Source organism: Nocardia heshunensis (assembly GCF_054782115.1).
In genome coordinates this window covers 505625-562566 of the sequence record NZ_BAAGTC010000009.1, presented here as the reverse complement: position 1 = coordinate 562566, position 56942 = coordinate 505625, and the positions used below count along the sequence as shown (strand labels likewise).

Here is a 56942-nt window from a genome sequence, read left to right as displayed (position 1 = left end):
CGGATGTGGTCGCCTTCGGGCGCGACCTGACGGTCAGCTATCGGGTCTGGTCGCCGAAATCCGGGTACCCGGGGCAGCCCTACTACCGTGATTTCCATCACTATGATCACGCCACCGGACTGAAGCCCGCGCGCGTCACGGGCAAGACCGTCGAGGGTGCCGACAAGGCCCCTTACGACCCGGAACTCGCCGCCGCGGCCATCGAGAAGGACGTCGCGGACTTCGTGGCGACCGTGCGCGAGCGGTTGATCTCAGAGTCGGAACGTATCGGTCGCCCGGCCCTGGTGGTGGCCGCCTTCGACACCGAACTGTTCGGGCACTGGTGGCACGAGGGCCCGCAGTGGCTCGAACAGGTGCTGCGGGCGCTGCCCGAGGCCGGGGTCACCGTCGGCACCCTCGCCGACGCGCGGGCCCGCGGCTACGTGGGCGAACGCGTCGAATTGGCCGATTCCAGCTGGGGTTCGGGCAAGGATTGGCGGGTGTGGGCCGGGGATCAGGTCGCCGATCTGGTGGAGCTGAACGCCGAGGTGGTGCGGCTGGCGCTGGACACCCACGACAAGATGCGGGTGGATGCCACCGGCCTGCGCGACCCGGTTGCCGACCAGCTGCTGCGCGAGGCGATTCTCGCCGTCTCCAGCGACTGGGCGTTCATGGTGTCGAAGGATTCCGCGGCCGGGTACGCGCGTGACCGAGCCCATGAACACGCCCACGCCGTGCGCGAGATCGCCGCGGCGGTGGCCGCCGGGCAACTCGCCAAAGCGGGTCAGTTGGCGGCAGGATGGTCCTCGGCCGACGGACTCTTCCCCGCGCTCGACGCGCGCAGGCTCGGCCCCGCTTCAGAAGGACCCGCATGAAGATCTTGATGGTGTCGTGGGAGTACCCACCGGTGGTAGTCGGTGGGCTGGGCCGCCACGTCCATCACCTGGCCGTCGAACTGGCCGCCGCCGGGCACGAAGTCGTCGTGCTGGCGCGCCGCCCGATGGGCACCGACGCCACCACCCACCCGACGCACTCCTTCATCGAGGAGGGCGTGCTGGTGGTGGCGGTCGCCGAGGACGCGCCCGCCTTCGACTTCGGCGAGGACATGCTGGCCTGGACGCTGGCCATGGGTCACGCCATGGTGCGGGCCGGGATCGCGCTGGACAAGCCGGGCATCGGCGAGGGCTGGACCCCCGATGTCGTGCACGCGCACGACTGGCTGGTCGCGCATCCGGCCATCACGCTGGCCGAATACTACGACGTGCCTTTGGTTTCCACGATTCACGCCACCGAGGCGGGCCGCCACAGTGGGTGGGTGTCGGGCCGGGTGAACAAGCAGGTGCACTCGGTCGAATGGTGGCTGGCGCACGAATCCGACGCGCTCATCACGTGTTCGGAGTCCATGAAGGACGAGGTGCACCGGCTCTACGGGGCCGAGCGGGTGCCGATGACGGTGATCCGCAACGGTATCGACGTGGGCGCGTGGACCTTCCGCGAACGCGCACCGCGTTCCGGGCCGCCGCGACTGCTGTATGTCGGCCGCCTGGAATACGAGAAGGGCATCCAGGACGCCATCGCGGCGCTGCCCCGGATCCGCAAGGCGCACCCGGGCACCACGTTGACGGTCGCCGGTATCGGCACCCAATTCGATTGGCTGCGTGAGCGAGCCCGCACGCATCGCGTCGCGCGCGCGGTGAACTTCGTGGGCAAGCTCGACCACACCGATCTGCTCGGCTGGCTGCACAGCGCCGACGCCGTCGTACTTCCCAGCCGCTACGAGCCCTTCGGCATTGTGGCGCTGGAGGCTGCGGCCGCGGGTACTCCGCTGGTCACCTCCACCGCGGGTGGTCTCGGCGATCTCGTCACCGACGGTGTCACGGGCGCGTCGTTCGAGCCCGCCGACGTTAACGGTGTTGCGGAAGCGGTCATCTCGGTCCTCAACGACCCGGCCGCCGCTCAGGACCGCGCCTGGTCCGCCCGCGAACGCCTGACCGCCGACTTCGCCTGGGATGTGGTCGCCCAGGAAACCGCCCTGGTCTACCAGTCCGCCAAGCGCCGGGTGCGCACTCCCCTGGGCCGCCCGGTCATCACCGAACGTCCACTGCCGGAACGGGATCCGAACCAGCCCTACTGATCGCGACACGCCGGATCCGCCAGGATTCGCCGGGGACACCCTTTTGCTCCGAATTGGAACGTGTTCTAATTCGGAGATGACGGTCGGCGTGTACGGCGAGGTGGATCCGGCATTCGGTGCGGTGCGCGAGGTCTTCGAGGCGAGCTTCGCCGACGGGCAGAACCTCGGCGCGAGCGTCGCCGTGTTCATGGACGGACGGCCCGTCGTGGAGTTGTGGGGCGGCATCGCTGATGCCAAGTCCGGCCGACGGTGGGAGCAAGACACCCTGTGCGTGACCTTCTCCTGCACCAAGGCCGTGACGGCCACCGCCGCCCTGCGGGTGGCGACCGATCTCGGGATCTCGGTGGAGAAGCCGGTGGTCGACTGGTGGCCGGAATACGGTCGCGCCGACAAGGATTCGACGACGCTGGCGGATTTCCTCACCCACAGTGCCGGACTCCCGATCCTGGAGCAGCCCGTCTCCCCCGCCGAGGCCGCAGAACCGGGGTTCGTCGCGGATCTGCTCGCTGCGCAATCACCGCTATGGGAGCCAGGCACCCGACACGGCTACCACGCCCTCACCTACGGCTGGCTGCTCGGCGAATTCATCCGCCGCCACACCGATTCCACGGTCGGCGACTATGTTCGCCGGCACCTGGGCCCCGATCTGCACGTCGGGATTCCTATCGCGCTGCTGGAAAAGACTGCGCGCCTGGCCTTTCCACCCGCCGACGAGCAGGCGTGGACCGGCGACCCCGATCCCGTCTCCCCCGAGGCGGCGCGGCGCATGATGCACGCCTTCCGCGATCCCGAGTCGTTTGCCATCCGCTCGACCGCCAATCCCCGTGCCTCGTACAACAATCCGGACGTTCTCACCGGCGGCTGGCCCGCCACCGGCCTCGTCACCACGGCCCGCGCGCTCGCGACCCATTACCGCGACCTGCTCGCCGGTGATCTACTCCCGCCGCCGGTGCTGAACGACGCGATCCGCGAACGGGTCCGCGGCACCGACGAGGTCCTGCTGTCGGCATCCGCCTACGGCCTCGGCTACGCGCTACCCGCCGAGAACCTCATCGTTCCCCCCGCCGCACGCCCGACCGTCTTCGGCCATGCCGGTGCGGGCGGCTCGATCGGTCTGGCCGACCCGACCCGCGGCCTGGCCTTCGCGTTCATTCCCAACCTGCGCCGCGACTGGCTCTCCGGCGACCGCCGCGCCTACCAACTCCTCGAAGCCGTCTACGCCGCACTGTAATTCGTCAGTTGAAGTCGCAGCCCGGGTTCGGGGCGTCCTCGGACAGCGGGCTGCCGGTGGGCAGGACGTAGAGAACGTCGAGGATTTGGGGCTCGGTGCCGAGGTTTCGTTCGATGTGGGTGTTGCCGACACCGGCCCGCTCCACGAACGTCGTGCCCGCGCCGCCGGTCATGTCGATCTGGCAGTCCGATCCGAAGTGTGAGATCTGCCCCTGGCGCACCAGCGCGTACAGCGTCCCGTCGTGGTAGTGCCATCCGGTGGAACCGCCTGGGGCGATGGTGATTTCACGCAGGATGTAGTCGTTTCCACCGATCGTGGTCTGCGACAGAATCACCGCCGTGATACCGCTGGAGGGCGTCGCGTGCGCGGTCGCGGCCATCGATCCCACCAACGCCACCGAGGCCAGGCCGGTCAGTACAGCTCGAAATCCGAGAGTCACGCGCCCACGGTAGCGCGCACCGACCCGCCCCGCAGCGCGATTCACTGCTCGTTGACGATCTGCCGGATGCCCAGGTCGCGGGCGGTGTCGGCGAACGCGCGGATGGCGGCGTTCTCGGCGGCGGACAGCCATACCAGTGCCCATTCCGTGAGGGGCGCGTCGACGATCGGGAGGTAGGTGATATTCGGTGGGGTGTACGTCCAGGCCACGTGGGCGTTCATCGGGGAGACGACGGCGCCGGACATGATCAGGGGAAGGATTTCGAAGAAGGACGCCGCTTCGGGGCCACGGGTGATCGGGATGCCGCTGGGCGTGGTCGCGGGCAGCATGCCTTCGGCCCAGTACTGCGGGACATTGCCCAGGCTCGGGAAGACGCAGTCGGCCAGGTCTTCCATGGTGAGCGAGTCACGGGCCGCGAGCTCGGAGGTGGCCGTGGTGGCCAGGACCCGACCTTCGGTCATCACCACCGGTCCCACGGTGAGGTCGGGTTCCCGGACGGGCAGCCAGATCAGGCCGAGGTCGGCCTCCTTGGCACGCAGTGCGGTGAACGGTTCGCTGTGCGGAAAGTCGACCAATTCGACTGTGCAGTCCGGGTATCGGAGATTGAAGGCGTCGATGACGGGGCGCAGGTACAGGCCCAGGATGCTCATGACGGCCACGCGCAGGGTGCCCTGGATGCTGCGGCCGGCGGCGCGGGCGCGGGTGAGTCCGCCCTCGATCAGGCTCTGCGCGTGTTTGAGGTCCTCGTAGAGCTGGCGGCCGACCGGCGTGAGACTGACCGAACGCGAGGTGCGTTCGAACAATGCGGCCTGCACCTGCCGTTCCTGCTTCTTGATCGCCTGGCTGACCCGGGCGGGGGTGATCCGCAGCTTCTCGGCGGTCCGGCCGAAATGCAGTTCCTCGGCCAAGGTCACGAAGATTTCGATATCCCGCAACTCCACAACGATCTCCCGCTCGATAGCTCCGCTCATCCACGCTCGATGAGCGGATCCACTGTACCTCATAACAGAGCACTCGCTCTGTTATGAGTGATCGTAAACCTCTGGGTTAACCGACCTTTCGATCTCTGTCGTTGTTCCTACCTGCGGAAACTCCGAAGCTTGGAACCGTCACCGACACCCGGTGACCGAGCACAGCGAAGGGAGTGAAGACATGAAGATCCTCGGTGCGGCAATCACCCTGACCGTCTCCGACCCCACGGCATCGAGCGAGTTCTTCTGCACGCATCTGGGCTTCCACGCCACGGCGACCAACGAGGAATTCACCTACCTCGAACGCGACGACCTGGACGTGGAAATCGTGCTGCGGCATCGCGATCCGATGCAACCGCCGACGCCGGTCGGCCCCGGACCGGTGGGCGTCGAACTGTCCTTCGAGGTCCCGGACCTCGCCGCCGAACAGGATCGGCTGCTCGATGAGGGCGCACCTGTGACCGATGCCCTGCGCCGGGTGGCCGCGGGCCTGCTGCGACTGCGGCTCACCGACCCGAACCAGGTCGACGTCCACCTGACCGAATGGACACCCCCTGCGGGCTGTCCACCTGATGCCGCATCAGCGGGCGTGTAAGGCGCGTGTCAGGTCCGTATCAGCCCGGTTCGCGACCGTGTTCTCCAACAAGGTCAACAGCCGCACCGGTATTTCTCGAAAGGAATCCTCCAATGTTCGCTCTACTCGGGCGCATTGCCGTCAATCACCCGTGGAAGGTGATCGCCCTCTGGGTGCTCGCCACCATCGCGGTGGTGGGGCTGGCGCCGAAGCTCACCGCGACCACCGACCAATCCGCGTTCCTGCCTTCACATTACGAATCCATCCAGGCGATGGACCTGCAGCAGAAGGCCTTTCCGGACGATGTGACTCCCGCTGCGCTGATCGTGGTGGAACGGGCCGACGGGGGCGCACTGACCGCCGCCGACTCGGACCGGGTCACCGCCGTCGCCGCCGACCTGAGCAGCCATAACGTCAAGGGCGTCACGGGAATTCAGGCAACACCCGCCGCCGCGAACGGCTCGATCCAGGTCATCGCCGTGCAGATGGCCAAGACCACGGATCCGAGCGACAAGACCCAGACCGACGCGGTCAAGGCGTTGCGCGACGAACTGAAGCAGCAGGTCTCCGGCTCGGATTTGAAGGCCGGTATCACGGGCACGGCGGCGCAGACGCTCGATCAGACCGAGTCCGGCAACAAGGGCATGGCCATCATCGGAATCGCTACCGTCGTACTGATTCTGGTCCTGATGCTGGTCATCTTCCGCAGCCCGGTGATTGCGCTGCTGCCGGTCATCACCATCGGCGCGATCTCCAGCACGGTCGGCGGGCTGATCGCCATCGTCGCCCACGCCTTCGACCTGAAGGTGGACAGCTCGGTCAACTCGCTGCTGACCGTCGTCTTGTTCGGCGTCGGAACCGATTACATCCTGTTCCTGATGTTCCGTTACCGCGAGCGGCTGCGTGCCGGTGAAGACCCGAAGACCGCCATGATCAGCGCGGTCACCCGGGTGGGCGAGGCCATCACCTCCGCCGCGGGTGCGGTGATCATCGCCTTCCTGGCCCTGACGCTGTCCTCGCTCGGCATGTTCCGCGCGCTCGGTCCGGCGCTGGCCATCGCCGTCGCGGTCGCCATGCTGGCGGGACTGACCCTGGTCCCGGCGATCGTCTCCAAGCTGGGCACCAAGGTGTTCTGGCCGTCGAAGTCCTGGCAGCAGGAGCCGAAGGGCGCGTTGTTCGCCGCACTCGGTCGCGGGCTGGGTCGCCGCCCCGGCGTCTTCGCCGCCGCCGCGGGAGCGATCCTGGTGGCACTGGGTGTGGCCGCCTTCGGCTTCCACCCGACCTTCGACATGAGCTCCGCCTCCACCTCCGACACCACCGAATCCACCGTCTACAGCAAGGAACTGCTCAAGGGCATGCCCGCGGGGGCCACCCAGCCGTCGCTGGTGTACCTGCACTCGGACGGCCTCCTCAGCGACGCACAGTTGGGCGACTATCGGAACGCGCTGGCGGCGACTCCCGGCGTCGGGCAGGTGGGCGCACCGCGGGTGTCGGCCGACAAGTCGATCGCCGAATTCCAGGTGACCCTCACCGCCGAACCGACCTCCGACGCCGCGCTGGCGACGGTCCGCGGACCCCTGCGGGACACCGCCCACACGGCGGCACCGGCGGGCAGCAGCGCCTACGTCGGCGGAATGTCCTCGGTGCTGGTCGATTTCAAGGCCGCGATGAACCACGACTACAAGATCGTGTTCCCGGTGGCCGCCATCCTCATCGCCCTGGTGCTGGCCCTGCTGCTGCGCAGCGTCGTCGCGCCCTGGTATCTGATGGGCGCGGTCGGCCTCGGCTTCGCCGCCACCCTGGGCGCGGCGGTGCTGGTCTTCCAACGGGTCCAAGGCAATTCGGGCCTGATCTTCTCGCTCCCGATCATCATGTACATGTTCGTCATCGCCCTGGGCACCGACTACAACATTCTCATGGTGGCCCGGCTGCGTGAGGAAGCCGAAGAGGGCAACGATCCCCGGACCGCCGCGGCCCTGAGCCTGCGCCACACCGGCCCCACCATCGCCGCGGCGGGCCTCATCCTGGCTGGCACCTTCGCCTCGATGATGCTGGCGGGCAACTCCATGCTGAGTCAGATGGGCTTCGCCATCTCCTTCGGCATCGCCCTCTCTGCCTTCGTCATGGCGATGTTCTTCACCCCGGCCATCACCGCACTACTCGGCCGCAGGGCCTGGTGGCCGAGCCGCGTCGGCCGGGTCGAGCCCGTCGATTCCGGTTTCTTCGACGAATCCGATTGGCAGTCAACGCAACACAGCTACACCCGCTGATTCGAACCCCCGGATGCCTGACCGCACAGCGGTCAGGCATCCATCTTTTTCAGGGCCTTCTGGACGGTGAGGAAGGTGCGGGTGGTGATGTCCTTGCCGATGGTCTTTTCGACGACGGCCATGAAGTTCGTCGTGCTGGGGTTGGTGTTGTCGATGACCGAGAGGATCGCGCCCGCGGCCGGATCGAAGCGGACCACACGGACCGTGCCGGTGTCGTCGGCGGGGAAGGTCGGCAGAGTTTTCGGGGTCTCGCGGACGAAGGTGACGGTCAGATAGGTCTCGCGGCAGTGCGTCAGGCCGGTGAACGGGTCGGAATCGACCAACTCCTGGAGCTGGTCACGAGTGCGGATGAGAGTGCCGCCGGGGATACCCAATTCGGTGTTCAGCGCCTGCTGGATCTTGGCTTCCAGGCCCGGGACGTTCTTGTCCTTCGCCTGGAAGACCACATTGCCGCTGGAGAGCAGCGTGCTCACCTTGTCGAAGCCCAGCCCTTCGAAGACGCCGCGCAGCTTCTCGTTGCGCATATTGGGATTGCTGGGCATGATCCCGCGCAGGAAGGCGGCGTAGTGGTTCACGACGCGGTGACGCCGTTCTTCTTGCGTTCGATGTCGGCGAGGGCCTCGAGGTGGGCGGCGCGCTTCTCGGCGGCGGAGTCCCAGGCGTCCTTGCGGTTCTTGACGACCCGGGCGGGGGCGCCGACGGCGATCGAATAGTCGGGGACGTCGCCCTTGACCACGGCGTGCGCGCCGAGGACGCAGCCGCGGCCGACCCGGGTGGAGCGCAGCACGGTGACCTTGGCGGCGATCCAGGTGTCGGGGCCGATGCGGACCGGGGACTTCACGATGCCCTGATCCTTGATGGGCAGGTTGATGTCGTCGGTGACATGGTCGAAGTCGCAGATGTAGCACCAGTCCGCGACCAGGGTCGACTCGCCGATCTCGATATCGAGATACGTATTGACGACATTGTCCTTACCGAACACCACCTTGTCGCCGATGCGCAGCGAACCCTCGTGGCAGCGAATGGCATTGCCGTCGCCGATGTGCACCCAGCGGCCGATCTCCAACCGACCCAATTCCGGGGTGGCGTGGATCTCGACATTGCGGCCCAGGAACACCATGCCGCGCAACACCACATGCGGGTTGGCCAGCTTGAACTTGGCCAGCCGGTAGTAGCGCACCAGATACCAGGGCGTGTACGCGCGATTGGCGAGCACCCATTTGAACGAGGCGGGAGTGAGGAAACGCGCCTGCTCCGGATCCCGGCGCCGCGAACCCCGCCAACGCGCGCTCAAGGGTGCGCCCCACATGCTCGTCACGAACTACTCCCTGTGTTCACCGGTCGTTTCAACGAGGGTATCCGCCCCCTTCTCAGGGCGTGAAAGTAGGCTGTGCTCCGGCTGTAGCGGCCCGGCGAGAATTCTCAGACTTCCGTACTGGCAGAAGGGACACCAGCAGGTGCGAAACGGCAGGCGGCAGACCGGACGTGACCGACGCACGCGCACCGGCGCCAAGGTGCTGGCACTGACGGGCGCCGGGCTATTCGCGTTGACCGCCTGCGCGTACGGCAGCACCAAGGTCGACGATATCGGCGTGGGGCCGGGCAAGGGTTGGCCGTTGGCGTTCCGCGACGCGCACAACAGCGGGTCCACTCCGGTGACGGGATCACGCAAGCTGGCGTTGAATTGGTCGCGGCCGGTGGGTGGTCCGGTCGCGCAGCCGGTCATGATCGGCGGGGACGGGCAGTTGTATGTCACCACGCGGACCTCCGCGTGCGAGATCCTCTCGTTCCAGATGCCGACCGGACGTAAGCGCTTCTGCAATCCGATGGGGCCCAGCGCCGTGGACGGCGGGTCCGCGGTGGACGGCACCGGCAATGTGTACGTCGGCGACGACGGCGCGGTGAACTCCTTCAACAATCTCGGGCAGCCGCGCTGGCGCACGCCGGCCGCGGGGACGCCGGTCTCGGTGCAGTTCACCGGGGACGGAAATGTCTTGTCGGTGACCCAGTCCGGGCAGATCGATGTGATGAGCCGCCAGACCGGCGACCGCAAGGTCCCCACCGTCCAGTTGCTGGGCGACCCGGACTTCCTGACCACCCCCGCGCTCAACCGCCCGCCGGACGGGCAGGGCCTCGAGGATTGCGCGACCGGCGGCCCGCAGTGCCCGGTCGCGAATGTGTCTGCCGTGGACCAGAAGTCGGGCCGCTTCTACGCCACCGTGTGGAAGCCGGGCGAGGGTGACGCGGAACTGGTCGCACTCACCTACAACGGCAAGAACGTGCAGACCGACTGGAGCGCCAAGATGCTCACCGAGGGCAGCGCCACCAGCCCGGCGCTGTCGGCCGACGGGTCGACGGTGTACGTGGGCGACAACACCAATCGCCTACTGGCCGTGGACGCCTCGACCGGTAAGACCAAATGGACCCAGGACCTCGGCTTCCCGGCCCGCGGCGGCATCTCCGTTTCGGACGGGCTGCTGGTGCCCGCCGGGGACGAGGGGCATCTGATGGCCCTGCGCGACAAGGGCGACCGCGCCGAGATCGCCTGGGAGCGCAAGGATCTGGAACTACGCGGGCGGCCGGTGCAGACGGCGGGCGGGACCGGATACACGGTCGCGCCGATCGGCGACAAGCTGACCCTGGTCACCTTCGACACCAAGTCGGGAGCGACGGTCCAGTCCAACGAGCTCCCGGGCGCGGAAGGCAGCACCGTGGGCACCTCGGTCGGCGAGCAGGGCGAGGTCGTGGTGGCGACCCGCATCGGTGAGCTGTTCACCTTCAAGCCGGAAAAGTAACTAGCGCAACGTCATTGCGAAGCGGTCGACATTGGCCGATACACGCTGCAGGAGATCCAGCAGCGTGCGGTAGTCGTCGTCGGTGAGACCTTCGGTGACGGCCCGGCGTTGAATCTGGATGCGCTCGAACAGGTTCGCGTGCGCGGCCACCCCGTCGGCGGTCAGCGAATGCGTGTCCGCGTCGTCGATCAGCACCCAGCCACGATCGGCCAATGCGGCGACATACGGTGTGGCCGTGGGGTCCTGGGCGTCCAGGAACGGGGACAGCGCCACGTCGAGTTCGGTGGCGTCGAGTGGGCCGCCCGACAGGGTGTGCATGATCTGCCAGTGGCGGCGACGTAGGCCGTCGGCGGCGAGCAGGGCGACGAAGTTGTCCTCGAGGGTCTTGTCGATGTGCTTGAACCAGTAGCCGATCGGCTTGGGGGTATTGGGCTTGGATGTCTCGTCCATGACTGCCTCCAAGAGGTTGTTCGATTACATATATGTGTAATATAGCAAGCAATTGTAGAATGACAAGCATGAAGGACAACGACCCCGCGATCGTCGCCATCGAGCGCGCCATGGTGGCCATCCGGCGCAACCAAACCCGCCGCGCCCTGGGCAAATTCGCGGCCCGCGCGGGCGGAGCGGCCGTCGACCCGACCGTCTTCGGCGTGCTCGACGCGGTCGAGGCCCGCGACGGCGAGGCAACGGTCACCGACATCGCAGGCGCGCTGGGAGTGGATCAGCCACGCGCCAGCCGATTGGTCGCGCGCGCCGTCGCCGAGGGCTTCCTCGAACGCCGCGCCGACCAACTCGACGCCCGCCGCATCCATCTGCACCTGACGGCTTCGGCGCGCACCGCGCTCGAACGCGCGCACAGCAATCGCCAGGCGGTCTTCAGCGCGGCGACGGCGGACTGGAATGCCCACGACCGCAGCGAATTCGCCCGGCTGCTCACCAGATTCGTCGCCGATTTCGGAGCGGTCAGCGCTCGCGATCCCGAGTAGCAGCCGAGCCCACCGGCCCGGTATCGGCCGAGTCGAAGGCAGCCCCGCGACTCAGTCCGGCCGCACCGAGTCCAGGATGGTGGCCGCCCGCTCGAGCATGTCCATCAGCGACGCCCGCTCGGCCTCGGTGAACTCTGCGGCCAGGGCCCGCTCGACAGGCACGGCCCGCTTGTCTGCGGCGTGCATGACCTTGCGGCCCTCCTCGGTGAGGCTGGTCTCGAGTACATTGCGGTGCCAGGCATGCGGGGTGCGCTCGATGAGGCCGCGGTCGCGCAGATTGCCCAGCACGGTGTTCATGGTGGGTGGGGTGACGCCGCAGCGGCGGGCCAGTTCGGCGGCGGAGATGCCCGGGTTCTCACTGAGCACGTAGAGGGCCGCGTACTGCGGGATGGTCACGCCCGCGGGCTTGAGGGCGGCGTTCTTCGCGCCCATGAGCGCCTGTTCGGCGCGCTTGATGAAGCTTCCGAGGCGTTCTTCGACCGGCATCGACGTCACCGGAGCATGATAACCCATCGATCTATTCGAGTCTTGACGAATGTTAGAGCTCTAATCTATCTTCGCTCTCGCACCTTGATTTCGGCTCGACTGGTTCGAAAGGCTCTCCCATGTCCCACCCGATTCGCCGCTGGGCCGCACCGGCGGCGGCGGTACTGCTGCTCGCACTCACCGCGTGCGGCAACGACGACGCGAATACCCCCGCGCCCGACCACATCACGACCGCGTACGAACTGCCCGACGGCGCGTATCCCGAGAGCATCACGGCCGATCCGCACACCGGCGACGTGTACGCCAGCTCGTTCCTGACCGGGGCCGTCTACAAGGCCACGCCGGGCAATCCGAAGGCCGAGACCTTCCTGCCTGCGGGCACCGACGGCCGCAAGACCGCCAACGGCGTGAAGGTGGATGCCGCCGGGCGGCTGTGGGTGATCGACCACACGGCGGGAATCGCGCTGTACGACACCAAGACTCGCGCCCTGGTCGCCCGCTTCGACGTGCCCGCGCCGGACAAGGCGTTCCTCAACGATCTCGTCATCACTCCCGACGGCAGCGTGTACGTCACCGACAGCGGGCGGCCGGTCGTCTACCGCATCGCTCCGGCGCAGATCGCAGACGCGCTCGCGCACGGCGGGCACGGCGGTGAACTGCGCGTGCACGCCGATCTCGGGGCCGCGAAAGACCCTGCCGCGCAACAGACCATGGTGCTCAACGGTCTCGCGGCCGATGACGCGGGCCGGTATCTGATCGTGGTCGACATGACCAACGGCGATCTGTACCGGGTCGCGACCGACACCACGGCGACCGTCCGCAAGATCGCCTTGACCGGTGGGAACGCCGTCGACGGCGACGGTCTGGAAATGCACGGCGATACCCTCTGGGTGGTGCACAACAAGGGGAACGCGGTCAGCCGCTGGCAGCTCGACGCGGACGGCACGAAAGCCGAACTGCGGCACCGCATCACCGATCCTGCCCTCGACATTCCCACCTCGATCGTGCACACCGGCGGCCACGCCCTGGTGACGGTCTCCCAGTTCGACAAGAACGGCCCCTACGGCGCGGGCGCTCCCGCCCCGTTCCGCATCGTCGACATCACCCAACTCTGAAGGAGCACACCATGACCCACCCGATCATCCCCGACAAGTACGAAGACCTGCTGACCCGCCCGCTCTTCGCCCACCTGGCAACCCTCAACCCCGACGGCACCCCGCAGGTGACACCGATCTGGCAGATCTGGGACGGCGAGGTCCTGCGCTTCACCACAACCACGACACGGGCCAAGCACCGCAACACTTCTCGCGACCCGCATGTGGCCGTCAGCATCAACGACCCGGAAGCGCCCTACCGCTACCTCGAGGTGCGCGGCATCATCGAGCGCATCGACACCGACCCGGAAGGCGAGTTCTTCGACGTCCTGGCCCAGCGCTACGGCCTCCCCTACGAGAAGCCGGTCGGCGACCACCCCGACCGCGTCATCCTCGTCATGCGCCCGACCCGCGTCACCTTCCAGGGCTGACCCGGCCGAATTACGGGGTAGCGCAGAGGAAAACCGTTGCCGTCCGGCCGATTCGCGTGACCACCAGCGAATACGGCTGGCTGCCACGGGGTTTGATGCGGTTGCGCAGTGCGTCCGGATCGATATCGACGCCCCTGGTCAGGATTTCGAGCGGCCCGCAATCGCGCCGATGCAGTTCCGCCCGCAACGGCTTCTCCCGGAACTCCATACGATCGAGAATCCGGAACCCGCGCACCCCCTCCGGCACCTTATCGCCGGTGAGATACGCGATCCGCGGATCCAGCTGCCACAAGCCATGTTTCGCTGCGTAATGCCGCACCAGTCCGGCCCGCACCACCGCCCCGTCCGGGTCGATGATCCACTCCCCCGGCTCACGCTCGGGAATGTCATCCGGATCGGCATCAGTGAGGGTCCACGGCTCGCCGGTGGACGACAGCACCGTCGCACGACGCGTGACGCCCGGCTCCGTAAGCCCCGGTGACCACAGGCACGCTTCCCGCACCGCCCCATCCAACGACACAACCTCAACCTCCCCCGCCCAGGCGAGTTTGTCGAAATCCAGTCCGGGAGCGCACTTCACGGCGAGATCGCGCCCCGCATAGGCGGTGAGCAAATCCGGCAGCGGCGGCTGCAACTTCGCCGGATCGTGCGTGCGCCGCCCATCCGCGCGCCGCGCGGGGTCGGCGATCACCACCTCGGCAGTGCTGCAGGGAACCAAGGCATCCGCCTTGACCAGCAATACATTTCGCGGTGCTGCCTCGGTGGTCCCGCTGGTCATCCCGGCGGGCTCCCCGCTCGTCATCCCGGCGTGCTCCCCGCTCGTCATCCCGGCGTGTTTTTGGCCGGGATCCACACCGCCGCGTTGGATTCCGGCCAAAAGCACGCCGGAATGACGGGGGGAAGGGCGGAGGGAAGGATCAAGGTTGTGGGCGGCCATGGCCAGGCGGGTCGCGTCGAGGTCGCTGCCGATGACAGCCGGGCACACCTCGGCAAGCGCGGCGAGTTCCGCGCCGATGGAGCAGGTGACGTCATGAACCGTGCGGCCCGCGAGGCGTTGTGCGCGATGACGGGCCACCGCACTCGGCGTGGCCTGTTGGAGAGCGTCGTCGGTGAACAGCCAGTCCTGCGCATCGTCCAGCTTGACTGCCGCGCGGCGGCGTAGGCGGACGGTTTCGACCAAGGCGGGGGCAAAGTCCGCGTGGGACTTGCGGAGTCGCTCCAGGTCTTTGAGGAGGGAGGCGGGGGTTAGCGCGAAATCGCCTACCTCGGCCAGGGCCGCCACGCCGGGGGCACTGGTGAGGTAGGCGATGTCGTCGCGAGAGAAGGTGTAGGCCACCTACTTGGCGGAGATGCCGGGCTTCACGCCGGTGATCATGGCGTTGTAGAAGAACTGGCGGGGCACCACGTGGCGGAGGACCTTTTCGTCGAGGGCCGAGAAGGCCAGCCACGCGCGGTACTGGGCCATGCGGTAGCCGATGGTCAGCTTCTCGTCGGGCACGGCGGCCTCGAAGGTGCGGACCGGCCAGCCCCACAGCGCGGCGGCGAATTCCTCGGTCTTGGCCTGGACCTCGATCGCGCCGGCGCTGGAGGCCATGCGCTCCAGATCGGACGGATCGAAGGTGTGCAGGTCGACGACGGCCTCGAGGGCGGCGGCGCGAGAGGACTCGTCGAGCTCCTCCTGCGGGCGACGCCAGCTGCTCAGGAACGGCAGCTTGGTGATGTTGGTGGTGACCTTCCACGTGAGCTGGCCGAGCCGGCGCGCGTAGATGTTGCCGATGGTGGTCGGCTCACCGGCGAACACGAAGCGGCCGCCCGGCTTGAGCACGCGCAGGCACTCCTTGAGCGCGAGCTCCACATCGGGGATGTGGTGCAGCACGGCGTGGCCGACGACCAGATCGAAGGTGTCGTCCTCGTACGGGATGGTCTCGGCGTCGGCGACGCGGCCGTCCACGTCGAGGCCGAGGTTCTGGCCGTTGCGGGTGGCGACCTTGACCATGCCCGGGGACAGGTCGGTGACCGAGCCGCGCTTGGCGACTCCAGCTTGCATCAGGTTGAGCAGGAAGAAGCCGGTGCCGCAGCCGAGTTCGAGGGCGCGGTCGTAGGGCACTTCGGAGCTGGGGGCGACGGCGTCGAAACGACCGCGCGCGTACTCGATGCAGCGCTCGTCGTAGGAGATCGACCACTTGTCGTCGTAGGTCTCAGCTTCCCAGTCGTGGTAAAGGACCTGGGCCAGCTTGTTGTCGCTATACGCGGCCTGGACCTCTGCCTCGGTGGCGTGCGGGTTCGGCGCGGGGTCTTCAGGACCAACTGTCATGCAGGGCAGCCTAATGAATACCCCGGTGAGGGGTGTTATCGGGCTACTTAACGGCCCGTGAACGGGACCGCGTCCGGACCATTGTCCAAATAGGAACGCGTTCCAACCTGCTGATCTTCGGTGCCGAACAGATCCACCCATTCGCGACGCGCTCGATCATGGCCGTGCGTACCGGCTTCGAAGACCCGCTTGGCGGCGGCCAGGGCCAGGCTCGGACCACCGGTGAACTGTTTCGCCCAGCGCAGCGCGGCGGTGAAGACATCGTCGGGCGCGACCACCTCGTCGACCAGGCCGAGCGCGGCAGCTTCCTTGTGATCGACGAAGCGACCGCTGTAGACCAGATCCTTGGCTGCGGACGGACCGATCAACAGGCTCAGGCGGCGGATACCGGCAAGCGGAATCAGACCCGCCTTGATCTGCGGCAGGCCGAGTTTCACGTTGTCGCCGATGATGCGGCGATCGGCGGCCAGGGCCAGTTCCAGCCCCGCGCCCAGCGCATAGCCGCTGATGGCGGCCACGGTCGGCTGGGGTAGCCGAGCCAGGGAGTTCAGCGCCGACTGGAAGTCCTCGACCATCGCCGACGCCTGCTCACCGGTGAGCTTCGCCAGCTCGGCCATTTCGTCACCGGCGCTGAACACGCGCTCGTCGCCGTAGACCACGACCGCCGAGATCGAGTCGTCCTTGCCGATCTCCTCGACCGCGCCCGCCACCTCCAGCGCGACCTGGAGATCGATCAGATTCATCGGCGGGCGTGCGATGCGCAGTACGGCAATACGCTCTGCCACACCCCGGTCCACGGTCACGAATTCGGCCACGGTCGATCACCCTACTCGGGACGCTGCGAGCCCCGGATGCGCGAGTTGTCCGGCAGCTCGGCGAAGTAGCGATCGGCGTTCGGGAACGCCAGCGCCGGGCCGTTTCCGGACGGGTCGTAGATCGGCATGATCGGGCTGATGGTGCGCTCGGCCGCGAGAATCTCGGCGGTGGAAGCGAATTCGTTCAGGGCCGCGAGCTGGGTCCAGGTCGGCGGCAGCAGCACGTCCAGGCCCTGATGCCAGCGGTCGATGGCCTCGGTGGGCGTGCACCAGGTGACGACCTCGGCCTCGGAGGTGTCGCCGTCGGCGAGCTGGCCTGCCGGCAGCACCGCGACGAAGAAGCGGGTGTCGTAGCGGCGCGGCTCGATCTCCGGGGTGATCCAGTGATCCCAGGGGCGCAGCAGATCCGCGCGCAGCACCAGATTCTCGCGGGTGAGGAATTCGGCGAAGGACAGCTCGCGGCGTTCCAGCTGCGCCCGGGCTTCGGCGTAGACCGAGGTGTCGCTGACGATGCTGTCGGCGGTCGGTCCCGCCAGCAGCACGCCGCATTCCTCGAAGGTCTCGCGGACCGCCGCGCACACCAGCGCTTGCGCGCGGCCCGCGTCGATGCCGCCGAATCGTTCGCCCCACCAAGCCGGTTCGGGTCCGGCCCAGTCCAGCGCGATCGAGGCGTCGGAAGGGTCGACGCCGCCGCCGGGGAAGACCGTCATGCCCGCCGCGAAGGCCATGCTGCCCACGCGCCGCTGCAGGAAGACCTCGGGCCCGTGCGCTCCGTCGCGCACCAGCACGACCGTGGAAGCGTCCTTGATGGGCGCGGCGGTCGGCTGGGAATCGGGCCGGGCAATTGCTTCGCTCACATTTCGCACCATAACGGTTGCCTGCCATAACCGTCATCCCGGCATGTTTTTGGCCGGGATCCACACGCTGGGCGTTGGATTCCGGCCAAGAGCACGCCGGAATGACGAGGCGGGTCGGTGTCAGTCCGTCAAATGGACTGATCCGGTGCGCGTTTCGATCATCGGCTGGCCGGTTCCGTCGTGCCGGGTCCAGGTGCCCTCGACCTTGCCGGTGCGGTAGTCCTGGACCTGGCTGACCACCGCGCCGGTGTCATCGGTCCAGGTGACCAGGAAGATTCCCGATTCGATGGGCTCGACCGCGACCGGGGTGCTGGTCTGGCGGCCGGTGTCGGCGGCGGTGTAGGTGACGGTGCGGCCGTCGCCGGAGAAGGTGATCGTCCCGCCCGAGCCCGAGTCATAGCTGAGCTGCACCGTTTTGCCGTTCAGATCCGACGGGACCGCGGCCTTGCCGAGGGTCTCCGCAGCGTGCGATCGCGAAACCTGCTGGGCGGCCGGCGGATCGGCGACACACCCGGTGGCGGCGAGGGCGATGGCCAATAACGCCAACGCACCGATGCTCCGGCCCAACGCCCGCTCCCTCCGTACACGGCAGTTGCGGACAGTTTGCCCACACCTGGTGCCGGATGCAATCGCAGCGCGCCGGAGACTCTGCTGAACGGTTGCCGAACAATCAGCGGTCGCGGTATCCGCTCAACGATTCCGGTGGCGGCCGAAGCGCTGCGCCCTCCGCGCGAAGTAGCGGCCGTCGATCTGGTCGAGCTGAATCGCTTGGCGGAACGCGTCACTCAGGTTCTCGGAGGTGAGCACATCGGTGAGCAGGCCCTGCGCGACCACGCTGCCCTCGTTGAGCAGCATGCCGTGGGTGAAGCCGGGCGGGATCTCCTCCACGTGGTGGGTGACCAGCACGGTGGCGGGGGCGTCGGGGTCGGCGGCCAGGTCGCCGAGGCGTTCCACCAGTTCCTCGCGGCCGCCCAGGTCGAGTCCGGCGGCGGGTTCGTCCAGCAGCAACAATTCCGGATCGGTCATGAGCGCGCGGGCGATGAGCACGCGTTTGCGCTCGCCCTCCGACAGGGTCCCGTAGGTGCGATCGGAAAGGTGTTCCGCACCCAGGCTTTCCAGAATGTCGACCGCGCGATCGGTGTCCATGTCGTCGTAGCGTTCCCGCCAGCGCCCCATCACCGCGTAACCGGCGGAGACCACCAGGTCGGCGACCTTCTCGTCGAGCGGGACCCGGCTGGCGATGGCGGCCGAGGAGATGCCGATGCGCGGGCGTAGTTCATTGATGTCGACCCGGCCCAGCGTCTCCCCCAGCAGGTTGGCGACGCCGGAGGTGGGGTGCATCTCGGCGGCGGCCATGCGCAGCAGGGAGGTCTTCCCGGCGCCGTTGGGGCCGAGCACCACCCAGCGTTCGTCCAATTCCACCTGCCAGGTGACCGGACCGACCAGGGTATGTCCGGAGCGTCGGACGGTGACGTCGCTGAAATCGATGAGCAGATCGGGATCCGGTTGCGGCACGGGGTCCATCTTGGCCCACCGCCTCCGGCGATCGTCAACGTGGTGGGTGAACTTGGTGCGTGTCCTCCCCGGAAATGCGGCGGCGATAAGCGATTTCGTGTGTGCGCGTATCGAATTCCGATAGTTCGCGCTCCGAAGCAGGCACTCCGCGGTCTCGCGCGTCCGCGCGCGTGGACCGGAACATGCGGCCCAGGATCAGTGCCGCCGGGATCGAGAGCCCCGCCCACACGATGAGAACAACCAGCAGTGTTGTCATTTCGGTGGTTTCCTCTCTAGGAAACTCGTGCATCGATCCTGGCCCACTCGCCCGGGTAAGTCCACCGCGATCACGGTCGTCGACCCCGGAGCCACCTCGGTGAAACCGGCATCCCGCACCGCCACCGCGCCACCCTGGGCCACCAGCCGCTGCAATTCCGCCCATTGGACCGGGTCGGCGTCCGCGACCGTGCACCGGAACCCCTGTGCGGCCCAGGCATACGCCCGCGCCACCGGAAGAGCGCCCGCCAGCAACATGCTCGCGTGCCCTACCTGTGCCGCGGCCTTCCCTACAGTCATACCCAATTCCGCGTTCACCCACAGCACGGGAGATTCCGGATCGATTGCGATCGGATCGTCCGACGGTAGTTCGGTGCCGCTGATCTGCAGGCGTTGAATGCGCGGATCGACCTCGCCGACCGGGCCGGGCACGAAGGCCCGGGCTTGCGCGCCCGCGAATTCGACTGTGACACCGGCGACTTCCTGCACCGCCCGCCACTGCGCGCCGCGGGCGCGGCGGGCCACCTTGCGGATGCGGGAGCGCTTCCAGGTCAGGTAGCGCTCCTCCCACTCGCCGTCGGGGCCGACCCGTTCGTCCAGGCACAGCGCCACCACCGACGATGCGGCGGCCGAGAGCAGCGCGCTGCGATTGGGCGGTTCGTTCTTGGGAATGTGCAGGACCATCGGCATCGCCTGGACCAGGGCCGGATCCGCGGGGTCTCCCCCGCCGCCGTAACCCCGGGCCAGCTCCGCGTGCCGCGCCGCGAATCCGGCATCGAGGGTGGATTCGATGCTGGACAACACAACTCCTCGAACTACCTAGTGAACCGTGAGGTTCAGGGTGAAACGCTTGGCGGGCTCGATGCCTTGTTCCCAGGCCCGCTTGTATTCCAGAACGAGCTGGGTGGCTCCGGGGCTCACCGCCACGAAGTTCAGCACGGATTTGCCGCCCACACCGACCTTGCCGTCCGGGTTGGGGTCCTGCTCGTACTCGGCGGAGCCGTTCTGCTTCACGATGTTCTGATCCAGACTGCCCAGCACCCAGGCGTATCCGGTGGTCGGGTTGGCCTCCAGGGAGACGATGAGCCCTTGCCCGCCGGTGAGCGTCAGATCCTTGCCGTCGGAATCCGCACCGGCCGTCAAGGCCGGGTGCTCGCCCGAGGTCGCCTGCACCGCGGTGGTGACCGCGACACTGGTGGCCGACACCGGTTTCGCCTCGTTCGGATTGGAGTGGCCGCAGGCGGTCAGCGCCAGCCCGGACAGTGCCACCATCACCAACGGCAAACGCACGCGCACGGATACTCCTTCGGATCGTGGCCGGATACGCCGACCAACGCTACCGATCCCGCGCCCCTTACCGAGGCAGGGACATGCGCCTAGCGAGGCGGCGGCACGCATCTACCGAGGCAGCGGCACGCGCCGGATGCCGCCGTCGCGAGCGTCCGCGGCCTCCACCTCGTCGCGGGTGACGCCCAGGATGAACAGCACCGCGTCCAGGAACGGATGCGAGAGCGCGGCATCGGCGACCTCGCGCAGCGCGGGCTTGGCATTGAAGGCGATGCCCAGTCCGGCGGCATTGAGCATGTCGATGTCGTTCGCGCCGTCACCGACCGCGACGGTCTGCTCCATGGCGACACCCGTCTCGGCCGCGAAGCGGCGCAGCGCAACGGCTTTCGCGGCCCGGTCGACGATCTCGCCGGTGACCGCGCCGGTCAGCTTGCCGTCGCGGATCTCGAGGGTGTTGGCCTGCACGAAGTCCAGTTCCAGCTCATGGGCCAGCGGCTCGATGACCTGACGGAAACCGCCGGATACGACACCGCAGCGGAAACCCAAGCGGCGCAACGTGCGAATGGTGGTGCGCGCGCCCGGGGTGAGTTCGATGCGCTCGGCGACCTCGTCGATGACCGAGGCGTCCAGACCCGCGAGGGTGGCCACGCGCTGGCGCAGCGATTCGGCGAAGTCGAGTTCACCGCGCATGGCGGCCTCGGTCACCTTGCGGACCTCGTCCTCGACACCGGCGTGGGCGGCCAGCATTTCGATGACCTCGCCCTGGATCAGGGTGGAGTCCACGTCGAAGACGATGAGGCGCTTGGCCCGTCGTGCCAGGCCCGCGCGCTCGACCGCGACGTCCACGCTCTCCTTGGCGGCCACGGCGGCCAGGGCGGTGCGCAGTTCGGTCTCGGATTCGGCGTCGGCGGTGGGCACGGTGACCATGAGCTCGAGGCCGGTCACCGGGTAGTCGGCGATGCCGCGGATGGAGTCGATGTTGACCCGTTGTGCGGCCAGCTTGCGCGCGATGGCGCTGAAGGCGCGGGCGGTGACCGGGGAACCCAGCACCACGACCGCATGCGTGGACAGCTTCGCGCCGGAGACCGCGCTCGCGCCGATCGCCACGTCGACTTCCATGCCGATGGACGCCATGGCGTCTTCGAGCTGATCCTGCAGGGCTTCGGGGTCGCTGGGACACGACACCAGCACACCGAGCGTCAGGCGTCCCCGGATGACGACCTGTTCCACGTCCAGCAGGCTGACCCCGTTATTGGCCAGGGCGGCCAGAAGTACCGATGTGACGCCCGGCTTGTCGGGTCCGGTGACCGTGACCAGAACCGTCGTGTCAGACGTGCTCAATCGATGACTCCTATCTCGGAAAACGCACCGACCATGCCATGCGATGCGCTGCTCATTCTGTCAGAAACGGCTGTGCCCATTTAAACGGCAATGGCGGCCGTCTCGGACGGCCGCCATTGTCGGGGTCAGGCTAGCTGGAAACCTTGTCCAGCTCGGCCACGTGGTGGGACTTCGAGCCCCAGCCCACGTGGGCTTCGGCGCGCATGCGCTCGACCATGTGCGGGTAGTGCAGCTCGAAAGCCGGACGCTCCGAACGGATCCGGGGCAGCTCGTAGAAGTTGTGTCGCGGCGGCGGGCAGGACGTCGCCCACTCGAGGGAGTTGCCGTAGCCCCACGGGTCGTCGACGGTCACGACCTCGCCGTAGCGGTAGGACTTGAAGACGTTCCAGATGAACGGCAGCATCGACGCACCCAGGATGAAGGCACCGATCGTGGAGATGGTGTTCAGGGTGGTGAAGCCGTCGCTCGGCAGGTAGTCGGCGTACCGACGCGGCATGCCCATGTTGCCCAGCCAGTGCTGCACCAGGAACGTGGTGTGGAAGCCGACGAAGGTCGCCCAGAAGTGCCACTTGCCCAGACGCTCGTCCATCATGCGGCCGGTCATCTTCGGGAACCAGAAGTAGATGCCCGCGAAGGTGGCGAACACGATGGTGCCGAAGAGCACGTAGTGGAAGTGCGCGACCACGAAGTAGGTGTCGGACACGTGGAAGTCGATCGGCGGGCTCGCGAGGATGACGCCGGACAGACCACCGAAGAGGAAGGTCACCAGGAAGCCGACCGACCAGAGCATCGGGGTTTCGAAGGTGAGCTGGCCTCGCCACATGGTGCCGATCCAGTTGAAGAACTTCACGCCGGTCGGGACCGCGATGAGGAAGGTCATGAACGAGAAGTACGGCAGCAGCACCGCACCGGTCGCGTACATGTGGTGCGCCCACACGGCGATCGAGAGGGCCGCGATACCGAGCGTCGCGTAGACCAGGGTGGTGTAACCGAAGATCGGCTTGCGGCTGAAGACCGGGAAGATCTCCGAGACGATGCCGAAGAACGGCAGCGCGATGATGTACACCTCGGGGTGGCCGAAGTACCAGAACAGGTGCTGGTAGAGCAGCACGCCACCGTTGGCCGGGTCGTAGATGTGACCGCCCAGGTGGCGGTCGTAGGCCAGGCCGAACAGCGCCGCGGTCAGCAGCGGGAAGGCCAGCAGCACCAGCACCGAGGTGACGGCGATGTTCCAGGTGAAGATCGGCATCCGGAACATGGTCATACCCGGGCAGCGCAGGCAGACCACGGTGGTGAGCATGTTGACACCACCGAGGATGGTGCCCAGACCGGAGACGGCCAGACCCAGGATCCACAGGTCACCGCCGACACCGGGCGAGTGCACGATGTCCGAGAGCGGGGCGTAGGCGGTCCAGCCGAAGTCGGCCGCGCCACCGGGGGTGATGAAACCCGCGGTCGCCATGGTGCCGCCGAACAGGTACAGCCAGTAGCTGAACGCGTTCAGACGCGGGAACGCCACGTCGGGGGCGCCGATCTGCAGCGGCAGGATGATGTTGGCGAAGCCGAACACGATCGCGGTCGCATAGAACAGCAGCATGATCGTGCCGTGCATGGTGAACAGCTGGTTGAACTGCTCGGGCGACAGGAACTGCATCCCCGGCCGGGCCAGCTCGGCGCGCATCAGCAGCGCCATGATGCCGCCGACGAGGAAGAAGGACATGGCCGTCACCAGGTACATGACGCCGAGAACCTTCGGGTCCGTCGTGGTGACCATCTTGAAGATGAACGAACCCTTCGGACCCGTCCTTGCAGGATAGGGCCGAGCCGCCTCCACAAGGCTGGCTGGCCGCGGTTCTACGGCAGTCACGAAACCTCCACAGGTATGCCATCGTTCGTACGCTGCTTCCGGCGTCCGGTTCGGCAGTTAGACGAACGACGGTTGGCTTGCGCTGTGAGAGATCGTAAACCGTGTTCCGACAGCGCTCGCGACGGGTCCTACTCTGTGTCGTATTTCGGCGGCGCCAGTGTCGTAATTGGGAGTGGCGAGGCACCGTTGTAGGCTGCCCGGCATGCCGGTGCGCGAGTCCGCTTCCACCCGAAACACGTTCGCCTCCACCTTTTCCTCTTTGCGCGGTTTGCGCAGTGTGGGATTGGTCTCGGTGGCGCTGCTGACGACGGTGGGCCTAGCCGCTGGATGCAGCAAGACCGACGACAACTCGGCGAATATCGTTCGCACGACCACGAATATCGCGGGTGCGGCCGTGGTCGGCATCGAACGCGACACCAGCAAGGCGTGCCCGCTGCCGTCGAGCCCCGACGCCACCTCCGGGACGAAGTCGGTCACGCACGCGTCGGGCACCTCCGATGTTCCGGCCGATCCCAAGCGCATCGTGGTGCTGTCCACCGCCGCGCTGGACGCCACCTGCGCGCTGGGTCTGTGGGAGCGGGTGGTCGGCGCGACCACCGTCGCCGGGACCTCGCCGCAGCCCGCCTACCTGGGCACCGGGGTCCTCACCATCCCCGCGGTCGGCCTGGCCGACAGCCCCGATCCCGCGAAAATCGCTGAGCTGAAACCGGATCTGATCATCGGCCCGGCCGCCGACGGCAACCAGTACGACGCCTTGAAGGGCATCGCCCCCACCGTGCTGGTCGGCGACGAGAACGGCTGGCAGGCCACCTTCAGCGGTTTCGCCGAGGCCATGGACCGCAAGACCGCGGGCACCCAGGCCCTGGCCGACTACCGCACCGCCGCCAAGGACGCGGGCACCGCCGCCAACGCCGCCCTCACCCAGGCCTCGGTAATCCGCTTCGACGCCAACGACATTGCGGTCCAGGGCGGCAACAGCTTCGCGGGCCAGGTCCTCGGTGACGCGGGCGTCCAACGCCCCGCTCCCCAACGCGGCGACTCCTTCAACGTCACCACCCTGGCCACCGAGTCCGACCGCAACAAGCTCGAGGGCGACCTCATCTTCCTCATGTTCGACGGCCCCGACGGCCTGAAATACGGCAAGTCCGTCATGCAGAGCGACGACTGGAAAAAACTCGCCGCCGTCAGCGACCGCCGCGAATTCGCCGTCGAGGACTCCATCTGGCACGGCAGCGGCATCACCGCCGCCCGCGCCCTCCTCGACGACATGCGAGCCAACCTCAACGGCTTCGTCACCGACTGATCCCGTCATCCCGGCATGTCTTTGGCCGGGATCCAACGCGCACAGTGGATTCCGGCCAAAAGCACGCCGGAATGACGAAGGCCCCGGGCATTTCGCTCGGGGCCGTTCGCTGTCTCGGGAGCTAGAACTCCCAGTCCTCGTCTTCGGTGTTGACGGCCTTGCCGATGACGTAGCTGGAGCCGGAACCGGAGAAGAAGTCGTGGTTCTCATCCGCGTTCGGCGACAGCGCCGAGAGGATGGCGGGGTTGACGTCGCACTCGTCCTTGGGGAACAAGCCCTCGTAGCCGAGGTTCATCAGGGCCTTGTTGGCGTTGTAGCGGAGGAACTTTTTGACGTCTTCGGTGAGGCCGACCTCGTCGTAGAGGTCCTGGGTGTATTCGACCTCGTTCTCGTAGAGCTCGAAGAGCAGCTCGAAGGTGTAGGCCTTGAGCTCTTCACGCTCGGCCTCGGAGACGAGTTCGAGGCCCTTCTGGTACTTGTAGCCGATGTAGTAGCCGTGCACGGCCTCGTCGCGAATGATCAGGCGGATCATGTCGGCGGTGTTGGTGAGCTTGGCCCGCGAGGACCAGTGCATGGGCAGGTAGAAGCCGGAGTAGAAGAGGAACGACTCGAGCAGGGTGGACGCCACCTTGCGCTTGAGCGGGTCCTCGCCGTTGTAGTACTCGAGCACGATCTCGGCCTTGCGCTGCAGGTTCCGGTTCTCCTCGGACCAGCGGAAGGCTTCGTCGATCTCGCGGGTGGAGCACAGCGTGGAGAAGATGGAGCTGTAGCTCTTGGCGTGCACCGACTCCATGAAGGCGATGTTGGTCATCACCGCTTCTTCGTGCGGGGTGATCGCGTCCGGGATCAGGCTGACCGCGCCGACCGTGCCCTGGATGGTGTCGAGCAGGGTGAGACCGGTGAAGACTCGCATGGTGAGTTGCTTCTCATTGGCGGTCAACGTGTTCCAGGATGGGATGTCGTTGGAGACCGGCACCTTTTCCGGCAACCAGAAGTTGCCGGTGAGCCGATCCCAGACCTCGGCGTCCTTCTCGTCCTGTACGCGGTTCCAATTGATCGCGGTTACTCGATCGATCAGCTTCACACCCGCTCACACACCCTTCTCAGCTCGCCTGGCCCTGCGGAGTCTTCCTGCCCTGAACACTACTACTGGTGGACGACAACCCCGCGCAGCACAACACCTTGTGTCTTCAAGGTGTCCTGCGAGAATGCGAAAAGGGTCTGGGCACGTACGCCACCGACGGCAGAAAATTACAGCCGTGCAATCCGTCACAGCGAGCCGGGGTGGCCGAGCCGCGCGGCGGACCCGGTTTGCCGATCCGATGCCGACACCCGGTGAAAAGTCCTCGACGGGGTGGGTGGTTCCGTGAGAGGGTCGGGAGGCGCTGGCGGCGAAGGGGTTTGCCGCTCGATCATTTTTCGATCATTTTCCGCTAAGGCCGTGACCGGAACCGTTGGGCAGCCGTCCGGTATGCCCTACTCTCTGCCTCTGTGCGTGTTTTGGTGCTAGAGGACGACTACCAGCTCTGCCGCGAGGTAACCGATGGGTTGCGCTCGGCCGGGTTCGCGGTGGACCTCGCCCAGAGCATCGCCGACGCGGATTTCAAGATCTCCATCAATCGTTACGACTGCCTGGTGGTCGACCGCGGCCTGCCCGACGGCGACGGCCTGGACCTGGTCGCCGGGGTGCGCGGCTCCGGGCACACGGTGCCCGCGCTCATGCTCACCGGCCGCGACGGCCTGCACGACCGGCTGGCCGGATTCGAGTCCGGGGCCGACGATTACCTGACCAAGCCCTTCGCGCTGCCGGAGCTGGTGATGCGGGTGCGGGCCCTGTGCCGCCGCCGCGAGCAGCCGACCAGTTCCCGGATCGCGGTGGCGGACATCGATATCGACCTGATGCGCCGCCGCGTCACCCGCGGCGGCATCATGCTGGCGTTGACGCCCAAGGAGTTCGCGGTGCTGGAGCTCATGGCCACCCGCCGCGGCAGCGTGGTCACGCGTACCGATCTCATCGAATGCTGCTGGGACGAAATGGCCGAGCCCGCCTCGAATGTGGTGGATGCGGTGGTCGCCAAGCTGCGCCGCAAGCTCGGCGAGCCCAGCGTGATCGAGACCGTGCGCGGCACCGGATTCCTCATCGGCGGTGCGCTCTCGTGAGCGCGCACCGCTCCCCCGTGGTGGCCCGAATGAATCGGGCGCGCTGGATCATGACCGCGCTGGCCACCGTCATCACCGCGGCGGCCGTGCTGATCTTCGGCTACGTCGCCGCCTCGGTCGACGCGCACGCGCGCGAGACGCGGGCCAACGATCAGGTCGAGCGGGTGGCGGGCGGGTTGGCCCGCGCGGTCCAGCACGACGACAAGCAGGTGCTGGACCTGTCCACCATCGTCGACGACGAGCTGGCCAAGGGCTCCACGGCCGTGGTCGTGGAGGTCCGCAAGCCGGGTGAGACCTGGAAACAGGCGCACATCTATCAACGTTCACTCATGCCCGACGACGCCCAACTAGCCACGCTCGCAACGCAAATCGAGGACGGCGCGGACGGCATCCTCTACCAGGGGCACCGTTACGACGGCACCGACATCACCGGGCGCTCGGTGACGGTCGCGGGCACCCCGGTGTTCTGGAGCGACTGGGACACCATCGTCGTCATCCTGGCCGGAACGGCATCCATGGCCGACCCGGGCGCGCATCGAACCCTGGTGTGGGAGTTGACGATCGGCGGCGCGCTGCTGGTGCTGCTGTCGGCCGCGGCCACCTTCCTGCTCTCGGGCCGCAGCCAGCGTCAGGCATTGCGGCTGCTCGACGAGCACGAACAGTTCCTGGGCGATGCCGCGCACGAATTGCGTACACCGCTCACGACTTTGAAGCTGCTCACCGAATCCAAGCCCAAACCGGACGAGGTGCAGCAGACGCTCGCGGAGGCCCGCCGACTGGCGGATCGCATGGCGCGCTTGGTGACCGGGCTGCTGGCCCGCGCCCGCATGCAGTCCGGCATCGCCGAACCCGAGCGCACGCTGTTACGGCTGGATCAGCTCGCCGAGGCGGTGGCCGAGGAGGCCGGGGATCCACGGCTGGTGGTGACCGCGCATCCGAGCGTGGTGGTCGGCGATCCCCAGCTGTTGAGCCTGGCCATCCGGAACATGCTGGAGAACGGGCTGACCCACGGCGCGGTCAATCGCGCCGCGCCCGTGGAGGTTCACGTGGCGGAGGGCCGCGTGAGCATTCGCGACCACGGTCCCGGCGTGGACCCGGTGATGTCGGCCAGCCCGTTCAATCGCGGCGCGGCCGGGCGTACGGGACGCAATGGCATCGGATTGGCGCTGGTGGCGTGGGTGGCGCAGGCGCACGGCGGCAATGCCTCCATCGAGCCCGCGGTCGGCGGCGGCACCATTGCCACGCTGTGGTTGCCGCCCGCGGACATCACGGTGGGCAATCCGGTCGACGCGCGGCGCTGATTCCCGCACGATGGCTGTGTGGAGGTTGTCGGAACGGGACTGAGATCACTGACGCTGGTGCGACACGGCGAGAGCGTCGTCAATGCCGCGCCGTATACCGGCAGCGACGAGTTCATCACGGGCATAAGCGATTCCGAGGTACCCCTGACCGAGCGGGGAGTTGCGCAGGCGGTGGCGGCCGGGCCGCGACTGGCCGGGTTCGAGCCGGATTTCGACCTGGTGCTCTGCTCACCGTATCTGCGTACCCGGGAAACCGCCCGCCTGGCACTGAGCGCCGTGGCCGCTCCACCGCCGCGCTACGACGAGCGACTGCGGGACCGCGAGACCGGAATCTTGTTCGGCCTCACCACGTTCGGGATCGAGCGGCGGCTCCCCGAGGAGCACCGCCAATTACAACGGGTGGGCCGTTTCTATCATCGCCCCGCCGGCGGCGAGTCCTGGCCGGACGTCGCGCTGCGCCTGCGCGCCGTGTTGCGCGAATTGCACGGCCACGTCCTGATTTTCGCCCACGACATCACAATCGTTTTGACCCGCTACATCTTCGGCGAGCTCGATATCGCCGACCTCCAGGCCCAGACCGGCGCGGAGGTCGGCAATGCGTCGATAACCCGTTGGGAGCGAGACAATTCCGAAATGCTGTCTATTCTCTATAACGACACGAGCCACCTGTCTTGATCGACTCTGGGGTCAGCCGCCCCCACTTCGGTGAATATCAGTACAACAATTTTCGCGGCGGCGGCGACCACCGGGCGTAATCATATATGTGAACGGTGTCAATGCCCCGAGACACAATCCTCGATTCGAGCCCGTCATCGATAACATTCGCCGCGCCTGCCCCGGTCATCCGACCAGGGACCGCACGGTACGTCGATACCTTGCGGCACAACATGTTTACGTGCTGTTCACCTACGAGGGTTGACTATAGGCAATTTCGGACACGCTCGAGTTGACGGCGGAATTCCCGTGTGGAAGTTTGCACTCGGACTCCCGTGTGCTCGGCTCAGAGTTGCCACGGTCTTTCGGAGGAGTAGTTGGCAGTGCGTCTTCGTCTGCGGCAGGAAAAGCCCGGGGACAGACCGGATTCGGATACCGCACCGGTCGGCGGGCATACGCGGCGGGGCGGCGTCGAGATGGGCGGCATCCTGCGCGCGCGGACGATTCGCGGGCAGCTGTCCCGAATCCTCGCGTTCGCTTTGACATTGGTGATCGTTCTCCTGGCGGCCACCGTCGATCGCGCGTACACCGACTACCGCGAGGCCGACAACACCACGCGCGCAGTCTCACTCGCGCTGAGCGTGCAGGACCTCACCGACCAGTTGCAGCGCGAGCTCGGGCTCAGCAACGGCCTGCTCGGCGGCGACGGCAACCTGGCGCAGCCGCTGCTGGCGCAGCGTCACAGTGTCGATTCGACGCTCGGCACGGTCAAGGCCGCGGCCGACTCGAACGCGCCGGGCGCGGATCAGGTGCGCGCGGCGCTGGGCCAGCTGAATCTGTTGTCCAACACCCGCACTCAGATCGACACCCGCCGCATCAGCCGCCCCGTGGTGCAGCAGTTCTACAACGACGCCCTCGGCAAGCTGAACCGCCTGACCCTCGGCCTGGACCAGGCCAACGACCCGGAACTGCAGCGCGGCCTGCAGGCGTTCTACGCGCTGGGCTCGGCCAAGGAGCAGTTCGACAAGGAGCGCGGCTTCCTCAACGGCGTCTTCGTGGTCGGCCACTTCTCCGGCGGCGAGTACAGCCAGTTCACCGAGATCCGCGCCGCCAAACAGAGTGCGCTGCAGTCCTTCTCGCGCTATTCCGACAAGGACCGGCAGGCCGATCTGGACGAGGCGATGCGCGGCGACGCCGCCACCTGGGCCGATCAGGCCGAGAGCATCGCGCTGGCCTCCGGTGACGGCCCGCTGGCGCGCCCGGTCGATCCGGCGACCTGGTGGCTGCGCATGACCGGCGTCATCGACGCGCAGCGCACCGTGCAGAAGGCGGTCGGCGCTGCGGTCCAGGCCCGCGCCGATTCGTTGCGCGGCAATGCCGAAGCGGCGCTGATCGCCTTCCTCGTAGGCGCGGCGATCGCCATCATCGCCATGATCGCGCTGGTGCTGGCCTCGGTGCGGGCGCTGGTGCGGCCTTTGGCCGCGCTGGCGAACGAGGCCGACGAGGTGGCCTCGCACCGGCTGCCCGAGGTCATCGACGCCTGGTCGCACGCCGCCGACACCCACCCGGACGCGCCGCCGCCGGTGCGGACCCCGGCGGGCGCGAGCACCGAGATCGCCGCCGTGGCAGACGCTTTGGATCGCGTGCAGACCACCGCCTTCGAACTCGCCTCGCAGCAGGCGCTGGTGCGGCACAACACCACCGAGTCCATGGGCAACCTGGCGCGGCGCAATCAGAACCTGGTGCACCGCCAGCTCGCGCTGATCAGCGAGTTCGAGCGCGAGGAGCTCGACCCGCAGGGCCTGGCCAACCTGTTCGAGCTCGACCACCTGGCCACCCGCATGCGCCGCAATGCCGAGAGCCTGCTGGTGCTGGTCGGGGAGAGCAGCCCGCGCCGGTTGTCGCGACCGATCGCCCTGGTCAACGTGATTCGCGCGGGCATGTCCGAGGTGGACGACTACCGCCGCGTGGTACTGCGCCGGGTGGAGGACGTCATGATCGCGGGGTCGATGGCCAGCGAGCTGTCGCACATGATCGCCGAGTTGATCGAGAACGGCCTGGCCTTCTCGCCGCCGGATCTGGAGGTCGAGATCTACGGCCGCCGGGGACCGCAGGGGTATCTGCTGGCCGTGGTCGATCACGGCGTCGGCATGTCGGCGGAGCAGCTGGAACGCTCGAACGCCAAGCTGCGCGGTGAAGAGGACTTCATCGTCGCGCCGACGCGGTACCTGGGTCACTACGTGGTCGGTCGACTGGCGCAGCGGCTCGGCGTCCAGGTGGAGCTGAACACCTCGCCGGTCAGCGGCATTGTCGCGCGCCTGACGCTGCCCGCGGAAATGCTTGCCGCCGACCAGGATCAGCATCCCGAAACGGTGCAGGCGCTGATCACCGGGACCATGGTGGCCCCGGTGTGGGGCGCGGATTCGGAGTCCGCCCCGGCCGCGGTGGAGCCGCCACGCGCGTCCGCCGCGCCGACTCCGGCGCTCACGGCGAGTTACGCGTCCGCCGCGCCCGCGCTCCAGGCTCCCCAACCGGAGATCGCGGCCCAGCCGCAGTACACAACCCAGTCACACCCCGTAGCCCAGCCGCAGTACACCACCCAGTCGTACCCCGTGACTCAGCCGCAGGTCGCGCCCCCGACGCAGCCAGCGCGCCCGGCGGAGGTTGCGGCCACGCCGAGGGTGGCGGCCTTCCCGGACGCCGCGGGGCCCGCCACCGGCGCCACCCCCGTCGTGCGCACCACCCGTAATGGACTTGTGAAGCGAGACAAGCGGTCTCGCACCGAAGCCCCCGGGCCGCAGTCCCGCCCCGAGACCGGCCGCACCCAGCGCCCGGAATCCGGTGCGGGCCCGGACCGGACCCCCGAGGAAACCCGGACCATGCTGTCGTCCTTCCGCGCCGGTCACGAGCGCGGCGCCACGATCGCCCCGTCCGTGCCGAACGCAGAGGAGAATTGGTGAGCACCCAGCTGCCGAGCGCCACCCCGCATACCTTCAACTGGATGCTCGCGAATTTCGTGCGAGACACCGCGGGTGTGCGCGACACCGTCGCGGTCTCCTCCGACGGCTTGCTCATCGCCATGTCCGACGGTCTCGACCGGGCGGGCGCGGACCGGTTGGCCGCCATGGTGTCCGGGCTGGCCAGCATCTCCCGCAGCGCCTCGCGCAGCTATGCCTTCGACGGCCTCAAGCTGATCATGATCGAGATGAAGCGCGGCTTCCTGCTCGTCTCCACCATGGGCACCGGCAGCTTCCTCGGCGTGATCGCCGACGGCAACTGCGATGTGGGCCTGGTCGGCTACGAGATCTCCGTGCTGGCCGAGCGTGCCGGTTCGCTGCTGGATCCGGCGTTGATCAGTCAGCTGCGAGAGAACATGCGCCGATGAGACCTTCGGACTACACCGCGGGGGCGGATCCGGCCGACGAGCACAACAATTTCGTGCGGCCGTTCGTGGTCACCGGCGGCCGCACCACGCCCGTGATCGACGGGCTGCGCATCGAAACCCTGGTGCAGGCACCGCCGTCGGCGTTGTCGGCGCCGTTGCAGCTCGAGCAGCGCGCGGTCGTGCAGCTGTGTCAGCGGCCGTGCTCGATCGCGGAAATCGGCGCGCTGCTGCATATTCCGGTCGGTCTGGCCAAGGTGATCGTGAGTGATCTCGCCGCCGCCGGCTTCCTCGCCGTGCGCGAGGCCCCCGAACTGTCCGTCGCTGCGATCGAGAGGATCAGGGATCTTGTTCGGGCACTCTGACACCCGCGCCGTACCCGCCTCCCCCAGCTCGGCGCCGATCCTGCCGTCCTCGGTGAAGATTGTGGTCAGCGGCGGATTCGGGGTCGGCAAGACCACGTTCATCGGCGCCATCTCCGAGATCGAGCCGCTGGCGACCGAGGCCGCCATGACCGAGGCCGCCATCGACGTCGACGATCCCGGCCGCCGCGACCAGAAGACGCAGACCACGGTGGCGCTGGACTTCGGCCGCATCACCCTGGACCGTTCGCTGATCCTCTACCTGTTCGGCACGCCCGGCCAGGACCGGTTCGTGTTCCTGTGGGACGACCTGGTCGACGGCGCGCTGGGCGCGGTGCTGGTGGTCGACACCAGCCGCATCGACGACTGCTTCCCGGTGCTGGACTACTTCGAGGATCGCAATACGCCGTTCGTGGTGGTGGTCAACCGCTTCGAGAACGAGACGCAGTTCGATCTCGACGAGGTGCGCGAGGCGCTGGAACTCGACGATCACATTCCGCTGCTGGAATGCGATGCGCGCGACCGGGAATCGGTCAAGAACGTCCTGGTGGCGCTGCTGGAGCAGGTGCTTTTCCACTTCGTAACGGTGTGAAGGAGACTCGACCCGTTGTTCACCACCCGTCCTACCCTGCAGGGCACCTTCGGCATGGTGTCCTCCACCCATTGGCTGGCCTCGGCCACCGCGATGGCGGTGCTCGAGGACGACGGCAATGCCTTCGACGCCGCCGTCGCCGCGGGCTTCGTGCTGCACGTGGTGGAGCCGCACCTCAACGGCCCCGCCGGTGAGGTACCGATCATCCTCGCGCCGGTGGGCGGCGCGGCGCGGGTGCTGTGCGGGCAGGGGCCGGCGCCCGCGGGTGCGACCATCGAGCACTACCGGGATCTCGGGCTCGACCTGGTCCCCGGCACCGGTCCGCTGGCCGCCGCGGTGCCGGGCGCGTTCGACGCCTGGATGCTGCTGCTACGTGATCACGGCACCAAGCGACTATCCGAAATCCTGTCCTACGCCATCGGTTACGCCGAGCACGGGCATCCCGTGGTCGAGAATGTCGGCCGCACGGTGGCCGAGGTCGCGGAGCTGTTCGAGACCGAGTGGACCACTTCGGCGGCGCTGTACCTGACCGGCGGCCGTCCGCCCGAACCCGGTGCGCTGCTGCGCAATCCGGCTCTGGCCGCGACCTGGCGGCGCGTGATCGCCGAGGCCGAGGCGGCCGGACCGGATCGCGACACGCAGATCGAGGCGGCCCGGCAGGTGTGGCGGCAAGGCTTCATCGCCGAGGCGCTGGCCGCCGCCGCGGCCCGGCCCGCCATGGACACCTCGGGCGAACGCCACGCGGGCACGCTCGACGGCGCGGATCTCGCGAAATTCGAAGCCACGTACGAGGATCCGGCGACCTACACCTGGAACGGGTGGACCATCGCCAAGCCCGGGCTGTGGAGTCAGGGACCGGCGTTCCTGCAGCAGTTGTCGCTGCTGTCGGAGCTTCCGGCCTACGGCATGCCGGAGTATTACCACGTGCTCATCGAGGGCTCGAAGCTCGCGATGGCCGACCGCGAAGCCTGGTACGGCGACAATCCGACGGTGTCGCTCGAGGCCCTGCTGTCGCCGGAGTACAATGCGCAACGCCGCACGCTGATCGGGTCGCAGGCGTCGGCTGAGCTGCGGCCGGGCAGCCCGGAGGGGCGGACGCCGCGGCTGAGCGCGTACGCGCGGTCGAATTCCGTTGGCGTGACGCCGAGTTCGCTGGGTGCGGGCGAGCCGACCGTGGGCTCCAGCGGCGCGACCCGGGGCGACACCTGTCACCTCGACGTGGTGGACCGCTGGGGCAATATGGTCGCCGCGACGCCCAGCGGCGGCTGGCTGCAATCCAATCCCGTGGTGCCGGAACTGGGTTTCCCGCTCGGCACCCGCTTGCAGATGGCGTGGCTGGAGCCGGACCTGCCGAATTCGCTGACCCCCGGCCGTCGTCCACGCACCACCTTGAGCCCGTCGCTGGCGCTGCGAGACGGGGTCGCGGTCATGGCGTTCGGCACGCCGGGCGGCGATCAGCAGGATCAGTGGAGTCCGCACTTCCTGCTTGCCGTGGCGCTGCGCGAACAGGTGCGCGGCGGCCTCGACCTGCAGGGCGCGATCGATGCGCCGAACTGGCATCAGGAAAGCTTCCCCGGCTCCTTCTACCCGCGCACCATGAATCCCGGTGCGGTGGTGGTGGAGTCGCGGATCGGCGCCGAGGTGATCGACGAACTCGAGCGCCGAGGTCACCGGGTCACGGTCGGCGGGCCGTGGTCGGAGGGCCGGTTGTGCGCGGTCGCGCGCGACCCCGAGACCGGCGTGCTCAGTGCCGGTGCGAATCCGCGCGGCATGCAGGGTTACGCGGCCGGTCGATGATCGAACATCTCATGAGAATGACCTTCCCTTTTCGTCCTCGGATCTCGAAGTAGGTTGTCGCCCATGCTCGTTCGCCTCTCCAAACTGCTGGGGCTCACCGCGGTGGCCGTCGTGGTGGCCTCCTGCGCGTCGCCCCACGAAGCCGGTAAGACCGGAACGCACGCCGACGATTTCGGCACCCCCGTGGGTACGCAGTCGGTGCGTGCCGGCGGTGATCTCGTGATGGGCCTGTCGTCCGAACCGGACAAGCTGGACCCGACCACCTCCAGCTCGCTGTTCACCCGGTACGTGATGAGCTCGATCTGCGAGAAGCTCTACGACAACGACTCGGCCGGAAACCTGGTGCCGCAGTTGGCGACCGCGCTGCCGACCGTCTCCCCGGACGGGCTGACGGTCACCATCCCGGTCCGCACCGGCATCAAGTTCGCCGACGGCACCGCCTTCGACGCCGCCGCCGTGCAGACCAGCCTGCAGCGGCACCTCACCGCCAAGACCTCACAGCGCACCAGCGAGATGGGCCCGATCGCCGCCATCGACGCCAACGGCCCCGGCGAGGTGGTGCTGCACTTCAAGACGCCGTTCGCGCCCATCACCGCCGCGCTCGCCGACCGCGCGGGCATGATCATGTCCCCGGCCGAACTGGCCAAGGCGGGCGACAATTTCGGTGACAACCCGGTCTGCGTGGGCCCGTTCAAGTTCGTGAAGCGGGTGCCGCAGACCTCCATCGTGGTCGAGCGCGATCCGAACTACTACGACGCCGCGCACGTGCACTTCGACACCATCACCTATCGGATCATGGCCGACGCCAATATCCGTGCGGCGAACCTGCGTTCGGGCGATATCCAGGTCGCCGACTACATCTCGCCGCAGGACGTCGACGAGCTGTCCAAGAATTCACAGCTGCGGCTGCTGCAGGCGCGCTCGCTCGGCTACATGGGTCTGTACCTGAACGTCGGCAATGTGGATGGCGCGGGCAAACCGGCCAAGCCGATCGACACCCCGCTGGCCAAGGATCCCCGTGTCCGCCAGGCACTGTCGTTGAGTATCGACCGCACCGCGATGGTCAATACCGTGTTCAACGGCTGGTACGAGGGCACCTGCTCGCCGATCGTGCCGGGCAGCGCGTTCGCCACGCCCGCCGGAACCGACTGTGCCGCTTACGATCCGGCGCGCTCCAAGCAGCTGCTCAGCGAGGCCGGTGTGCAGATGCCGTACCACATCAAGTTGCAGGTGCAGAACAGCCAGGACCGGATGCGGTACGCGCAGGCGCTGCAGGCCGGGATCGCCGAGGGCGGCTTCGCACTCGACATCATCCCGACCGAGTACGCGACCCTGCTGGACGCCCAGAAGAGCGGTGCGTACGAGGCGATCCTGCTGGGCTGGTCGGGGCGACTGGACCCGGACGGCACCATCTCGCGGTTCGTGACCACCGGGTCGAGCGGCAACTACAGCGGCTACAGCTCCCCGCAGGTGGATGATCTGCTCGGCCAGGCCGCCCGCACCGGCGACACCGGCAAGCGCGCGGAACTGTACGCGCAAGCGGTGCAGATCGTTCAGAAGGACAACCCGTACCTCTACACCTACCGTGAGCGGCTGCTGACCATGCATTCGACCAAGGTGACCGGTGTCGAGATGTACCCGGACGGTGTGGTGCGGCTGGGCAAGGCCGCGTTCCTCGCAGGCAACGGCTGAGGTTCGATGCGTCTCCGTCTGCTCCGCGTTCTCACGCTCGGTGTCGTAGCCGTCGCGGTCGCCTCCTGCTCGCATGCGCAGCAGGCGGCCGAGATCGCCTCGCACGCCGACGATTACGGCACGCCGGTGGGTGATCAGCAGGTCCGCGAGGGCGGCGACCTGGTGATGGGCCTGTCCAACGATCCCGACCGGCTGGACCCGACCACCTCCAGCTCGCTCTACATGCGCTACGTCATGAGCACGATCTGCGAGAAGCTCTACGACAACGACTCCTCCGGCAACCTGGTGCCGCAGCTGGCGACGGATCTGCCGAAGTTCTCCGATGACGGTCTGACGGTGACGATTCCGGTGCGCACCGGCATCAAGTTCGCCGACGGCACCGCCTTCAACGGGGCCGCGGTGGAGACCAGCCTGAAACGGCACCTCACCATGGAGGGGTCGCAGCGCAGCGGTGAGATGGGTCCGATCACCGGCATCGACACCGACGGCGACAACCAGGTGGTCATCCACTACAGCACGCCGTTCGCGCCGATCACCGCCGCGCTCGCCGACCGGGCCGGGATGATCATGTCCCCGGCCGCATTGAAGGAGGAGGGGAAGGACTTCGGCGATCACCCGGTGTGCGTGGGCCCGTTCAAGTTCGCGCAGCGAGTGCCGCAGACCTCCATCACCGTCGAGCGCGACCCGAACTACTACGACGCGCAGAACGTGCACTTCGACTCCATCACCTACCGCATCATGGCCGACGCCAAGTCGCGCGCGGCCGCGCTGCGTTCCGGTGACATCCAGGTCTCCGACACCATGTCGCCGACCGACGTGGACGCGTTGACCACGGATCCTCGCCTGCACCTGCTGGTTTCGGGATCGTTCGGCTTCCAGGGCTTCTATATCAATACCGGCAATGTGGACGGCGCGGGTAAGCCGATCAAGCCGATCGACACGCCGCTGGCCAAGGATCCCCGGGTCCGCGAGGCGGTTTCGCTGAGCATCGACCGCCAGGGCCTGGTGGATCGGGCGTTCAAGGGCTGGTACGAGCCCGCCTGCACGCCGATCGCGCCGCGCACTTCCTATGCGACGCAGGCCGATACGTCCTGCCCGGTGTACGACCCGGCGCGCTCGCGCAAGCTGCTCGCCGACGCGGGTGTGCAGACGCCGTATCCGATCACCATGCAGGTCATGAATGTCTCCGACCAGCTGCAGTACGCGCAGGAGCTGCAAACCGATCTCGCCGCGGGCGGTTTCGATCTGCGGATCGTGCCGACCGAGTACTCCGCCATGCTGGCCGCGCAGAAGAGCGGCAGCTACGAGGCGCTGTTGCTGGGCTGGTCGGGGCGGCTGGATCCGGACGGCAATATCTCCCGCTTCCTCACCACCGGATCCACCGGTAACTACAGCGGTTACAGCTCGCCCGCGCTGGACGACGTGCTGGCCTGGGCCGCGCACACCACCAGCCCGGCCCGGCGCGGTGCGCTCTACGAGCAGGCGGTGCGCTTCATCGCGCGCGAGAACCCCTACATCTACACCTACCGGCTGCGGAACCTGACCGTGCACTCCACCCGGGTGACCGGCATCGAGGTGTACGCCGACGGCACCGTCCGGCTCGGCAAGGCCGCGTTCGTCGCGGACCGGAACGGCTGAGAAACCATGGTGCGGTTCCTCTTCCAGCGCCTGTGGCAATCGGCGCTGACGCTGCTGCTGGTCTCGATCGTGGTGTTCGCGGGGGTGCGGGCGCTGCCCGGCGATCCGGCCACCGTGATGGCCGGTGAACAGGCCGACCCGGCCGCCATCGCCGCGGTGCGCGCGCAGCTGGGGCTCGATCGCGCGCTGCCGATCCAGTATCTGGAGTTCGTGAAGCATGCGGCGACAGGCGATTTCGGCCGTTCCATTCGCACCGGCACCCCGGTGCGGCACCTGATCGGCGCGACCCTGCCGGTCACCCTGCAACTGGCGCTGTACGCCATGCTGGTCGCGGTGCTGCTCGGGGTGACCGGCGGCGTGCTCGCGGCGGTCTACCGGGGGCGCTGGCCGGAGTGGGTGGTGAACGGCGTTTCGCTGGTGGGGTTGTCGGTGCCCACCTTCTGGCTGGGGCTGCTCGCGGTGCTGTATCTCGCGGTGGGGTTGGGCCTGTTCCCGGCCTCGGGGTATGTGTCGCCGTTCGATGATCCGCTGCGCGGGCTCTACTACCTCACGCTGCCCGCGGTGATCCTGGGCGTCACGCACGCGGCCGCGGTGCAGCGGCAGACCAGATCGTCGATGGTGGAGACGCTGTCGGCGGACTTCGTGCGGACGGCGCGGGCCAAGGGGCTCGGGCCGGGCGCGGTGATCGTGCGATACGGCCTGCGCAACAGTCTGATCGTGGTCACCACGGTGATCGGGTTGCAGCTCGGACTGCTCATCGCGGGCACCGTGGTCACCGAGCGCATCTTCGGGCTGCCCGGCATCGGGAAGCTGACCCTGGACTCGGTCTTCAGTCGCGACTACCCGGTCATCCAGGCGGTCGTGCTGGTGGTGGCCACGTCCTACATCGTGATCAACCTGCTGGTCGACGTGCTGTACACGGTGATCGACCCGCGCGTGCGAGTGTCGGGAAGGGCGCAGTGACGGTACCGGAGAAAGAGCAGCTCGCCCCGGCCACACCACAGCCCACCGCCGCTACCCCACAGCCCGCGACCAACACGGCGCAGCCCGCGACCAACACGGCGCAGCCCGCAGCCAACACGGCACAGCCTGCGGCCGATACGCCACGGCCGGTGGCGGCGCGGGCGCGGGTGCTGCGGCTGCTGTGGTCGAATCCGCTGGGCCGCGTCGGCACAGTGCTGCTGTTGATCGTCATCGCGGCAGGCGTTTTCGCGCCGCTGCTCGCCCCGCACCCGCCCGCCGAGGTGCACTTCGCCGTGCCGTTCCAGAACCCCGGCACGGCCGGATACGCCCTGGGCACCGACGATCTGGGCCGCGACATCCTCTCCCGCGTGCTCTACGGCACCCGGGCCTCGCTCGCGGTGGGCGCGCTGGCGGTGCTGTGCGCGCTGGTCGGCGGGGTGCCGATGGGACTGCTGGCCGGGTACTGGCGCTGGCTGGACGCCACGCTGTCGCGGGTGGCGGATGTGCTGCTGGCCTTCCCGTTCGTGATGATCGCGGTCGGGCTGACCGCGATCTACGGCGGCGGCCTGACCCAGGCCGCGATCGCGCTGGGCATCGCACAGGTGCCGGTGATGATGCGGGTGGTGCGCGCGGAGACGTTGCGGCTCAAGGAGTCCGACTTCGTGCTCGCGGCGCGTACCATGCACGTCGGGCCGTGGCGCATTCTCGGGACGCACATCCTGCCCAACGCGCTGGCACCGATCATCGTGCAGGCCACCGTGATCATGCCGACCGCCGTGCTCGGTGAGGCGATCCTGTCGTTCCTCGGACTCGGCATCCGGCCGCCCGCACCCAGCCTGGGGATCATGCTGTCGGATGCGCAGCAGTATCTGATGCGCACCGCGTGGCCGGGGATCTTCCCGGGCGTCGCGCTGCTGCTGATCTGCCTGGGCTTCAACCTTTTCGGCGACGCGCTGCGCGACGCACTCGATCCGAAGACGAGCCGCTGAAGGAGCTGCAATGACCGAATCGCTGTTGGAGATCAGCGATCTGGCGGTGTCCTTCGGCGCGGTGACGGCGGTGGACGGCGTGCGCCTGACCGTCGTGCCGGGTGAACGGATCGCGCTGGTCGGGGCCTCGGGCTCCGGGAAATCGACACTCGCGCAATCGATCATCGGACTGTTGCCGGGCAACGGTCAGGTGCGGGCGGGCAGCATTCGCTGGCGCGGTGAGGATCTCGCCCATGCCGACGAGAAGCGGCTGCGTGACGTGCGGGGCCGGGAGATCGGTTTCGTGCCACAGGATCCGATGTCGAATCTGAACCCGGTCGCGCGGGTCGGGCAGCAGGTCGCGGAAACCCTGGTGGCACACGGGCTCTACCCGCGCCGGGCGGCCGCGCAGCGGGCCATCGAACTGCTCGCGGAGGCCGGGCTGCCCGAGCCCGCCCGGCGGGCCCGGCAGTATCCGCACGAACTCTCCGGCGGCATGCGCCAGCGTGTGCTGATCGCCATCGGCCTGTCCTGCCGACCCGACCTGCTCATCGCCGACGAGCCGACCTCCGCGCTGGATGTGACCGTGCAGCGGCAGATCCTCGATCACCTGGACAAACTCACCCGGGAGCTGGGCACGACCCTGCTGCTGGTGACCCACGATCTGGGGCTGGCCGCCGAGCGGGCGGACCGGGTGCTGGTGATGTCGGGCGGCCGGATCGTCGAATCCGGGCCCGCCCGTGAGGTATTGACCGATCCGCAGGAGGACTACACGCGGCGACTGGTGGCTGCCGCACCCGCACGCATCGTGGCGTCGCCGACCGTGGCAGCCGAAGTCGTCGAGACCGCAGCGGGTTCCGACACCGATGCCGCCGATGACGTTCCGGTGCTGGAGGTTTCGCAGCTCGGCAAGGAGTACCGCATCCGCGGTCGCGGCGGGAAACTGCGGGCCGTCGACGATGTGTCGTTCACCATCGGCCGGGGCCGGACCACCGCGATCGTCGGTGAATCCGGTTCGGGCAAGACCACTACCGCACGCATGGTGCTGGGCTTGGTGCCCGCCACCTCCGGCACCGTGCGACTCAACGGTGCCGAGGTGACCAGCCTGCGGGGTGCGCGGCTGCGGGCGGCGCGGCGGGCCATGCAGTCGGTGTTCCAGGACCCGTATTCTTCGCTCGACCCGATGTGGACGGTCGAACGTCTCATCGCGGAACCCTTGCGCGCCTTCGGAACCCACGACCGGACTGCCCGCCGGGCCCGGGTCGCCGAGCTCCTCGACCAGGTGGCGCTGCCCGCCGCCGTGACCCAACGCTACCCGCACGAACTGTCGGGTGGTCAGCGGCAGCGCGTGGCCATCGCCCGCGCCCTCGCCGTCGAGCCGCGCCTGGTGGTCTGCGACGAACCCGTCTCGGCCCTGGATGTGCTGGTGCAGAAGCAGATTCTGACCCTGCTGTCCGATCTACAGGAACGCCTGGGCATCAGCTACCTGTTCATCTCGCACGACCTGGCGGTTGTGCACGCCCTCGCCCACGACGTGGTCGTGATGCGGGACGGCAAGGTGGTGGAACAGGGCCCGGCCGCACAGGTCCTCACCGCCCCGACCGATCCGTACACCCGGCGTCTACTGGAATCGATCCCCGGCACCGGCATCGATTCCGAGGTCACCCGGGCCGGCTAGCCGAGTTCCCACTCCGCGCCCTCCGGCCAGTCGGTCCCGGCCGGGGGCTGCGGGTCGTATTGGATGCCGCGCCGCACCCAGCGGGCGCGGTCGGCACCGGCGAGGCGTTGCACCAGGTGCAGGGCCATGTCGGTACCGGCGGAGACGCCCGACGAGGTGATGATGTCACCGGCGTCGACATAGCGGGCGTCGCCGCGGACTTCGATGCTCGGATCCAACTGCGCCAGCACGTCCAGCGAGCGCCAGTGCGTGGTGGCCGGGCGGCCCTTCAACAGCCCGGCCGCGGCCAGTACCAGCGCGCCGGTACAGACGCTGGTGATCAACGGCACCCGATCGCGTTGCGCGCGAACCCAATCCAGGATCAGGTCGTCGTGCACCATCGGCCGGGTGCCCTGTCCACCCGGGAATACAAGAACATCCATGGCGGGCGCGGAGTCGAAGGAGTGGTCCGGTGTCACTTTCAAGCCCTTCGCGCACTGCACGATCGCCCCGGTCGGGGAGAGGGTGAACACCTCCCAGCCGTCCTCGGGAACCATGCGGGTCCAGAAGGCCAGCACCTCCCACGGGCCCGCGAAGTCGAGTTCCTCGACACCGTCGAACAACAGAATCCCGATCCTGCGCACGGTTTCGGTCATGCGCCAATGATTCCACCCGGCAACGTTTCACTGTCATACCGGGCCCACCTGGCGCATGTGAGAAGTCACAAGTTCGCCGGAAGGGCATTACTGTGCTTCACAGGAGGAGATCAACCCGCCACTCGAAGATGTGGCATGAGTTAGCGTTTCAGGTCCCGGACGGGGCACAAACCCGGGGGTGGAAGGGAGTCACGGATGTCCGTGGAAATTCCGACCCGGGCGGGGCTCACGGTCTCGGGCAGCCCGATATCGTCGCCGCTCAAGGATGTGCGCGGGATCGCTCAGCACATGGTCGGGCACTTCGTCGAGACGGTCGCCCCGTGCGGGACGCTGCCCGGCGACGCGATTCACGGCGACGTCACCGCCATCACCCGCATGTGCCTGGAACTGGCCGTCGGCATGCTGGACGGGCGCGACATCCCGCAGCAGACCAAGCGATTGGAGGAGGCCGCCGCGCAGTGGGCGCGCGAGGGCATCCCGATCGACACCATCCACCACGCCATCCACGCGGGCTTCAAGATCGGCGCCGAACTGGTGATGGCCAATGCCATGTCGCAGCATGTGCGCCAGGAGAGCTCCGACGGAGACGAGACCCTGGTGATCGCGGCCGCCGATATGGACAACATCATGGGCGGCGCGAAACTGGTGGTCGAACTGCTCGACCGGATGACCTCCGCGGTGGCCAAGGCCTATGTGCGGGAACTGCGCGCCGTGGTGAGCGAACACCACACCGCCGTGCACACCCTGACCTCCGCACTGCTGGGCGGGCACAGCACCTCCACCATGGCCCGCGAATGCGGGATCGAGATCGCCGAGCGGTATCACGTTCTGGCGCTGGCGATTCCGGATCATCCCGAGGAACACTCCCCCACCGTGGACGGCGCGGTGGTGGCGCGACGCAAACTGCGGCGGGTACAGGCGGAGCTGGCCACGCGATACCCGGACACGGTGCTGTCGCTGCTGAGCGTGGACGGCGGCACCCTGCTGGTCCCGTGCACCGCCCTGGCGGACGAACAGCTCGACGAACTCGTCGAACAACTCTCGCGGGCGGCGCGGGTGCCGATCACCGCGACCCTGGTTTCCGCTGTGCCGCAGCAGATTCCGAACGCCTCCGAACAGGCGCACGAACTGCTCGACATCGTGCACCGACTACGACTGGTGCGCGGGCTGTTCCGATTCGACGAACTGGCACTGGAGTATCAGCTGACCCGGCCGGGCCCGGGACGCGATCATCTCGGGTCGCTGCTGGATCCGCTCGACGAGCACACCGAACTGCTCGAGACGCTGCAATCGCACATCAGCAACAACCTCAACCGGCAGCGCACGGCGCGAATGCTGCACGTGCACACCAATACCGTGGACTACCGGCTCAAGCGGATCGGGCAGCTCACCGGATTCGATCCCGCGCAGGCGTCGGGACTGTGGTACCTGCGGTCCGCGCTGGTAGCGCGGACCTATCAGGCGGGTTGAGCAACAGCGGGGCGCTGCCTCAGCAGTTGCTGGGCGCGGCGTCGCCGCGCATGCGGGCGTCGAGCCAGTTCAGCACCGACGGGAGGCCGAGCACCGCGGCGGTGAGGTGATCGGGCACCGGCTCCTTCTCACTCCAGACGGTCGCGCCCGCAGCGCAATACCGGTGAATGGTGTCGGTCACGGCATCGACCGGGATCAGGCCGTCGATGGGCGAATGCCATTCGAAGACCGGCATATTCGGGACGCCGGAGTACAGCTCGAGGCTGTTCTCCTCCACCACGGCGCGGGCCGTCGGATCATCGGTCATCACCGTCGTCTTGGCCACGTCCTGCGCGCCCTGGCCCGCGCCGGCGGCCAGAATGTCGTTGGTGCAGCTGTTGACCAGCTTGTCGCGCATCGCCAGGCCACGATCGTTGAGCTGATCGCTGAGCGGGAAACGGTCCGGGTACTCACGTTCCAGGCCGAGCCCGGCGGCCAGCGCCAGCCCGAAGGCCGGATGCCGGTTCATGCCCAGGGCCTCCAGCATGCTGATCAGGTTCATCGGCACGCCACCCATGGCCGCACCCGCGAGGTGCAGGTCCGGGGCGTAGGACTGGGCCAGGGCGGCGGCCCACGCGGTCGCCATGCCGCCGCCGGAGTATCCGGCCATGGCGACGGGACTGTGCTCCACCTTCAGATCCGCCACGTGCTGCACGGCGCGGATGCCGTCCAGGGTGATCTGGCCGCCGAGTTTGGCCGCGCCGTAGGCGAATCGGGGGCCCAGGTGATCGGGCAGGGTGAGGCTCCAGCCGCGCTGCAGCAGCACGTTCCAGGCCGGGGCCTCGCGGACCATGAGGTTGGGGTCGGTGGTGTAGAGCACCCGCGAGACCGCGCACTGCGCGCCCAGCCCGTTGATGATCTGCTGATACGACAGCAGCGGGGCGTCCGGGCGGCGGTTGCGCGGGGACAGCACCGTGGTGGTGGCCGCGATGGGATTGCCCTCGGAACCGGTGGAGCGGAACTTGATCAGGGTGACGTCGGTGTCGGGGAAGCTCGCGAGGGCGGGCATGGCGCGCACGGCCAGCACGTCGCCGGGATGCCGGTCGGCGATATCGGCGGGGGCCGCGTAGAAGGGGTCCGGGTCGGGCGCGGGCATTTCGGGCTGCGCGGCAGCCGATCCCGTCGCGGCGGCCAGCAGGAGAGCGCCGATCACCGCCAGGGGAACACGAATCCTCATGCGAGGCAGCGTAGGAAGGCGGGTCGAGGCTGGCCAGGGGGTTGGGCGAACCTTCCGAATAGTCACAATCGGGGCGGTCATCGCTTGTGAGGGCCCGCCCGATTCGAGGTGCGAATGTTTCTGTTCCAACGGGTAACAACAAAACTCGCGCGGCGCTTGTGACATATCCAAGCCAGAACCGGAACACGTTCCCATACAGGGTGTTACGGCTACTTTCGGTGCCAGGGACGCGCGGCCGCCGCAGACGTCGGCGGCGCGTCTCTCCGGACAATTCGAGGAGCAGCACATGGCCGGCAGCACCGAAGGCAAGGTCTTGTTCGACAGCGTAGGGGAGCCGCTCACCCACCGGGTCACCGTCTATCTCGGTGGGCCGGACGACGGGGCCGAACTCACCATGGAGTACGCGGCCACCTGGAAGGAGGCCTCCGCCTTCACCGTCGCCGCGGTGCACGCCGGACTCGCCGTGACGGTGGACGGACGGATCCGGCCGGGGCTGCGCCGACTACCGCGCTACGGGTTCCGACACTGAAACTAGTTTCACCGCAATAACTTTCGGGCAGGTAATCACTGCCCGAAAGCGGTGGCGAGAGTATCCCAGGCCGGGCCCAGCTGGGCCGAGAAATCCTCCCAGGCATGAATGCCGGTCGGCTCGTAGTGCACGGTGGCGGGAATCCCCAAGTCGCTCAGGCGTTTCGCGAAATGCTCGGTGCAGATCCGCGCACCGGCCTCCAAAACCACACCGCCACCGGCGGATTGCATGGCGGCGATCAGATCCGAGGCCCGCATCACCTCGCTCAGATCCGGAGCGCCGGGAATTCCGGAGGCAGCCGAAAGGTAGATGACGGTGCCGCGCAAGGCTTCCGCGCCCACCGTGGAATCGTGCGTGATCCATTCCAGGGTGCCCGGCGGGCCCCACATCCGCACCACGTTGCCGCCGCGCGAGGCCACCGTGAGTGCCGTCACCGCGCTCCCGGGGCCGTCGATGGTGGAATAGCAGCCGCTCAATCCGGCCACCGCCTTGTAGAAGCCCGGATGCCGGTGCGCGAGCATCATCGCGCCCTGCGCACCCATCGAGACGCCCGCGACCGCGCGCTGCCCGTCCGAATGCAGATACGGCTCGATGACGCCGGGCAATTCACCGGTCAGGAAGGTCTCCCAGCGATTCCAGCCCAGGGCGGTATCCGGGTGATCCCAGTCGGTGTACATGCTGCCGGTGGCGCCCGCGGGCAGCACCACGTCGACCGGCTTGTCGGCGAAGAAGTCCGCCGCGTGCCCCTTGGTCAGCCAGTCCGAGACGCCCTCGGCGTCCACGCCGTCCAGCAGATACAGCGTCGGGCGCGGGCCGGGGCCGGAACCGTGCAGCACATCCAGGCCGACGATGCGGCCCATGGCGGCCGAATCCACCTGTACCCGTTCCCAGTGCGGGCCGACGTGCTCGGAACCCACGATGCCGGTGCGCATCGGCGCCGGGGCCGCCGTCGCCTGCATCGACAGGCCCGCGAGGAGGGCCAGCGCGACCGCGACCACCACGGTCCGCCGGATAACGCTGTTCGACAAGATAACTCCTCACGCGAGCCGGATATCCGAAGAACCCGCCGAGCGGTTGCGAGGTATCGCTCGACGGGTCTTCATCCGATGGGAGTGCAGTTTCGCCTGCACCGGCAGTTTCATGAATCAAGCGGGAGTCCTCGGCGTGCGGGGGCAGGAGAGGACTCGGGAACACCTCCAAAACATTTGTCCCAGTGCGGTTTTCCGGCCGCGATATCGTCCGCGCATTTCCTGGATCCGATATCCGAACCACCGCGAGCGTAACCAGGCACCGGGGGCGATCGGCAGGGTGCGAAGCACCTTCTGGAGAGTTCACAATCCTGGGCGGGCGGTACGTGGGACCCGCCACAGCAGGGTATTCCCCCGGCCCGTTCCCTCCCCGTCAATCCCCCGAAACGCGAAGTCAACCAGCCGTTTTCATTCCGAAATCACGTTGACCAGCGCATTGCCGGGCCGCTAGGTTCATACTCGAATGTTTGGTCTAGACCATAGAGGTGGAGTCGCGTGCAGTCGATGGGGTATCTCGTGCTGGCCGTCTCGGTCTTCCTGCACGCGGGCTGGAACGTCGCCCTCGGCTGGCTCCGCCGCAGCGACCGCTCCCTCGCCTCCACCGCCGACATGCTCCTCGCCGGCGCCCTGCTCTTCCTCCCCGTCGCGCTCGCCACCTGGCACTTCGAGCTCTACGCCCTCCCCTTCGCCGCCGCCTCGATCTTCTTCTCCACCCTCTATTTCGCCCTCCTCGAACGGGCCTACGCCACCGCCCCCGTCGGCGAGGTCTACCCCGTAGTCCGCGGCAGCTCCCCCGTCCTGGTCGTCACCGCCACCGCCATCCTCGGCACCACCATCGGCTGGACCCGCTGGCTGGGTGTCGCCTTCATCGCCCTCGGCGTAGCCATGATCGCCCTCTCCCGCACCCACCCCGCCGCCCCCGGCATCACCGGCGGCCGCCGCTCGGTTTTGTGGGGCCTCACAATCGGCTGCTGCGTAGCCTCCTACACACTCTTCGACGGCATAGCCATCCACCACGCCTCCCCCATCCCCTACCTCATCACCGTCATGGGCGGCTCCGGCCTAGCCCTCAAACTCCGAGACCTGACCCGCCGCGACCGCACCCCCACACTGTCCCTCCGAGCCCTCCCCCTGACCCTCGCAGGCGGCACCGCCATGCTCGGCGCCTTCGGCCTGACCCTGATAGCCATGACCCAACTCCCCCTCGCCGTAGTAGCCAGCGTCCGAGAATCCAGCATCGTCGTCGGCGCCCTCCTGAGCCGCTTCCTCCTCTCCGAACGCATCTCCCCCCAAGGCGCCCTCGGCATAGCCAGCGTCCTCACCGGCACAGTGGTAATCGGCTTCCCGGCCTGACCACACCGAATGCAGCTTGGTCACGATGTTGTGAGTTCTGAAAAAATTCAGAACTCGGCTCTAATATGGAGAAGTGCAGGGCCGGGCATCAGGCTCATCCCAGAACCAGCGAGGAGTCGACGGTGGTTACCGAGGTTCAGTGGAGTGAGCTACAGCGCGATCCCAAGCAGGTGGCACAACTAGCGGACCAGGGTGCCGTGCGAGTGCGGCGCCGCGATGGCGCGTCACTCTTACTGATCAGGGAAGATCGCGCGAAGGCGGCTTCCGAGGGGTCGGTCACCGCCGCCCGCGCGCTCCGGAACGTCCTCACACATCTCCCGCACGACATCGCGGCCCGCGCTCTGCTCGACGAGTTTCCATGGGTGGATGTAATGCCCGAAGACGCACAGGCCGAGTTCGTCAGGGACTTCGCGCGGGCCTTCCAGGCCTCGGCGGAACTCGGCGAATGGTCCGTACTCACCCAGACTGTCGTCGAATGGCGCAGCACTGCAGCCATTTTCGCTGATCCCGCCCTCGCCGAGCGCCTGAGCCGACCGATCGACACCGATTTCGGCCCGGTGCCAGCACCATTGGGAGAGGACTCGGGTGGCAGCGAAGCGAGGTGATCGAGTTGCGCCACCTGGGCGTCCAGATGGATGGGAAGCACGATTCGCGACGAGTGAGGCGGCCAAAGGTTGGGAGGAGCTTTGCCGCGCAGCCAAGTCCAATACCTGGGAAGCCTGGATCATTCTGACTGAACGTCCAACCATGCCCGAGAACCGGGCGCGGCAGCACAGGCTCCGGGGACCGTTCGCGACCCACACGATATCCGGCGTCGAACTCGAGCAGTGGCAGTACGAGGTCACCGCAGGAGGGCGAATCTGGTATTGCCCCGACCCCGAGACTCGAATCGTGTGGATCGTGGACGCGAGCTGCGGCCATCCCAAGAAGACCGAATAGCCGTGAAAACAGTTGGGGCGCTTCCGGTCTCACCGGAAGCGCCCCAAACCACGGGTTTGTCGCTACAGCATGCAGCTCACGCAGCCCTCGACTTCGGTGCCTTCCAAAGCCATCTGGCGAATGCGGATGTAGTAGAGGGTTTTGATGCCCTTGCGCCAGGCGTAGATCTGGGCGCGGTTGACGTCGCGGGTGGTGGCGCTGTCCTTGAAGAACAGGGTCAGGGACAGGCCCTGGTCGACGTGTTGCGTTGCCGCGGCGTAGGTGTCGATGACCTTCTCGTAGCCGATGTCGTAGGCGTCCTCGAAGTATTCGAGATTCTCGTTGGTCAGGTAAGGGGCCGGGTAGTAGACGCGGCCGATCTTGCCTTCCTTGCGGATCTCGATCTTGGAGGCGATCGGGTGGATCGAGCTGGTGGAGTGGTTGATGTAGGAGATCGAGCCGGTCGGCGGGACGGCCTGCAGGTTCTGGTTGTAGATGCCGTGCTGCATCACCAGTGCCTTGAGCGCACGCCAATCGTCCTGGGTCGGGATGTGGACGTTCGCCTCGGCGAAGATCTCCCGCACCCGCGCGGTCGCGGGCTCCCACACCTGCTCGGTGTACTTGTCGAAGAACTCACCCGAGGCGTACTTCGACTCGGGGAAGCCGCCGAAGTACGAACCGCGCTCCTGCGCAATCAGATTCGAGGCGCGGATCGCGTGGTAGGCGATCGTGTAGAAGTAGATGTTGGTGAAGTCCACGCCCTCTTCGGAGCCGTAGTGGACGTGCTCCCGCGCCAGGTAGCCGTGCAGGTTCATCTGACCCAGGCCGATGGCGTGCGACTCGTTGTTGCCCTGCTCGATCGACGGCACCGAGTAGATGTGGGTCTGATCCGACACCGCGGTCAACGCGCGAATCGAGGTCTCCACCGTCTTGGCCAGATCCGGCGAATCCATGGTCTTCGCGATGTTCAGCGAACCCAGGTTGCACGAAATGTCCTTGCCCACCTTGGCGTAGGACAGGTCGTCGTTGAACACCGAGGCGGTCGAGACCTGCAGGATCTCCGAGCACAGGTTGGAGTGGGTGATCTTGCCCGCGATCGGGTTGGCCCGGTTCACGGTGTCCTCGTACATGATGTACGGGTAGCCCGACTCGAACTGCAGCTCGGCGAGCGTCTGGAAGAACTCGCGAGCCTTGATCTTGGACTTGCGAATCCGCTTGTCGTCGACCATCTCGTAGTACTTCTCGGTCACATTGATGTCGGCGAACGGCACGCCGTAGATGCGCTCCACGTCGTACGGCGAGAAGAGGTACATGTCCTCGTTCTTGCGCGCCAGCTCGAAGGTGATGTCCGGGATCACCACACCCAGCGACAGCGTCTTGATGCGGATCTTCTCGTCCGCGTTCTCCCGCTTGGTGTCGAGGAACCGGTAGATGTCGGGGTGGTGCGCCTGCAGGTAGACAGCACCCGCACCCTGACGCGCGCCCAGCTGGTTGGCGTAGGAGAACGAGTCCTCCAGCAGCTTCATGATCGGGATGACACCCGAGGACTGGTTCTCGATCTTCTTGATCGGCGCGCCGTGCTCACGAATATTGCTGAGCAGCAAGGCCACACCACCGCCGCGCTTGGACAGCTGCAGGGCGGAGTTGATGGAGCGCCCGATGGACTCCATATTGTCCTCGATGCGCAGCAGGAAGCACGACACCGGCTCACCGCGCTGCTTCTTGCCCGAGTTGAGGAAGGTCGGGGTGGCGGGCTGGAAACGCCCGTCCATGATCTCGTCGACCAGCTCGCCGGCAAGGGTCTCGTCACCGGCGGCCAGTGTCATGGCGACCAGGCACACCCGGTCCTCGAAACGCTCCAGGTAGCGCTTGCCGTCGAAGGTCTTGAGCGTGTAGCTCGTGTAGTACTTGAACGCGCCGAGGAAGGTCGGGAAGCGGAACTTCTTCGCGTACGCCTGCTTGAACAGCTTCTTGGTGAAGTCGAAGCTGTACTGGTCGAGCACGTCTGTCTCGTAATAGTTTTCCTTGACCAGGTAGTCGAGCTTCTCCCGCAGGTTGTGGAAGAAGACCGTGTTCTGGTTGACGTGCTGCAGGAAGTACTGGTTCGCGGCCTCGCGATCCTTGTCGAACTGGATCTCGCCATTGGGGCCGTACAGATTCAGCATCGCATTGAGGGCGTGATAGTCCATGCCCTCGGTCCCGGAGTCGCCGCTGACGGGGCGCTCTACGCGGGCAGTCTTTCCGACCGGTGCTGTTGTCGTTGCCAAAACAAGTCCAATCCCTCTCGGACGCGCTCGACGTCCTCGGCAGTTCCCATGAGTTCGAAGCGATACAGGTACGGGACCCCTGCCTTACGCGAGATCACCTCTCCCGCATAGCAGAACGTATCGCCGAAGTTCGTGTTGCCACTCGCGATCACGCCGCGCAGCAGTGCGCGGTTGTGCGGATCGTTGAGGAATTTGGCCACCTGACGGGGGACGAATTCCTTGTCGGATCGCTGTCCACCCAAAACGTGCCGACCTCCCCCGTAGGTGGGGACGATCAGCACGTAGGGATTGTCGACGCGAAGCGAGTCGGCGGTATGAAGCGGTATGCGAACGGCGGGGACATCCAGCCGCTGCACGAAGCGGTGCGTGTTCTCCGAAGCGCTCGAGAAGTAGACCAGATCAGGTGTCGCACTCGACATCTCGGTCATCTTCCCTCCTTTCGATTCGGACGAACCTGCAGGAGGCCGCCGGCCCGACCGGCGGCTCCGAAGCCGCTAGGCGACGGCGACGACGTCGGCGAGAGCCTTGATGCGGTCGGGACGGAAGCCCGACCAGTGATCGTCACCGGCGACAACGACGGGGGCCTGCAGGTAGCCCAGGGCCATGACGTAATCGCGGGCTTCGGGGTTCTCGGAGATGTCGATGACGCTGTAGTCGACACCGGCCTTGTCGAGGGCGCGGTAGGTCGCGTTGCACTGGACACAAGCGGGCTTGGTGTAAACGGTGATGGTCATTGAATCCCCTTCTCCTTGCCTTCGGTCCGTCGGCAGTGCACGGCTCAAACAAGATCCACGTAGTAAGTGCGCAAACCCCTGGAAGCGGAGCCGAAGCCCCTGGTCACTAGGTGAACTTCGAGGTGTTCGCCTAGTGCCCTTCCAGCTCCCAAGACACTACACCTAGTGGGCGACAAGTTCATACAACACGACATGTTGCGACTCACAAAGGTGAAATTCCGGTGCCGTAAGTACCTGGACACTCGATTCGCAACTCGACACGACTGCGACGCACGTCACAATTTCGGCATACAGTTCATTTCCAGCAAACCCACCATCACCGCTGATCAACACGCTTCTCACGAGTCACAGCAGACTCGAGCGACCACCCGGTTTGCCGACCCGCGACGCCGTGCCCCCAATTCCCGGGGCCCCGCTCCGCCCGGCGTGTCGCGGTGTGTGGCAGCGATTTACCCGATCGTGAACGACGCGCCGTCCACCGGACCGGGCGCCAGCAATCGATTGGTGGCCGGAATGCCGTACACCTGAGCGTCGTAGTCCGACAGCGGACGGCCGTCGACACTGATCTCGGTGAAGGTGATCGGCGTGAAACCCGGCAGCGCCGCATCCAGATGACCCTCCACCACGATCTCGGCGGTATGCGCGGGCACCGTGGACGCCGCCACCGTCGTGCGCGCCCAGTGCGCGGTCCGATTCTCCAGCGTCATGACATAGCGCCCACCGTCCCAGCTCACCACCGAATGCATGACATCACCGGCGCGCACCTCGACATCGTCGTAGCTCACCGGCGGATCGGGGTAACCCTCCCACCACCCGTCGACCTGCTTGTCCGGCGTGCAGAAGCCGCTGAAGACACCGATCGAGCACAGCCCGTTGGCGGCGGCGCCCAGCGCGTCGGAAATCTTGGCTCCGGCATTCATCACCGTCCCGGCGAAACGCGGATCGGCGTAGGCCACCCCCGCGGCCAGGTTCTCCACCTGCAGACCGGGCAATGCCGCGTAGACGGCCGCGTCACTGGCACACAGGGATTCGACGCCGGTCTGCATGAGCGGCAGCGCGACGTGGCCGTCGAGGCCCTGCGCCCCGTTCAACCCCACCCACGGCACCACCCGCTGCAGAATTCCGGGATCGTGGCAGTCGATCTCCGGTTGCACCCAGGTGGCGCTGACCTCGTGCACGTCGCCGCGGACCACGTATCCGGCCCAGTTGCCCAGATAGAGGCGGACATTCGAGATGCTCGCCTCGGCCACCGCGTCGGCCGCGTTCACCACCGCCGCCGCGGCGGATGCGGCCAGGGTGAGCGCCATGAAACAACGGCCCCACGCAGAGTTGCCCGTTGATAGCTTCATGGACTGACGGTAGCCCGAAACACCCCGGAAAAGCGGCAGGCCACGGCTGAAAAGCCGTGGCCTCGCGCTGAATTCAGCGAGTGATCGCTGTGCCCGTCAGGCGTTTGCCTTCACGTCGGCGGCCGACGCCAGCAGGTGCACGGTGGCGGCCAGCTGGGTGATCGCCTCGGCGTCGTCGGCCGGGTGCGTCTCGACGAAACGCGAACCGATGGTGCCGAAGTTCAGCGACGCCTCCTTGACCACGTTCGCGCCCGCCACACCCAGCGCCTTGACGGCGTCGTCGTGCGACCACTTGGCGGCGTTCGCGCTGATCGAGGCCGAGATGACGGCGGCCGGACGATCCTTGAGCGCGCCCGCGCCGTAGGGACGCGAGGCCCAGTCGATGGCGTTCTTGAGCACGGCCGGCAGGGTGCCGTTGTATTCGGGGGTTACCAGCAGCACGGCGTCGGAGGCGGCGACGGCGTCGCGCAGCGCCTGCGCGGTGGCCGGAACCTGACCGGCGACGTCGATATCCTCGTTGTAGAACGGGATCTCACCGAGGCCCTCGTAAATGGCGAGATCGACGCCCTCGGGCGCGGTCTTCGCGGCGGCCTCGGCGAGCCGGCGGTTGATCGACGCGGCGCGGAGGCTACCGACCAGGACGAGAATGCGGGTCTGCGACATGATGATCACTCCAGACGGTTACTGATTCAGCGGCGGAACTTTCGATACACTGTAACCGGACCACAGTCCGCTTCCATTCCCGGGCAGGAGCCGACCAGCTGTGACACGCGACACCCCCGCCGACGACGCCGTCGCCCTGCCGAACATCTCACTCCCGATCGAGCCCATCCGCACCCATCAGCCCGCGCATTCGGTGCCGCTACTCATGCCCGGCAGCAGTCACGAGCGCAGTGACGCCGCCCGCAACCGGCAACTGCTGCTCGACGCCGCCGAATCGCTGGTGCGCGAGCAGGGCGCGGACGCGGTCACCATGGACGCGGTCGCCAAGCTGGCGGGCGTCGGCAAGGGAACCGTCTTCCGGCGCTTCGGCAATCGGGCCGGGCTCATGCTGGCGCTGCTGGATCAATCCGATCAGAAACTGCAGTGGGCCTACATGTTCGGGCCGCCGCCGCTGGGGCCCGGCGCACCGCCGGTGGAACGGCTGATCGCCTTCGGACGCGCCCGGCTGGCCCTGGTCGAGGTGGAGGGCGATGTGCGCAAGAACGCCGATATCGGCGGACAGTACGGCGGGCCGCCCTACAACATCGCCAAAACCCATGTGTCCCTGCTGCTCCGGCAGGCGGGGGCACCCGGCAATATCGCGCTGACCGCCGACACGCTGCTGGCGACACTGGATGCCGGGCTGGTGCTGTTTCAGACGCGGGCGTTGGGTTACACACTCGAACAGGTCGGTGACCACTGGGCGACTCTGGTCCGGCAGGTGACCGCTACAGTGTGACCGCATGGGGAACCTGCGCGAAGAGATCATCGCCGAACTGGGCGTGCTGCCGACCATCGAACCGAAACTCGAAGTGCGGCGGCGCATCGACTTCCTCAAGGAGTACCTGCGCTCCACCCCCGCCACCGGCTTCGTGCTCGGCATCAGCGGCGGCCAGGACTCCACCCTCACCGGTCGGCTCTGCCAGCTCGCCGCGGAGGAACTGCGCGCCGAGGGCCGCGACGCCACCTTCGTGGCCGTGCGCCTGCCCTACGGTGTGCAGGCCGACGAGGAAGACGCGCAGATCGCCCTGAAGTTCATCCAGCCCGACCGCTCGGTCGCGGTGAATGTGAAGCCCAGCGCCGACGCCGCGGCCACCGAAGCCGCGCGCGGTATCGAGGACCTGCACGAACAGCCGCAGCTGCGGGACTTCGTGCGCGGCAACATCAAGGCCCGCGAACGCATGGTCCTGCAATACGCCATCGCCGGACAGCTCAACCTGCTCGTCGTCGGCACCGATCACGCCGCCGAGGCGGTCACCGGCTTCTTCACCAAGTTCGGTGACGGCGGCGTCGACATCACCCCGCTGACGGGTCTCACCAAGCGCCAGGGCGCAGCCCTGCTGCAGGAACTCGGTGCACCCCCCAGCGTCTGGCAGAAGGTCCCGACCGCGGACCTCGAGGATGACCGCCCGGCCCTCCCCGACGAGGAAGCCTTGGGCCTGAAGTACTCCCAGATCGACGACTACCTCGAGGGCAAGCCGGTCGGCCCGGAGGTCTCCGACCGCCTGGAAACCATCTTCCGCAACACCCGGCACAAGCGAGCCGTCCCCGTGACCCCGCTCGACACCTGGTGGAAGTAGATCGGAAACTAGCGGTTCTTCGCGGGAACCGGAAGCAGCGGTGAGTTGGTGCGCTGCACCTTTTCCGGGGCGAAGGGGTAGCCGGTGGACAGGGCGCGGCCGCCGATGACGAGGGCTTCCCCGAGCAAGCTGACGCCGATGGCGAGTTGGATGGGCCGCAAATCCTGGTGCGCCCCAAGGTGAGTGCCGATGATGCCGGTGACCGCACTGACGGCGAGGGACAGTAACCACACGCCGACGGTCCCGAGCGTGTAGCGCTGCCACAGCACACCGTCGCGCGTCAGCAGGGTGATGGTCATGCCCCGCAGCCCGCCCAACGCGAAGCCGATCAGCGCGCTGATGACGATCCAGGTGAGATCCAGCGCGGTGAAATGCTCCTTCGTCATGGTCATGATGCCGATCCCGAGCAGCACGACCGGCGGCGCGAAAAGGTCACGGGCATTGAGGGGTTCACCCGTGAATCGCCGGACGACGACGACAATCACGATGACGGCCACCGCCGCGACGATCAGTACCGATTTCATGCGTGGACCTCGTCGATGCCGTGAGATTGATTTAGCACAGTCATGCCATTTAAATTAGCCAGACTGTGCTACAAAAGGCAAGGCGATCATCGCCACCGCACCTCGAAGGGAGCTGAACCCACTCGTGCCCAAGGTTGTCGACCCGGTAGAACGCCGGAAAGCCGTGGCCGACGCGGTCTTTCGCGTCGCCGCCCGCGGCGGCGTGGAAAACGCCTCACTACGACGAGTAGCCGAGGAGGCGGGCCTGGCGGTCGGATCCGTCCGCCACTACTTCACCGACCACGCCGAACTACTGACCTTCACCCTGAGCGAGCTGAACGCCCGGGTCACCGCCCGCATCCAGGACCACCTGGCCACCCTCTTCCCCGACGGCGACCCCGCCACCACGCCACCCCCGCCCGGCCACGTCCCCGGCGCTCACGCCGAACGCATCCTCGTCGAGCTACTCCCCCTGGACGAGGCCAGATTCGAGGAGGCCGCGGTCTGGCTGGCCTTCACCACGA

At 67.3% G+C, this 56942-nt stretch carries 57 protein-coding genes (2 of these 57 running past the window's edge); 31 read left to right on the top strand and 26 right to left on the bottom strand.

Going from position 1 to position 56942, the window contains the following annotated elements:
* From ACYVN4_RS30655 to ACYVN4_RS30645, 3 genes are all read left to right on the top strand, one after another.
* Window positions 1-854, top strand: partial view of a 1,4-alpha-glucan branching protein domain-containing protein gene (locus tag ACYVN4_RS30655; protein WP_460725474.1) — the 3' portion only. The gene continues 679 nt to the left of window position 1, outside the view; only the last 854 of its 1533 coding nucleotides appear in the window; the start codon falls outside the window, past its left edge; it ends in the stop codon at window positions 852-854.
* On the top strand, window positions 851-2113 hold the full coding sequence (locus ACYVN4_RS30650; RefSeq protein ID WP_460725473.1) for a glycosyltransferase family 4 protein: 1263 nt from the start codon (window positions 851-853) through the stop codon (window positions 2111-2113). The genes ACYVN4_RS30655 and ACYVN4_RS30650 overlap by 4 nt, the downstream gene beginning before the upstream one ends.
* A 76-nt stretch (window positions 2114-2189) precedes the next feature.
* Window positions 2190-3344 (top strand): serine hydrolase domain-containing protein, encoded by a 1155-nt coding sequence (locus ACYVN4_RS30645; RefSeq protein ID WP_460725472.1) that lies wholly within the window; start codon window positions 2190-2192, stop codon window positions 3342-3344.
* Window positions 3345-3348: 4 nt separating this feature from the next.
* On the opposite strand, the gene ACYVN4_RS30640 is transcribed toward ACYVN4_RS30645, so the two are convergent.
* Together ACYVN4_RS30640 and ACYVN4_RS30635 are read right to left on the bottom strand one after the other, a co-directional pair.
* A complete protein-coding gene (locus ACYVN4_RS30640) occupies window positions 3349-3783 on the bottom strand; it encodes a cupin domain-containing protein (RefSeq protein WP_460725471.1) in 435 nt (144 codons plus the stop codon).
* Between the two features lie 41 nt (window positions 3784-3824).
* Window positions 3825-4754, bottom strand: coding sequence for a LysR family transcriptional regulator (locus tag ACYVN4_RS30635; RefSeq protein ID WP_460725470.1), 930 nt, complete (start codon window positions 4752-4754; stop codon window positions 3825-3827).
* A gap of 181 nt (window positions 4755-4935) precedes the next feature.
* Here ACYVN4_RS30635 and ACYVN4_RS30630 point away from each other — a divergent pair, with 181 nt between their 5' ends.
* The gene (locus tag ACYVN4_RS30630) at window positions 4936-5349 is read left to right on the top strand and encodes a VOC family protein (RefSeq protein ID WP_460725469.1); all 414 of its coding nucleotides are present in this window, start codon (window positions 4936-4938) and stop codon (window positions 5347-5349) included.
* Window positions 5350-5441: 92 nt separating this feature from the next.
* Complete coding sequence (locus ACYVN4_RS30625) at window positions 5442-7598, top strand: MMPL family transporter (protein WP_460725468.1); 2157 nt, start codon at window positions 5442-5444, stop codon at window positions 7596-7598.
* A gap of 32 nt (window positions 7599-7630) precedes the next feature.
* Here the strand turns inward: ACYVN4_RS30625 and ACYVN4_RS30620 are convergent, their stop codons facing one another.
* Window positions 7631-8173 carry a DUF1697 domain-containing protein gene (locus ACYVN4_RS30620; RefSeq protein ID WP_460725467.1) on the bottom strand — a complete coding sequence of 181 codons (543 nt, stop codon included), beginning with the start codon at window positions 8171-8173 and terminating at the stop codon, window positions 7631-7633.
* A complete protein-coding gene (locus tag ACYVN4_RS30615; RefSeq protein ID WP_460726759.1) occupies window positions 8170-8907 on the bottom strand; it encodes an acyltransferase in 738 nt (245 codons plus the stop codon). Before ACYVN4_RS30615 ends, ACYVN4_RS30620 begins: the two co-directional genes overlap by 4 nt.
* 148 nt (window positions 8908-9055) lie before the next feature.
* Between ACYVN4_RS30615 and ACYVN4_RS30610 the strand changes: the two genes are divergently transcribed.
* Entirely contained in the window at window positions 9056-10393 is a 1338-nt protein-coding gene (locus tag ACYVN4_RS30610) for an outer membrane protein assembly factor BamB family protein (protein WP_460725466.1), read from the top strand.
* On the opposite strand, the gene ACYVN4_RS30605 is transcribed toward ACYVN4_RS30610, so the two are convergent.
* Window positions 10394-10843, bottom strand: a complete 450-nt coding sequence (locus tag ACYVN4_RS30605) for a MarR family winged helix-turn-helix transcriptional regulator (protein WP_460725465.1) — start codon at window positions 10841-10843, stop codon at window positions 10394-10396.
* 68 nt (window positions 10844-10911) lie between these two features.
* Between ACYVN4_RS30605 and ACYVN4_RS30600 the strand changes: the two genes are divergently transcribed.
* Window positions 10912-11382, top strand: coding sequence for a MarR family winged helix-turn-helix transcriptional regulator (locus ACYVN4_RS30600; RefSeq protein WP_460725464.1), 471 nt, complete (start codon window positions 10912-10914; stop codon window positions 11380-11382).
* 51 nt (window positions 11383-11433) lie between these two features.
* Here the strand turns inward: ACYVN4_RS30600 and ACYVN4_RS30595 are convergent, their stop codons facing one another.
* Window positions 11434-11868, bottom strand: a complete 435-nt coding sequence (locus tag ACYVN4_RS30595) for a MarR family winged helix-turn-helix transcriptional regulator (RefSeq protein WP_460726757.1) — start codon at window positions 11866-11868, stop codon at window positions 11434-11436.
* A gap of 119 nt (window positions 11869-11987) precedes the next feature.
* On the opposite strand from ACYVN4_RS30595, the gene ACYVN4_RS30590 reads away from it, so the two are divergent.
* Both ACYVN4_RS30590 and ACYVN4_RS30585 read left to right on the top strand, forming a co-directional pair.
* A complete protein-coding gene (locus tag ACYVN4_RS30590; protein ID WP_460725463.1) occupies window positions 11988-12983 on the top strand; it encodes an SMP-30/gluconolactonase/LRE family protein in 996 nt (331 codons plus the stop codon).
* Window positions 12984-12994: 11 nt separating this feature from the next.
* Window positions 12995-13393, top strand: coding sequence for a PPOX class F420-dependent oxidoreductase (locus ACYVN4_RS30585; RefSeq protein ID WP_460725462.1), 399 nt, complete (start codon window positions 12995-12997; stop codon window positions 13391-13393).
* A 10-nt stretch (window positions 13394-13403) separates the two neighbouring features.
* On the opposite strand, the gene ACYVN4_RS30580 is transcribed toward ACYVN4_RS30585, so the two are convergent.
* The 10 genes from ACYVN4_RS30580 to ctaD form a co-directional block, all read right to left on the bottom strand.
* Window positions 13404-14675, bottom strand: a complete 1272-nt coding sequence (locus ACYVN4_RS30580) for a THUMP-like domain-containing protein (protein WP_460726755.1) — start codon at window positions 14673-14675, stop codon at window positions 13404-13406.
* A gap of 54 nt (window positions 14676-14729) precedes the next feature.
* Window positions 14730-15707: a class I SAM-dependent methyltransferase gene (locus ACYVN4_RS30575; protein ID WP_460725461.1), complete on the bottom strand. Its 978-nt coding sequence runs from the start codon at window positions 15705-15707 to the stop codon at window positions 14730-14732.
* A gap of 47 nt (window positions 15708-15754) precedes the next feature.
* Window positions 15755-16522 carry an enoyl-CoA hydratase-related protein gene (locus tag ACYVN4_RS30570; protein ID WP_379356807.1) on the bottom strand — a complete coding sequence of 256 codons (768 nt, stop codon included), beginning with the start codon at window positions 16520-16522 and terminating at the stop codon, window positions 15755-15757.
* Window positions 16523-16533: 11 nt separating this feature from the next.
* The gene (locus ACYVN4_RS30565; RefSeq protein ID WP_460725460.1) at window positions 16534-17379 is read right to left on the bottom strand and encodes an NUDIX hydrolase; all 846 of its coding nucleotides are present in this window, start codon (window positions 17377-17379) and stop codon (window positions 16534-16536) included.
* Window positions 17380-17499: 120 nt separating this feature from the next.
* Window positions 17500-17946, bottom strand: coding sequence for a MoaF-related domain-containing protein (locus ACYVN4_RS30560; protein WP_460725459.1), 447 nt, complete (start codon window positions 17944-17946; stop codon window positions 17500-17502).
* Window positions 17947-18069: 123 nt separating this feature from the next.
* Window positions 18070-18903 carry an ABC transporter ATP-binding protein gene (locus ACYVN4_RS30555; protein WP_379356813.1) on the bottom strand — a complete coding sequence of 278 codons (834 nt, stop codon included), beginning with the start codon at window positions 18901-18903 and terminating at the stop codon, window positions 18070-18072.
* 243 nt (window positions 18904-19146) lie between these two features.
* Complete coding sequence (locus ACYVN4_RS30550; RefSeq protein WP_460725458.1) at window positions 19147-19950, bottom strand: aminoacyl-tRNA hydrolase; 804 nt, start codon at window positions 19948-19950, stop codon at window positions 19147-19149.
* A gap of 18 nt (window positions 19951-19968) precedes the next feature.
* Entirely contained in the window at window positions 19969-20445 is a 477-nt protein-coding gene (locus ACYVN4_RS30545; protein WP_460725457.1) for a protease inhibitor I42 family protein, read from the bottom strand.
* Between the two features lie 102 nt (window positions 20446-20547).
* Window positions 20548-21777, bottom strand: a complete 1230-nt coding sequence (gene serB / locus ACYVN4_RS30540) for a phosphoserine phosphatase SerB (RefSeq protein ID WP_460725456.1) — start codon at window positions 21775-21777, stop codon at window positions 20548-20550.
* A 130-nt stretch (window positions 21778-21907) separates the two neighbouring features.
* Window positions 21908-23644: an aa3-type cytochrome oxidase subunit I gene (ctaD, locus tag ACYVN4_RS30535; RefSeq protein WP_460725455.1), complete on the bottom strand. Its 1737-nt coding sequence runs from the start codon at window positions 23642-23644 to the stop codon at window positions 21908-21910.
* Between the two features lie 202 nt (window positions 23645-23846).
* On the opposite strand from ctaD, the gene ACYVN4_RS30530 reads away from it, so the two are divergent.
* Window positions 23847-24947: an iron-siderophore ABC transporter substrate-binding protein gene (locus ACYVN4_RS30530; protein ID WP_460725454.1), complete on the top strand. Its 1101-nt coding sequence runs from the start codon at window positions 23847-23849 to the stop codon at window positions 24945-24947.
* Window positions 24948-25068: 121 nt separating this feature from the next.
* On the opposite strand, the gene nrdF is transcribed toward ACYVN4_RS30530, so the two are convergent.
* Window positions 25069-26031: a class 1b ribonucleoside-diphosphate reductase subunit beta gene (gene nrdF / locus ACYVN4_RS30525; protein ID WP_379356827.1), complete on the bottom strand. Its 963-nt coding sequence runs from the start codon at window positions 26029-26031 to the stop codon at window positions 25069-25071.
* Between the two features lie 407 nt (window positions 26032-26438).
* Between nrdF and ACYVN4_RS30520 the strand changes: the two genes are divergently transcribed.
* The 13 genes from ACYVN4_RS30520 (at window position 26439) to ACYVN4_RS30460 (ending at window position 42134) form a co-directional block, all read left to right on the top strand.
* Window positions 26439-27107: a response regulator transcription factor gene (locus ACYVN4_RS30520; protein WP_460725453.1), complete on the top strand. Its 669-nt coding sequence runs from the start codon at window positions 26439-26441 to the stop codon at window positions 27105-27107.
* On the top strand, window positions 27104-28408 hold the full coding sequence (locus ACYVN4_RS30515) for a sensor histidine kinase (RefSeq protein ID WP_460725452.1): 1305 nt from the start codon (window positions 27104-27106) through the stop codon (window positions 28406-28408). Before ACYVN4_RS30520 ends, ACYVN4_RS30515 begins: the two co-directional genes overlap by 4 nt.
* A gap of 18 nt (window positions 28409-28426) precedes the next feature.
* On the top strand, window positions 28427-29083 hold the full coding sequence (locus ACYVN4_RS30510) for a histidine phosphatase family protein (protein ID WP_460725451.1): 657 nt from the start codon (window positions 28427-28429) through the stop codon (window positions 29081-29083).
* A 362-nt stretch (window positions 29084-29445) separates the two neighbouring features.
* Entirely contained in the window at window positions 29446-32022 is a 2577-nt protein-coding gene (locus ACYVN4_RS30505) for a sensor histidine kinase (RefSeq protein WP_460725450.1), read from the top strand.
* Window positions 32019-32447: a roadblock/LC7 domain-containing protein gene (locus ACYVN4_RS30500; RefSeq protein ID WP_460725449.1), complete on the top strand. Its 429-nt coding sequence runs from the start codon at window positions 32019-32021 to the stop codon at window positions 32445-32447. Before ACYVN4_RS30505 ends, ACYVN4_RS30500 begins: the two co-directional genes overlap by 4 nt.
* Window positions 32444-32809: a DUF742 domain-containing protein gene (locus ACYVN4_RS30495; protein ID WP_460725448.1), complete on the top strand. Its 366-nt coding sequence runs from the start codon at window positions 32444-32446 to the stop codon at window positions 32807-32809. Before ACYVN4_RS30500 ends, ACYVN4_RS30495 begins: the two co-directional genes overlap by 4 nt.
* Complete coding sequence (locus ACYVN4_RS30490; RefSeq protein WP_460726754.1) at window positions 32790-33398, top strand: GTP-binding protein; 609 nt, start codon at window positions 32790-32792, stop codon at window positions 33396-33398. Before ACYVN4_RS30495 ends, ACYVN4_RS30490 begins: the two co-directional genes overlap by 20 nt.
* Window positions 33399-33413: 15 nt before the next feature.
* Complete coding sequence (locus tag ACYVN4_RS30485; RefSeq protein ID WP_460725447.1) at window positions 33414-35195, top strand: gamma-glutamyltransferase family protein; 1782 nt, start codon at window positions 33414-33416, stop codon at window positions 35193-35195.
* Window positions 35196-35258: 63 nt separating this feature from the next.
* Window positions 35259-36887 carry an ABC transporter substrate-binding protein gene (locus tag ACYVN4_RS30480; RefSeq protein ID WP_460725446.1) on the top strand — a complete coding sequence of 543 codons (1629 nt, stop codon included), beginning with the start codon at window positions 35259-35261 and terminating at the stop codon, window positions 36885-36887.
* Window positions 36888-36893: 6 nt separating this feature from the next.
* Window positions 36894-38525: an ABC transporter substrate-binding protein gene (locus ACYVN4_RS30475; protein ID WP_460725445.1), complete on the top strand. Its 1632-nt coding sequence runs from the start codon at window positions 36894-36896 to the stop codon at window positions 38523-38525.
* A 6-nt stretch (window positions 38526-38531) separates the two neighbouring features.
* A complete protein-coding gene (locus ACYVN4_RS30470; RefSeq protein ID WP_460725444.1) occupies window positions 38532-39488 on the top strand; it encodes an ABC transporter permease in 957 nt (318 codons plus the stop codon).
* The gene (locus ACYVN4_RS30465) at window positions 39485-40477 is read left to right on the top strand and encodes an ABC transporter permease (RefSeq protein ID WP_460725443.1); all 993 of its coding nucleotides are present in this window, start codon (window positions 39485-39487) and stop codon (window positions 40475-40477) included. The genes ACYVN4_RS30470 and ACYVN4_RS30465 overlap by 4 nt, the downstream gene beginning before the upstream one ends.
* 10 nt (window positions 40478-40487) lie before the next feature.
* On the top strand, window positions 40488-42134 hold the full coding sequence (locus ACYVN4_RS30460) for a dipeptide ABC transporter ATP-binding protein (protein ID WP_460725442.1): 1647 nt from the start codon (window positions 40488-40490) through the stop codon (window positions 42132-42134).
* Here the strand turns inward: ACYVN4_RS30460 and ACYVN4_RS30455 are convergent.
* Entirely contained in the window at window positions 42131-42769 is a 639-nt protein-coding gene (locus ACYVN4_RS30455; protein WP_460725441.1) for a DJ-1/PfpI family protein, read from the bottom strand. The two genes, ACYVN4_RS30460 and ACYVN4_RS30455, sit on opposite strands and share 4 nt — an antisense overlap.
* Before the next feature lie 195 nt (window positions 42770-42964).
* Here ACYVN4_RS30455 and ACYVN4_RS30450 point away from each other — a divergent pair, with 195 nt between their 5' ends.
* Window positions 42965-44239, top strand: a complete 1275-nt coding sequence (locus ACYVN4_RS30450; protein ID WP_460725440.1) for a PucR family transcriptional regulator — start codon at window positions 42965-42967, stop codon at window positions 44237-44239.
* Window positions 44240-44258: 19 nt separating this feature from the next.
* Here the strand turns inward: ACYVN4_RS30450 and ACYVN4_RS30445 are convergent, their stop codons facing one another.
* A complete protein-coding gene (locus ACYVN4_RS30445; RefSeq protein ID WP_460725439.1) occupies window positions 44259-45455 on the bottom strand; it encodes a lipase family protein in 1197 nt (398 codons plus the stop codon).
* 286 nt (window positions 45456-45741) lie between these two features.
* Between ACYVN4_RS30445 and ACYVN4_RS30440 the strand changes: the two genes are divergently transcribed.
* Entirely contained in the window at window positions 45742-45984 is a 243-nt protein-coding gene (locus ACYVN4_RS30440; RefSeq protein WP_460725438.1) for a hypothetical protein, read from the top strand.
* Window positions 45985-46019: 35 nt separating this feature from the next.
* Here the strand turns inward: ACYVN4_RS30440 and ACYVN4_RS30435 are convergent, their stop codons facing one another.
* The gene (locus tag ACYVN4_RS30435) at window positions 46020-47012 is read right to left on the bottom strand and encodes an alpha/beta hydrolase (RefSeq protein WP_460725437.1); all 993 of its coding nucleotides are present in this window, start codon (window positions 47010-47012) and stop codon (window positions 46020-46022) included.
* 504 nt (window positions 47013-47516) lie between these two features.
* Between ACYVN4_RS30435 and ACYVN4_RS30430 the strand changes: the two genes are divergently transcribed.
* The 3 genes from ACYVN4_RS30430 (at window position 47517) to ACYVN4_RS30420 (ending at window position 49304) form a co-directional block, all read left to right on the top strand.
* A complete protein-coding gene (locus ACYVN4_RS30430; protein WP_460726752.1) occupies window positions 47517-48365 on the top strand; it encodes an EamA family transporter in 849 nt (282 codons plus the stop codon).
* Between the two features lie 122 nt (window positions 48366-48487).
* Window positions 48488-48970, top strand: a complete 483-nt coding sequence (locus ACYVN4_RS30425) for a hypothetical protein (RefSeq protein ID WP_460725436.1) — start codon at window positions 48488-48490, stop codon at window positions 48968-48970.
* A 142-nt stretch (window positions 48971-49112) separates the two neighbouring features.
* A complete protein-coding gene (locus ACYVN4_RS30420) occupies window positions 49113-49304 on the top strand; it encodes a hypothetical protein (RefSeq protein ID WP_460725435.1) in 192 nt (63 codons plus the stop codon).
* A gap of 62 nt (window positions 49305-49366) precedes the next feature.
* Here the strand turns inward: ACYVN4_RS30420 and nrdE are convergent, their stop codons facing one another.
* The 5 genes from nrdE to ACYVN4_RS30395 all read right to left on the bottom strand — a co-directional run bounded on the left by nrdE (window position 49367) and on the right by ACYVN4_RS30395 (window position 54296).
* Window positions 49367-51472, bottom strand: a complete 2106-nt coding sequence (nrdE, locus tag ACYVN4_RS30415) for a class 1b ribonucleoside-diphosphate reductase subunit alpha (RefSeq protein WP_460725434.1) — start codon at window positions 51470-51472, stop codon at window positions 49367-49369.
* Between the two features lie 35 nt (window positions 51473-51507).
* Window positions 51508-51978, bottom strand: a complete 471-nt coding sequence (gene nrdI / locus ACYVN4_RS30410; RefSeq protein ID WP_379356867.1) for a class Ib ribonucleoside-diphosphate reductase assembly flavoprotein NrdI — start codon at window positions 51976-51978, stop codon at window positions 51508-51510.
* A gap of 66 nt (window positions 51979-52044) precedes the next feature.
* Entirely contained in the window at window positions 52045-52284 is a 240-nt protein-coding gene (locus ACYVN4_RS30405; protein ID WP_379356869.1) for a redoxin NrdH, read from the bottom strand.
* Between the two features lie 449 nt (window positions 52285-52733).
* On the bottom strand, window positions 52734-53633 hold the full coding sequence (locus ACYVN4_RS30400; RefSeq protein WP_460725433.1) for a G1 family glutamic endopeptidase: 900 nt from the start codon (window positions 53631-53633) through the stop codon (window positions 52734-52736).
* A 96-nt stretch (window positions 53634-53729) separates the two neighbouring features.
* The gene (locus tag ACYVN4_RS30395; protein WP_460725432.1) at window positions 53730-54296 is read right to left on the bottom strand and encodes an NAD(P)H-dependent oxidoreductase; all 567 of its coding nucleotides are present in this window, start codon (window positions 54294-54296) and stop codon (window positions 53730-53732) included.
* 205 nt (window positions 54297-54501) lie between these two features.
* On the opposite strand from ACYVN4_RS30395, the gene ACYVN4_RS30390 reads away from it, so the two are divergent.
* Window positions 54502-55074, top strand: a complete 573-nt coding sequence (locus tag ACYVN4_RS30390; protein ID WP_460726750.1) for a TetR/AcrR family transcriptional regulator — start codon at window positions 54502-54504, stop codon at window positions 55072-55074.
* A 4-nt stretch (window positions 55075-55078) separates the two neighbouring features.
* On the top strand, window positions 55079-55915 hold the full coding sequence (nadE, locus tag ACYVN4_RS30385) for an ammonia-dependent NAD(+) synthetase (protein WP_460725431.1): 837 nt from the start codon (window positions 55079-55081) through the stop codon (window positions 55913-55915).
* Window positions 55916-55923: 8 nt separating this feature from the next.
* Here nadE and ACYVN4_RS30380 read toward each other — a convergent pair whose 3' ends face one another.
* Window positions 55924-56439, bottom strand: a complete 516-nt coding sequence (locus tag ACYVN4_RS30380; protein ID WP_460725430.1) for a hypothetical protein — start codon at window positions 56437-56439, stop codon at window positions 55924-55926.
* A 124-nt stretch (window positions 56440-56563) separates the two neighbouring features.
* On the opposite strand from ACYVN4_RS30380, the gene ACYVN4_RS30375 reads away from it, so the two are divergent.
* Window positions 56564-56942, top strand: the 5' portion of a protein-coding gene (locus ACYVN4_RS30375) for a TetR/AcrR family transcriptional regulator (RefSeq protein WP_460725429.1). The gene runs 266 nt beyond the window's last position; the window shows 379 of its 645 coding nt (coding positions 1-379); the start codon lies at window positions 56564-56566; the stop codon falls past the right edge of the window.

Coding starts and splice junctions, on each gene's coding strand:
- ACYVN4_RS30450 (WP_460725440.1), top strand. CDS start 42,965: ATGTCCGTGGAAATTCCGACCCGGGCGGGGCTCACGGTCTCGGGCAGC.
- ACYVN4_RS30445 (WP_460725439.1), bottom strand. CDS start 45,455: ATGAGGATTCGTGTTCCCCTGGCGGTGATCGGCGCTCTCCTGCTGGCC.
- ACYVN4_RS30630 (WP_460725469.1), top strand. CDS start 4,936: ATGAAGATCCTCGGTGCGGCAATCACCCTGACCGTCTCCGACCCCACG.
- ACYVN4_RS30395 (WP_460725432.1), bottom strand. CDS start 54,296: ATGTCGCAGACCCGCATTCTCGTCCTGGTCGGTAGCCTCCGCGCCGCG.
- ACYVN4_RS30475 (WP_460725445.1), top strand. CDS start 36,894: ATGCGTCTCCGTCTGCTCCGCGTTCTCACGCTCGGTGTCGTAGCCGTC.
- ACYVN4_RS30480 (WP_460725446.1), top strand. CDS start 35,259: ATGCTCGTTCGCCTCTCCAAACTGCTGGGGCTCACCGCGGTGGCCGTC.
- nrdE (WP_460725434.1), bottom strand. CDS start 51,472: ATGGACTATCACGCCCTCAATGCGATGCTGAATCTGTACGGCCCCAAT.
- ACYVN4_RS30460 (WP_460725442.1), top strand. CDS start 40,488: ATGACCGAATCGCTGTTGGAGATCAGCGATCTGGCGGTGTCCTTCGGC.
- ACYVN4_RS30400 (WP_460725433.1), bottom strand. CDS start 53,633: ATGAAGCTATCAACGGGCAACTCTGCGTGGGGCCGTTGTTTCATGGCG.
- ACYVN4_RS30495 (WP_460725448.1), top strand. CDS start 32,444: ATGAGACCTTCGGACTACACCGCGGGGGCGGATCCGGCCGACGAGCAC.
- ACYVN4_RS30420 (WP_460725435.1), top strand. CDS start 49,113: ATGCCCGAGAACCGGGCGCGGCAGCACAGGCTCCGGGGACCGTTCGCG.
- ACYVN4_RS30635 (WP_460725470.1), bottom strand. CDS start 4,754: ATGAGCGGAGCTATCGAGCGGGAGATCGTTGTGGAGTTGCGGGATATC.
- nadE (WP_460725431.1), top strand. CDS start 55,079: ATGGGGAACCTGCGCGAAGAGATCATCGCCGAACTGGGCGTGCTGCCG.
- ACYVN4_RS30600 (WP_460725464.1), top strand. CDS start 10,912: ATGAAGGACAACGACCCCGCGATCGTCGCCATCGAGCGCGCCATGGTG.
- ACYVN4_RS30650 (WP_460725473.1), top strand. CDS start 851: ATGAAGATCTTGATGGTGTCGTGGGAGTACCCACCGGTGGTAGTCGGT.
- ACYVN4_RS30390 (WP_460726750.1), top strand. CDS start 54,502: ATGCCCGGCAGCAGTCACGAGCGCAGTGACGCCGCCCGCAACCGGCAA.
- nrdI (WP_379356867.1), bottom strand. CDS start 51,978: ATGACCGAGATGTCGAGTGCGACACCTGATCTGGTCTACTTCTCGAGC.
- ACYVN4_RS30405 (WP_379356869.1), bottom strand. CDS start 52,284: ATGACCATCACCGTTTACACCAAGCCCGCTTGTGTCCAGTGCAACGCG.
- ACYVN4_RS30615 (WP_460726759.1), bottom strand. CDS start 8,907: ATGTGGGGCGCACCCTTGAGCGCGCGTTGGCGGGGTTCGCGGCGCCGG.
- ACYVN4_RS30455 (WP_460725441.1), bottom strand. CDS start 42,769: ATGACCGAAACCGTGCGCAGGATCGGGATTCTGTTGTTCGACGGTGTC.
- ACYVN4_RS30605 (WP_460725465.1), bottom strand. CDS start 10,843: ATGGACGAGACATCCAAGCCCAATACCCCCAAGCCGATCGGCTACTGG.
- ACYVN4_RS30625 (WP_460725468.1), top strand. CDS start 5,442: ATGTTCGCTCTACTCGGGCGCATTGCCGTCAATCACCCGTGGAAGGTG.
- ACYVN4_RS30590 (WP_460725463.1), top strand. CDS start 11,988: ATGTCCCACCCGATTCGCCGCTGGGCCGCACCGGCGGCGGCGGTACTG.
- ACYVN4_RS30380 (WP_460725430.1), bottom strand. CDS start 56,439: ATGAAATCGGTACTGATCGTCGCGGCGGTGGCCGTCATCGTGATTGTC.
- ACYVN4_RS30575 (WP_460725461.1), bottom strand. CDS start 15,707: ATGACAGTTGGTCCTGAAGACCCCGCGCCGAACCCGCACGCCACCGAG.
- ACYVN4_RS30645 (WP_460725472.1), top strand. CDS start 2,190: ATGACGGTCGGCGTGTACGGCGAGGTGGATCCGGCATTCGGTGCGGTG.
- ACYVN4_RS30530 (WP_460725454.1), top strand. CDS start 23,847: ATGCCGGTGCGCGAGTCCGCTTCCACCCGAAACACGTTCGCCTCCACC.
- ACYVN4_RS30430 (WP_460726752.1), top strand. CDS start 47,517: ATGGGGTATCTCGTGCTGGCCGTCTCGGTCTTCCTGCACGCGGGCTGG.
- ACYVN4_RS30595 (WP_460726757.1), bottom strand. CDS start 11,868: ATGCCGGTCGAAGAACGCCTCGGAAGCTTCATCAAGCGCGCCGAACAG.
- ACYVN4_RS30585 (WP_460725462.1), top strand. CDS start 12,995: ATGACCCACCCGATCATCCCCGACAAGTACGAAGACCTGCTGACCCGC.
- ACYVN4_RS30555 (WP_379356813.1), bottom strand. CDS start 18,903: ATGGACCCCGTGCCGCAACCGGATCCCGATCTGCTCATCGATTTCAGC.
- ACYVN4_RS30470 (WP_460725444.1), top strand. CDS start 38,532: ATGGTGCGGTTCCTCTTCCAGCGCCTGTGGCAATCGGCGCTGACGCTG.
- ACYVN4_RS30440 (WP_460725438.1), top strand. CDS start 45,742: ATGGCCGGCAGCACCGAAGGCAAGGTCTTGTTCGACAGCGTAGGGGAG.